Source organism: Colwellia asteriadis (assembly GCF_039523295.1).
Taxonomy (GTDB): Bacteria; Pseudomonadota; Gammaproteobacteria; order Enterobacterales; family Alteromonadaceae; genus Colwellia; species Colwellia asteriadis.
The window spans coordinates 57,672-115,342 of the sequence record NZ_BAAAFA010000008.1 but is presented as its reverse complement, the minus strand read 5'-3'; the positions used below and the strand labels follow the sequence as shown (position 1 = coordinate 115,342).

General features: G+C 38.4%; 48 protein-coding genes and 6 tRNA genes (2 of these 54 cut by a window edge). 31 read left to right on the top strand and 23 right to left on the bottom strand.

Going from position 1 to position 57,671, the window contains the following annotated elements:
• Positions 1-400, top strand: the final stretch of a protein-coding gene (locus ABD005_RS12360; protein ID WP_343817763.1) for a SufS family cysteine desulfurase. The gene continues 1,295 nt to the left of window position 1, outside the view; the window shows 400 of its 1,695 coding nt (coding positions 1,296-1,695); its start codon lies beyond the left edge, outside the window; the stop codon is at positions 398-400.
• 47 nt (positions 401-447) lie between these two features.
• Here the strand turns inward: ABD005_RS12360 and tcdA are convergent, their stop codons facing one another.
• Positions 448-1,257, bottom strand: coding sequence for a tRNA cyclic N6-threonylcarbamoyladenosine(37) synthase TcdA (gene tcdA, locus ABD005_RS12355; RefSeq protein ID WP_343817761.1), 810 nt, complete (start codon positions 1,255-1,257; stop codon positions 448-450).
• Between the two features lie 298 nt (positions 1,258-1,555).
• Positions 1,556-2,842 carry a citrate synthase gene (locus ABD005_RS12350; protein WP_215979054.1) on the bottom strand — a complete coding sequence of 429 codons (1,287 nt, stop codon included), beginning with the start codon at positions 2,840-2,842 and terminating at the stop codon, positions 1,556-1,558.
• A gap of 547 nt (positions 2,843-3,389) precedes the next feature.
• On the opposite strand from ABD005_RS12350, the gene sdhC reads away from it, so the two are divergent.
• The 8 genes from sdhC (at position 3,390) to sucD (ending at position 13,368) form a co-directional block, all read left to right on the top strand.
• On the top strand, positions 3,390-3,764 hold the full coding sequence (gene sdhC, locus ABD005_RS12345) for a succinate dehydrogenase, cytochrome b556 subunit (RefSeq protein WP_215979055.1): 375 nt from the start codon (positions 3,390-3,392) through the stop codon (positions 3,762-3,764).
• On the top strand, positions 3,758-4,105 hold the full coding sequence (gene sdhD / locus ABD005_RS12340) for a succinate dehydrogenase, hydrophobic membrane anchor protein (RefSeq protein ID WP_215979056.1): 348 nt from the start codon (positions 3,758-3,760) through the stop codon (positions 4,103-4,105). Before sdhC ends, sdhD begins: the two co-directional genes overlap by 7 nt.
• Positions 4,106-5,872: a succinate dehydrogenase flavoprotein subunit gene (gene sdhA, locus ABD005_RS12335; RefSeq protein ID WP_215979057.1), complete on the top strand. Its 1,767-nt coding sequence runs from the start codon at positions 4,106-4,108 to the stop codon at positions 5,870-5,872. It begins immediately after the preceding gene.
• 11 nt (positions 5,873-5,883) lie between these two features.
• Positions 5,884-6,591, top strand: coding sequence for a succinate dehydrogenase iron-sulfur subunit (locus tag ABD005_RS12330; protein WP_215979058.1), 708 nt, complete (start codon positions 5,884-5,886; stop codon positions 6,589-6,591).
• Positions 6,592-6,775: 184 nt separating this feature from the next.
• Positions 6,776-9,580, top strand: a complete 2,805-nt coding sequence (locus ABD005_RS12325) for a 2-oxoglutarate dehydrogenase E1 component (RefSeq protein ID WP_215979059.1) — start codon at positions 6,776-6,778, stop codon at positions 9,578-9,580.
• A gap of 76 nt (positions 9,581-9,656) precedes the next feature.
• On the top strand, positions 9,657-11,141 hold the full coding sequence (gene odhB, locus ABD005_RS12320; protein ID WP_343817758.1) for a 2-oxoglutarate dehydrogenase complex dihydrolipoyllysine-residue succinyltransferase: 1,485 nt from the start codon (positions 9,657-9,659) through the stop codon (positions 11,139-11,141).
• A 188-nt stretch (positions 11,142-11,329) separates the two neighbouring features.
• Entirely contained in the window at positions 11,330-12,496 is a 1,167-nt protein-coding gene (gene sucC, locus ABD005_RS12315) for an ADP-forming succinate--CoA ligase subunit beta (RefSeq protein ID WP_215979061.1), read from the top strand.
• On the top strand, positions 12,496-13,368 hold the full coding sequence (gene sucD, locus ABD005_RS12310) for a succinate--CoA ligase subunit alpha (protein ID WP_343817756.1): 873 nt from the start codon (positions 12,496-12,498) through the stop codon (positions 13,366-13,368). Before sucC ends, sucD begins: the two co-directional genes overlap by 1 nt.
• A 139-nt stretch (positions 13,369-13,507) precedes the next feature.
• On the opposite strand, the gene ABD005_RS12305 is transcribed toward sucD, so the two are convergent.
• The 8 genes from ABD005_RS12305 to trxC all read right to left on the bottom strand — a co-directional run bounded on the left by ABD005_RS12305 (position 13,508) and on the right by trxC (position 22,278).
• Positions 13,508-14,440, bottom strand: a complete 933-nt coding sequence (locus ABD005_RS12305) for a hypothetical protein (protein WP_343817754.1) — start codon at positions 14,438-14,440, stop codon at positions 13,508-13,510.
• Positions 14,441-15,819: 1,379 nt separating this feature from the next.
• Entirely contained in the window at positions 15,820-16,230 is a 411-nt protein-coding gene (locus tag ABD005_RS12300) for a hypothetical protein (protein WP_343817752.1), read from the bottom strand.
• A gap of 140 nt (positions 16,231-16,370) precedes the next feature.
• Positions 16,371-17,462: an acyltransferase family protein gene (locus tag ABD005_RS12295; RefSeq protein WP_343817751.1), complete on the bottom strand. Its 1,092-nt coding sequence runs from the start codon at positions 17,460-17,462 to the stop codon at positions 16,371-16,373.
• A gap of 165 nt (positions 17,463-17,627) precedes the next feature.
• A complete protein-coding gene (locus tag ABD005_RS12290; protein WP_343817749.1) occupies positions 17,628-18,152 on the bottom strand; it encodes a hypothetical protein in 525 nt (174 codons plus the stop codon).
• Positions 18,153-18,461: 309 nt separating this feature from the next.
• Positions 18,462-19,208, bottom strand: coding sequence for a zinc-dependent metalloprotease family protein (locus tag ABD005_RS12285; RefSeq protein ID WP_343817747.1), 747 nt, complete (start codon positions 19,206-19,208; stop codon positions 18,462-18,464).
• Positions 19,209-19,238: 30 nt separating this feature from the next.
• A complete protein-coding gene (locus ABD005_RS12280; RefSeq protein ID WP_215979068.1) occupies positions 19,239-19,973 on the bottom strand; it encodes a hypothetical protein in 735 nt (244 codons plus the stop codon).
• Between the two features lie 647 nt (positions 19,974-20,620).
• The gene (gene mltC, locus ABD005_RS12275; protein ID WP_343817745.1) at positions 20,621-21,808 is read right to left on the bottom strand and encodes a membrane-bound lytic murein transglycosylase MltC; all 1,188 of its coding nucleotides are present in this window, start codon (positions 21,806-21,808) and stop codon (positions 20,621-20,623) included.
• 41 nt (positions 21,809-21,849) lie between these two features.
• Positions 21,850-22,278, bottom strand: a complete 429-nt coding sequence (trxC, locus tag ABD005_RS12270) for a thioredoxin TrxC (RefSeq protein WP_343817743.1) — start codon at positions 22,276-22,278, stop codon at positions 21,850-21,852.
• A 292-nt stretch (positions 22,279-22,570) separates the two neighbouring features.
• On the opposite strand from trxC, the gene ABD005_RS12265 reads away from it, so the two are divergent.
• The 4 genes from ABD005_RS12265 (at position 22,571) to ABD005_RS12250 (ending at position 28,976) form a co-directional block, all read left to right on the top strand.
• The gene (locus ABD005_RS12265) at positions 22,571-23,524 is read left to right on the top strand and encodes a DMT family transporter (RefSeq protein ID WP_343817741.1); all 954 of its coding nucleotides are present in this window, start codon (positions 22,571-22,573) and stop codon (positions 23,522-23,524) included.
• A 350-nt stretch (positions 23,525-23,874) separates the two neighbouring features.
• On the top strand, positions 23,875-24,309 hold the full coding sequence (locus ABD005_RS12260; RefSeq protein ID WP_215980483.1) for a CBS domain-containing protein: 435 nt from the start codon (positions 23,875-23,877) through the stop codon (positions 24,307-24,309).
• A gap of 179 nt (positions 24,310-24,488) precedes the next feature.
• Positions 24,489-28,568: an ATP-dependent RNA helicase HrpA gene (hrpA, locus tag ABD005_RS12255; protein ID WP_343817739.1), complete on the top strand. Its 4,080-nt coding sequence runs from the start codon at positions 24,489-24,491 to the stop codon at positions 28,566-28,568.
• A gap of 108 nt (positions 28,569-28,676) precedes the next feature.
• Entirely contained in the window at positions 28,677-28,976 is a 300-nt protein-coding gene (locus ABD005_RS12250; protein ID WP_343817737.1) for a PilZ domain-containing protein, read from the top strand.
• A gap of 193 nt (positions 28,977-29,169) precedes the next feature.
• On the opposite strand, the gene ABD005_RS12245 is transcribed toward ABD005_RS12250, so the two are convergent.
• The gene (locus tag ABD005_RS12245) at positions 29,170-30,360 is read right to left on the bottom strand and encodes a class I SAM-dependent methyltransferase (RefSeq protein WP_343817736.1); all 1,191 of its coding nucleotides are present in this window, start codon (positions 30,358-30,360) and stop codon (positions 29,170-29,172) included.
• Positions 30,361-30,555: 195 nt separating this feature from the next.
• Here ABD005_RS12245 and ABD005_RS12240 point away from each other — a divergent pair, with 195 nt between their 5' ends.
• Positions 30,556-30,825, top strand: a complete 270-nt coding sequence (locus ABD005_RS12240) for an acylphosphatase (protein WP_215980480.1) — start codon at positions 30,556-30,558, stop codon at positions 30,823-30,825.
• Here the strand turns inward: ABD005_RS12240 and ABD005_RS12235 are convergent.
• The 5 genes from ABD005_RS12235 to ABD005_RS12215 all read right to left on the bottom strand — a co-directional run bounded on the left by ABD005_RS12235 (position 30,822) and on the right by ABD005_RS12215 (position 36,135).
• A complete protein-coding gene (locus ABD005_RS12235) occupies positions 30,822-31,049 on the bottom strand; it encodes a DUF1653 domain-containing protein (protein WP_215980479.1) in 228 nt (75 codons plus the stop codon). The two genes, ABD005_RS12240 and ABD005_RS12235, sit on opposite strands and share 4 nt — an antisense overlap.
• Before the next feature lie 23 nt (positions 31,050-31,072).
• Complete coding sequence (locus ABD005_RS12230) at positions 31,073-31,504, bottom strand: hypothetical protein (protein WP_215980478.1); 432 nt, start codon at positions 31,502-31,504, stop codon at positions 31,073-31,075.
• 370 nt (positions 31,505-31,874) lie between these two features.
• Positions 31,875-32,855 (bottom strand): cysteine synthase A, encoded by a 981-nt coding sequence (gene cysK, locus ABD005_RS12225; RefSeq protein ID WP_343817734.1) that lies wholly within the window; start codon positions 32,853-32,855, stop codon positions 31,875-31,877.
• A gap of 170 nt (positions 32,856-33,025) precedes the next feature.
• Complete coding sequence (locus ABD005_RS12220; protein WP_215980476.1) at positions 33,026-33,535, bottom strand: META domain-containing protein; 510 nt, start codon at positions 33,533-33,535, stop codon at positions 33,026-33,028.
• Positions 33,536-33,681: 146 nt separating this feature from the next.
• Positions 33,682-36,135, bottom strand: coding sequence for a DUF5916 domain-containing protein (locus ABD005_RS12215; RefSeq protein WP_343817733.1), 2,454 nt, complete (start codon positions 36,133-36,135; stop codon positions 33,682-33,684).
• Between the two features lie 263 nt (positions 36,136-36,398).
• On the opposite strand from ABD005_RS12215, the gene ABD005_RS12210 reads away from it, so the two are divergent.
• From ABD005_RS12210 to ABD005_RS12165, 10 genes are all read left to right on the top strand, one after another.
• Entirely contained in the window at positions 36,399-37,133 is a 735-nt protein-coding gene (locus ABD005_RS12210; RefSeq protein ID WP_215980474.1) for a DUF599 domain-containing protein, read from the top strand.
• Positions 37,126-37,614, top strand: a complete 489-nt coding sequence (locus ABD005_RS12205) for a DUF2919 family protein (protein WP_343817730.1) — start codon at positions 37,126-37,128, stop codon at positions 37,612-37,614. Before ABD005_RS12210 ends, ABD005_RS12205 begins: the two co-directional genes overlap by 8 nt.
• A 43-nt stretch (positions 37,615-37,657) precedes the next feature.
• Positions 37,658-38,428, top strand: a complete 771-nt coding sequence (dnaQ, locus tag ABD005_RS12200; protein WP_215980472.1) for a DNA polymerase III subunit epsilon — start codon at positions 37,658-37,660, stop codon at positions 38,426-38,428.
• Positions 38,419-39,813 (top strand): TIGR03503 family protein, encoded by a 1,395-nt coding sequence (locus ABD005_RS12195; protein ID WP_343817728.1) that lies wholly within the window; start codon positions 38,419-38,421, stop codon positions 39,811-39,813. The genes dnaQ and ABD005_RS12195 overlap by 10 nt, the downstream gene beginning before the upstream one ends.
• Positions 39,814-40,020: 207 nt before the next feature.
• Positions 40,021-40,097, top strand: a tRNA-Asp gene (locus ABD005_RS12190).
• 63 nt (positions 40,098-40,160) lie between these two features.
• A tRNA-Asp gene (locus tag ABD005_RS12185) sits at positions 40,161-40,237 on the top strand.
• A gap of 77 nt (positions 40,238-40,314) precedes the next feature.
• A tRNA-Asp gene (locus ABD005_RS12180) sits at positions 40,315-40,391 on the top strand.
• Positions 40,392-40,468: 77 nt separating this feature from the next.
• Positions 40,469-40,545, top strand: a tRNA-Asp gene (locus tag ABD005_RS12175).
• A gap of 89 nt (positions 40,546-40,634) precedes the next feature.
• A tRNA-Asp gene (locus ABD005_RS12170) sits at positions 40,635-40,711 on the top strand.
• Between the two features lie 84 nt (positions 40,712-40,795).
• A tRNA-Asp gene (locus ABD005_RS12165) sits at positions 40,796-40,872 on the top strand.
• 502 nt (positions 40,873-41,374) lie between these two features.
• Here ABD005_RS12165 and ABD005_RS12160 read toward each other — a convergent pair.
• The 4 genes from ABD005_RS12160 to ABD005_RS12145 are packed head-to-tail and all read right to left on the bottom strand — an operon-like array spanning position 41,375 to position 44,323.
• Entirely contained in the window at positions 41,375-41,779 is a 405-nt protein-coding gene (locus ABD005_RS12160) for a DUF2069 domain-containing protein (protein ID WP_343817727.1), read from the bottom strand.
• An 18-nt stretch (positions 41,780-41,797) separates the two neighbouring features.
• A complete protein-coding gene (arsC, locus tag ABD005_RS12155) occupies positions 41,798-42,151 on the bottom strand; it encodes an arsenate reductase (glutaredoxin) (RefSeq protein WP_343817726.1) in 354 nt (117 codons plus the stop codon).
• Between the two features lie 33 nt (positions 42,152-42,184).
• On the bottom strand, positions 42,185-43,654 hold the full coding sequence (bepA, locus tag ABD005_RS12150; RefSeq protein ID WP_252738829.1) for a beta-barrel assembly-enhancing protease: 1,470 nt from the start codon (positions 43,652-43,654) through the stop codon (positions 42,185-42,187).
• 60 nt (positions 43,655-43,714) lie between these two features.
• Positions 43,715-44,323 carry a hypothetical protein gene (locus ABD005_RS12145; RefSeq protein WP_343817724.1) on the bottom strand — a complete coding sequence of 203 codons (609 nt, stop codon included), beginning with the start codon at positions 44,321-44,323 and terminating at the stop codon, positions 43,715-43,717.
• A gap of 141 nt (positions 44,324-44,464) precedes the next feature.
• Between ABD005_RS12145 and ABD005_RS12140 the strand changes: the two genes are divergently transcribed.
• The 3 genes from ABD005_RS12140 to ABD005_RS12130 all read left to right on the top strand — a co-directional run bounded on the left by ABD005_RS12140 (position 44,465) and on the right by ABD005_RS12130 (position 46,363).
• A complete protein-coding gene (locus tag ABD005_RS12140; RefSeq protein ID WP_343817722.1) occupies positions 44,465-44,695 on the top strand; it encodes a sulfurtransferase TusA family protein in 231 nt (76 codons plus the stop codon).
• 10 nt (positions 44,696-44,705) lie between these two features.
• Complete coding sequence (locus tag ABD005_RS12135; RefSeq protein ID WP_343817721.1) at positions 44,706-45,782, top strand: AI-2E family transporter; 1,077 nt, start codon at positions 44,706-44,708, stop codon at positions 45,780-45,782.
• A gap of 122 nt (positions 45,783-45,904) precedes the next feature.
• Complete coding sequence (locus ABD005_RS12130; protein WP_343817913.1) at positions 45,905-46,363, top strand: methylglyoxal synthase; 459 nt, start codon at positions 45,905-45,907, stop codon at positions 46,361-46,363.
• Between the two features lie 90 nt (positions 46,364-46,453).
• Here ABD005_RS12130 and bcp read toward each other — a convergent pair whose 3' ends face one another.
• Positions 46,454-46,915 (bottom strand): thioredoxin-dependent thiol peroxidase, encoded by a 462-nt coding sequence (gene bcp / locus ABD005_RS12125; RefSeq protein WP_343817719.1) that lies wholly within the window; start codon positions 46,913-46,915, stop codon positions 46,454-46,456.
• A 49-nt stretch (positions 46,916-46,964) separates the two neighbouring features.
• On the bottom strand, positions 46,965-47,492 hold the full coding sequence (locus ABD005_RS12120; protein ID WP_343817717.1) for a glycine cleavage system transcriptional repressor: 528 nt from the start codon (positions 47,490-47,492) through the stop codon (positions 46,965-46,967).
• Positions 47,493-47,760: 268 nt separating this feature from the next.
• Here ABD005_RS12120 and bamC point away from each other — a divergent pair, with 268 nt between their 5' ends.
• Both bamC and ABD005_RS12110 read left to right on the top strand, forming a co-directional pair.
• Positions 47,761-48,930: an NlpB/DapX family lipoprotein gene (bamC, locus tag ABD005_RS12115; RefSeq protein ID WP_343817715.1), complete on the top strand. Its 1,170-nt coding sequence runs from the start codon at positions 47,761-47,763 to the stop codon at positions 48,928-48,930.
• Between the two features lie 356 nt (positions 48,931-49,286).
• Positions 49,287-49,637, top strand: a complete 351-nt coding sequence (locus ABD005_RS12110) for a VOC family protein (protein ID WP_215979451.1) — start codon at positions 49,287-49,289, stop codon at positions 49,635-49,637.
• Between the two features lie 16 nt (positions 49,638-49,653).
• On the opposite strand, the gene ABD005_RS12105 is transcribed toward ABD005_RS12110, so the two are convergent.
• Positions 49,654-50,511 (bottom strand): 4'-phosphopantetheinyl transferase family protein, encoded by an 858-nt coding sequence (locus tag ABD005_RS12105; protein WP_343817713.1) that lies wholly within the window; start codon positions 50,509-50,511, stop codon positions 49,654-49,656.
• 330 nt (positions 50,512-50,841) lie between these two features.
• Here ABD005_RS12105 and ABD005_RS12100 point away from each other — a divergent pair, with 330 nt between their 5' ends.
• Complete coding sequence (locus ABD005_RS12100; protein ID WP_343817711.1) at positions 50,842-51,765, top strand: helix-turn-helix domain-containing protein; 924 nt, start codon at positions 50,842-50,844, stop codon at positions 51,763-51,765.
• Between the two features lie 12 nt (positions 51,766-51,777).
• On the top strand, positions 51,778-57,671 hold the 5' portion of the coding sequence (locus tag ABD005_RS12095; RefSeq protein ID WP_343817709.1) for an SDR family NAD(P)-dependent oxidoreductase. It continues 2,569 nt past the right edge of the window; 5,894 of the gene's 8,463 nt are visible here — the first part of the coding sequence; it begins with the start codon at positions 51,778-51,780; its stop codon lies off the right edge, out of view.

The window sequence follows — 57,671 nt, the reverse complement described above, 5'->3', positions numbered from 1 at the left end:
CCTTGAAAGTATTGATAATATCCTAAAAAAATTCTCAAAGTCGAAAGGTTGGGATAGTTTGCATCGTGAAATTATGTTGTTGGGCAAAAAATTACCGCGCTTACCAAGCTCGCAACGTAATGAGCAAAGTCTAATTGCTGGTTGTGAAAGTTTAGCTTGGTTAACGGTAGAGCAAGATAGGCAAGGGCATTTTCATTTTTTTGCGGATAGTGACGCAAAAGTTATTCGTGGCTTATTAATGATAGTATTAGCAATATTTAATAATAAAACAACGGCAGAAATACAACAGGTAAATATTGATAATATATTCGATGAACTTGGTTTACTACATCACCTAAGTCCTTCTCGAGGTAATGGCTTATTAGCGATTGTAGCTAAAATTAAACAATTAACAGAATAACGTAATAGAGCATTAGCGCTTTTGATAAAGCGATAATGCCTTTAACGTTAACCTTTCTTAATCAATAATTTATCAATTACACGTGCAACCGCAAAAAATGCAAAAGTGGCGGTAACATGACTGGTTGCTCCAAATCCAGTGCGACAATCTAATCGCATTGAACTAGTCTCTGCGCTTTGATCGGGTTTTGCCAAACAAACTTCACCACTACTTTCAGGAGCAGAGCTAGGATAACGAAGCTGCTCTGTTGAAAATACCGCATCAATAGCAAATTTGGTTCGTTTAGCATCACTTCGGGGAAAGTTAAACTCACGGCGTAATTGATTTTTAACTTTAGCGAGTAATGGGTCTTGATAAGTTTTACTTAAATCGGTTACTGTAATTTTACTCGGGTCTATCTGGCCGCCAGCGCCACCAATGGTAATAATAGGCTTTTTATGGCGCTTACAATAAGCAATTAAACGAGTTTTAATATTAACGGAGTCAATAGCATCGATGACATAGTCAAAGGCGTTAGACATTAATTCACTTAAATTATCTTCAGTGACAAAATCTTCAATAATATTAACCTGACAATCTGGGTTAATTTGTCGAATGCGCTCAGCCATTACTTCAACTTTACTGTGTCCAATGGTGTTGTTTAATGCATGCAGTTGCCGATTAATATTTGAAATACACACATCATCAAGATCGATAAGGGTGATTTGACCAATACCGTTACGCGCTAATGACTCAGCAACCCATGAGCCTACACCACCAATACCAATAACGCAGCAGTGAGCTTGCTCGATAATACGGGCACCTTGTTCACCATAAAGGCGGGCAATGCCACCAAATCTTAAAGAGTAATCAGACATATTTTTGAATAACTTGAGTTGATAATAATGAATAACACGGTATTGCACCGTAAATTTTCGCCATTATAACGATTAACAACAGAGATATAAATTAAATTTAAGAGCCATTGTTTATGTGAAAAAAGTAACAAATATTATTTTAGGGATTATTTTATGAATGAATGTGACAGTTAATATTTTATTGTTGAATAATGGCTATCTATGTTGGTTATGCAAACTCGCGGTTATTGCTTATATTTATTAAATTACAACCATAAAAAAAGCAGCTTACGCTGCTTTTTTAAGAACGAATTCGCTATTATCTTTCGCTAATAGGAACAAATTCACGGTTAATGTCGCCAGTATATTTTTGACGAGGACGACCAATTTTTTGACCAGGCTGAGATAACATTTCATCCCAGTGAGCAATCCAACCAACGGTACGAGACATAGCAAAAATTACAGTGAACATGCTTGTTGGGATGCCAATAGCTTTTAAGATAATACCTGAGTAGAAATCTACATTAGGGTAAAGTTTTTTCTCAATGAAGTATGGGTCTTCAAGCGCTACTTTCTCTAATGCCATAGCAACATCAAGTAGTGGATCTTTAATACCTAACTCTTTTAGTACTTCATGACACGTTTCACGCATAACCGTTGCGCGAGGATCAAAGTTTTTATAAACACGATGACCAAAGCCCATTAAACGGAACGGGTCGTTCTTATCTTTTGCTTTGGCAACAAATTCATCAACACGGTCTAAGCTACCGATCTTTTCAAGCATGGTTAAACAAGCTTCGTTAGCACCACCGTGTGCTGGACCCCATAATGAGGCAACACCGGCTGCAATACATGCATAAGGGTTAGCACCTGAAGAGCCAGCTAAACGTACTGTTGACGTTGAAGCATTTTGTTCATGATCAGCATGTAATGTAAATATTCTATCCATTGCATTGGCAATAGTAGGGCTTACTACATACTCTTCTGCTGGTACAGAGAACATCATGTGTAAAAAGTTTTCTGCATAACTTAAGTCATTACGCGGATAAACGAAAGGTTGACCAACACTATATTTATAAGCCATCGCTGAAATAGTTGGCATTTTAGCAATTAAACGATGTGCACTACGTTTGCGTTGTGCAGGGTCGGTAATATCTAAGTCACTGTGATAAAAAGATGACATAGCACCAACAACACCACAAACCATCGCCATTGGATGCGCATCTGGTAAGAAGCCATGGAAGAAATGCACGAGCTTTTCATGAACCATAGTATGTGTAGTGATTGTGGTTTTAAATTCGTCGTATTCAGCTTGAGTTGGTGCTTGACCGTTTAATAAGATGTAACAAACTTCAAGGTAGTCAGCTTGTTTAGCAAGGGTATCAATTGGATAACCGCGATGCTGAAGAATACCTTTGCCGCCATCAATAAAGGTGATTGCTGATTCACAAGATGCCGTAGCTAGAAAGCCCGGATCATAGGTGAAATAGCCATTACTACCTAAAGTTCTAATATCAATTACGTCAGTACCAGCAGTACCTTTTAAAATTGGAAATTCTCCAATTTCTTTGCCATCAATACTCAGAGAGGCTTTTGAGTCAGCCATAATGTTCTTCCCCTATTAATTATAATTTGTAATTCATTTACTAGCTATAAGTCAGATATTCCTACACTCCCAAGTATAGGATAGAGAATAGTATAGCTAGCTTTGGATGTTTCTTGGGTTTTTAAACTGCCGACATTCTACCCTGAAATGTATTTGGAATGTAAGAGTAATTATACTAAAGTTTAACACAGTTCGATCTTTAGGTTAAAAAAACAGCATTTAATTTTAGTCATAAGGAAAATTGTAATTAACCGTTATCGACTATATAATCTCTACGTTCTGTAGCTATTTCAAAAATAGATAAGCGATTGTATTTTCTTTGTCTATATTTAAAACTTAATACAAAGTCTAACTAGAATAGAACTATAAAGTTGGTTAGACTTGTGTGCGAATTGGTGCACTGCGTATAAAGTCAATAATGGGTAGTTACCGTTCGCTTCGGGAATTATTTTTGTTTGTTTTGATTGTTATTAGCCTAATTAACAAAGATAATTCATGAGTAACAATAATAAAAGTTGAAGGCTTTCGGGCTCTTTAGGCAATAATTGTGAAAAAACAACGTCCTGTAAACATAGATCTAACTACAATAAAGATGCACCCAGCGGCAAAGGCCTCTATTCTTCACCGTATTTCCGGTATGATAATGGTGTTTGCTATCGGTATCCTATTGTGGACCTTATCAATCTCTCTTTCCTCTGCTGAAGGATTTGCACAAATTCAAGGTTACCTTGATGGCATCTTCTTTAAGTTTATTATTTTTGGCTGTCTTTCTGCTTTAACTTACCACTTATTAGCGGGTGTTCGTCACTTGTTTATGGATTTAGGTAAATTTGAAGAGTTAAGTTCTGGCAATGCTACCGCGAAGTTAGTGATCTTTCTTTGGTTAGTAGTATCAGCAGTAATAGGAGTTTGGTTATGGTAAACGTCGTCGCATCTGTAGGCCGAAACGGCGTACATGATTTTATTCTGCTAAGAGCTAGTGCCATCATTCTTGCACTATATACCTTATTATTAGCTGGATTTTTTGTTGTAACACCGAGTGTTACTTTTGATGTATGGCAGAGCTTTTTTGCTTGTACCATTGTGAAAGTAGCAACAATTTTTGCGTTATTAGCACTACTTACGCACGCCCGCATTGGGGTATGGCAAGTGTTATCTGATTACGTGAAATCTGCATTTTTACGTGCAGCATTACAATTTGTATTTTCAGCGACTTTATTAGCCTACTTAGTATTTGGCTTATTAATTGTGTGGGGTGTATAAGTGAGCGTTCCAATTAGAGAATTTGACGCCATTGTTATTGGCGCAGGTGGCGCGGGTATGCGTGCTGCATTAGCAATTTCAGAATCAGGTAAATCGTGTGCCTTGATTTCTAAAGTATTTCCAACTCGTTCTCATACAGTATCTGCACAGGGTGGTATTACCGTTGCATTAGGTAATGCTCATGAAGATCATTGGGAACAACACATGTACGATACCGTTAAAGGCAGCGATTATATCGGTGACCAAGACGCTATTGAATATATGTGTAAGACTGGCCCTGAGTCTATTATTGAATTAGAGAAAATGGGTTTACCATTCTCTCGTACCGAAGAGGGCAAAATTTATCAACGCCCTTTCGGTGGACAATCTAAAAACTTTGGTGGCGAACAAGCCGCGCGTACTGCCGCTGCAGCCGACCGTACAGGTCACGCGTTACTCCATTGTTTATATCAACAAAACGTAAAAAACAAAACTAACGTATACAGCGAATGGTATGCCTTAGACCTAGTTAAAAATAGTGATGGTGCGGTTGTTGGTGCAACGGCTATTTGTATTGAAACAGGTGAAATTGTTTATTTTAAAGCGCGCGCAACGGTATTAGCTACTGGTGGGGCTGGTCGTATTTTCGCATCAACGACTAATGCTCATATTAACACCGGTGACGGTGTTGGTATGTCACTACGTGCTGGCATTCAAATGCAAGACATGGAAATGTGGCAGTTCCACCCAACAGGTATTGCTGGTGCTGGTGTATTAGTTACCGAAGGTTGTCGTGGTGAAGGTGGTTACCTTCTGAATAAAGATGGTGAACGCTTCATGGAGCGTTATGCGCCAAATGCTAAAGATTTAGCGGGTCGTGATGTTGTTGCTCGTTCAATGATGACTGAAATTCGTGAAGGTCGCGGCTGTGACGGTCCTTGGGGTCCACATATCAAGCTTAAGTTAGATCACTTAGGTAAAGAAACCTTAGAAAAACGTTTACCAGGTGTTTGTGATTTATCAAGAACATTTGCTCACGTTGATCCAGTTCAAGAGCCAATTCCTGTTATTCCAACCTGTCACTACCAAATGGGTGGTGTACCTTGTAATGTTAATGGTCAAGCAATTAATATTGCAGCAGACGGCACAGAAACTATTGTTGATGGCTTATTTGCTGTTGGTGAAATCGCTTGTGTATCAGTACATGGTGCTAACCGTTTAGGCGGTAACTCGTTACTTGATTTAGTGGTATTTGGTCGTGCAGCAGGTAATTTCTTAGGTCAATACCTTAATGAAACACAGTCAGGTGTTGATGCCTCAGAATCTGACTTAGAAGCTGCTTTAGCACGTACACAGCGTTGGGAATCTTCTACGTCAGGTGAAGACCCTGTTCAAATTCGTAAAGATTTACAACAATGTATGCAACTTAACTTCTCAGTATTCCGTGAAGGCGAAGCCATGGCGCAAGGCATGAAAGAGCTAACGGAAATTCGTGAACGTTTACAAAATGCACGTTTAGACGATAAATCATCAGAGTTTAATACTCAACGCATTGAGTGTTTAGAATTAGACAACTTAATGGAAACTGCTTTTTGTTCAGCAAAAGCGGCAAACTTCCGTACAGAATCTCGAGGTGCACATGCACGTCAAGACTTTACTGAACGTGATGATGATAATTGGCTATGTCACTCAATCTACTCTCCTAATACAGAAGAGATGACAAAACGTGATGTTAATATGAAACCCATTCACCGTGAAGCTTTCCCACCGAAAGCCCGCGTATACTAAGGAGCATTGCAATGAAACAGGTATTTTCAATTTACCGTTATAACCCAGACGTTGATAATGCGCCTTACATGAAAGACTACGAGCTAGAAGTGCCAGATGGCTCTGATCTTATGGTACTTGATGCGCTTATTCTTCTTAAAGAACAAGACTCTACGTTATCGTTCCGTCGTTCATGTCGTGAAGGTGTTTGTGGCTCAGACGGCTTAAATATGAACGGTAAAAATGGTTTAGCATGTATCACACCTTTATCAGAATTAAAGGCGAGTAAAATTGTTTTACGTCCTTTACCTGGTTTACCGGTAGTACGTGACTTGATTATTGATATGACACAATTTTATCAACAATATGAAAAAATTAAGCCATACTTGATCAACGATGCTCAACCTGCAGCTCGTGAAAATATACAATCTATTGAAGATCGTGAAAAATTAGATGGTCTTTATGAATGTATTTTATGTGCTTGTTGTTCAACATCTTGCCCATCATTTTGGTGGAATCCAGATAAGTTCATTGGCCCAGCTGGTTTATTACATGCGTATCGCTTCTTAATTGATAGTCGTGATACCGCAACAGAAGAACGTTTAGATGGCTTACAAGATGCTTACAGCGTATTTCGCTGTCATGGCATTATGAACTGTGTTGATGTTTGTCCAAAAGGGCTAAACCCAACTAAAGCTATTGGTCATATTAAATCAATGTTACTAAATCGCGCAGTTTAGTAACAATTAACTAGACTAAATAGTGCTTTAGTCTAGTTTACTTGATTAAATTATATGACAGAATAAACAGAGTATTTACTTTATAGTAGCTACTCTGTTATTTTATTTTTTAGGGTAATCGTTTGGTATATTTATCAAACAATTATATTTTTTAATTGCTTCAACCCAGCATAGGAACAGGGCAATGCCAGAAGGTGTAATGAAGGCTTGGTTAGAGTCTTCCCATTTAAACGGTGGCAACATCGCTTATATTGAAGAATTGTACGAATCATACCTAGATAATTCAGCCTCTGTATCAGCAGAATGGCAAGAAATTTTTAGTCAACTTCCTAAAGTAGAAGGTAGTGAAGTGGAATACCGCCACTCCGCTATTCGTGACGAGTTTAAGGTGCTAGCTAAACAGCAAAGTAAACAAGTTATTATTTCTGGAGGAGGTGACGCTAAGCAAGTTAAAGTTTTACAACTTATCAACGCTTTTAGATTTCGCGGTCATCAAAACGCCAACTTAGATCCATTAGGTTTTTGGCAACGCGACAAAGTACGTGATTTACAACTTGCTCATCATGACTTATCAGAAAACGACTTTGACAAAGAGTACAACGTAGGTTCATTCGCAAGTGGCGAAGAAACTATGAAGTTAGGTGACTTATTTAAAGCATTGAAAGCTACATACTGTGGCTCTATCGGCGCTGAATATATGCACATGACGTCAACAGATGAAAAGCGTTGGTTACAACAACGTCTTGAGTCGGTACAGTCAAAAGCACAACTTTCTGTTGATGAAAAAACTGAGTTACTTAAAGGCCTTATTGCTGCTGATGGTTTAGAAAAATACCTTGGTGCTAAATTCCCTGGTGCAAAGCGCTTCTCTCTTGAAGGTGGCGATGCACTTGTGCCTATGCTTAAAGAGTTAATTACTCGCGCAGGTGCTGCAGGTACTAAAGAAGTTGTAATGGGTATGGCTCACCGTGGCCGTTTAAACGTATTAGTTAATGTTATGGGTAAAAACCCATCTAAATTATTTGATGAGTTTGGCGGTAAACACGATGAAATCTTAGGCTCTGGTGACGTTAAATATCACCAAGGTTATTCGTCTGATTTTGTTACCCCTGGCGGTAATGTTCATTTAGCCTTAGCCTTTAATCCATCTCATTTAGAAATTGTTAATCCTGTGGTTATTGGTAGCGTTCGTGCTCGCCTTGATAGACGTAATTGTAATCAAGGTGATTTAGTATTACCTGTTACCATTCACGGTGACTCGGCGATTGCTGGGCAAGGTGTTGTACAAGAAACCTTTAATATGTCACAAGCACGTGCATTTAAAGTAGGCGGTACAATCCGTATTGTTGTGAATAACCAAGTTGGTTTTACAACATCAAATCAAGAAGATACTCGTAGTGGTGAGTACTGTACTGAAATTGCTAAAATGGTACAGGCACCAATTCTTCATGTTAATGGTGATGATCCTGAAGCCGTAATTTTAGCAACGCAAATTGCATTAGATTACCGAAATGAATTCAAACGTGATGTAGTTATTGACTTAGTTTGTTACCGTCGTCACGGACATAATGAAGCTGACGAGCCTAGTGCAACACAGCCATTAATGTATAAAATTGTTAAAAAACATCCGACTCCACGTCAACTTTATGCTGATAAGCTAGCCGCTGAAGGCGCGTTAAATAAAGCAAAAATTGATGAGTTAACAGCTTACTACCGTAAGTTGCTTGATGAAGGTCAATGTACCGTTGAGCAATGGCGCCCAATGACACAGCACTCTGTTGATTGGACACCTTACTTAGGTCACGAGTGGGATGATGATTACAAAAAAGAAATCTCTTTAGAAAAATTAAAAGAGTTAGCAACAAAAGTATCAACTTACCCAGAAACACATCCAGTACATTCGCGTGTTAAAAAGATCTATGATGATCGCATGAAAATGGCAACAGGTGAAAAACTACTTGATTGGGGTATGGCTGAAAATATCGCTTATGCTTCAATTGTTGATGCTGGAGAGCGAGTTCGTATTACGGGGCAAGATGCGGGTCGTGGTACATTTTTCCATCGTCATGCGGTATTACATAACCAAACTGATGCAAGTACTTATTTGCCACTGCAAAATATTCGTGAAGGGCAAGGGCCATTTAACGTACATGACTCAGTGTTATCAGAAGTGTCAGTATTAGCCTTTGAATATGGCTACACTACGGCAGAGCCGGCAGGTTTAACTATTTGGGAAGCCCAGTTTGGTGACTTTGCTAACTGTGCACAAGTGGTATTTGATCAATTCATTAGCTCAGGTGAACAAAAGTGGGGTCGCTTATGTGGCTTAACTATGTTGTTACCACATGGCTATGAAGGTCAAGGTCCAGAGCATTCATCTGCACGCTTAGAGCGTTTCTTGCAACTGTGTGCTGATCATAATATGCAAGTTTGTGTACCATCAACACCAGCGCAAGTATTTAACATGCTTCGTCGTCAAGTGGTTCGTCCAATGCGTCGTCCATTAGTGGTGATGTCACCTAAGTCATTATTACGTCACCCATTAGCGGTTTCTTCATTAGAAGAGCTATCTACGGGCGTGTTCCATAATGTTATTGGTGAAGTCGATGAGCTTGACTCAAGCGCAGTAGAACGTGTGGTATTCTGTAGTGGTAAAGTTTACTACGAATTACTTGAGCAGCGTCGTAAAAATGAGCTGAACAATATTGCGATTGTACGTATTGAACAGTTATACCCGTTCCCTGAGCAAGAGCTACAAGCGGTATTAAAAGAATACCAGCATGTTAAGCAATTTGTTTGGTGTCAGGAAGAGCCACAAAACCAAGGTGCTTGGTATTGTTCGCAGCACCATTTTAGAGCGGCTATCCCTGAAGGTACTTATTTAACTTACGCTGGTCGTCAAGCTTCTGCAGCACCAGCGGTGGGTTATATGTCAGTCCATGTGAAAGAGCAACAGGCGCTTGTTACTCAAGCGTTAACATTAGATTAACTTATTCTTATTGCGCTAATTTATTAGCGCACTTAGTGCATATAGTGCAAAGACAGTTTGTAAGGAATTAAAAATAATGACAACCGAAATCAAAGTTCCGGTATTACCAGAATCAGTTGCTGATGCAACAGTTGCTACTTGGCATGTACAAGTAGGTGAAAAATTTACGCGTGATCAAGTATTAGTTGATATTGAAACTGATAAAGTAGTACTTGAAGTACCTGCAACAAGCGACGGCGTATTAACTGATATTAGCCAAGCAGAAGGCGCAACCGTATTAGGTGATCAAGTTATTGGTACTTTCTCAGCTGGTGATGCAGCAGAAGCTCCAGCAGCCTCAGCTGAAGAAAAAAGTGCTTCAGCTGAAAAAGCAAGTTCTGCAACAGCGGTTATCGACATTGTTGTTCCAGTATTGCCTGAGTCAGTTGCTGATGCAACAGTAGCGACTTGGCATGTTGCAGAAGGCGATACAGTGAGCGTTGATCAACACTTAGTTGATATTGAAACTGACAAAGTTGTGTTAGAAGTTGTTGCTCAAGATAATGGCGTAATCGGCAAAATTATCCATGCTGAAGGCGATACGGTATTAGGTGCACAAAAAATTGGTGAATTAAACGCAGGTGCAAGTGCTGGTAGTGCAGCTACCGCTGCACCTATTGAAGACGCGGTAAGCTCAGACGAACTTGCTAGCCCATCAGTGCGTCGTTTAATGACTGAAAAAGGCCTAACAGCTGCTGACGTTACCGGCACAGGCAAGGGCGGTCGTATTTCTAAAGAAGACGTTGAAGCCGCTGCTAACAAGCCAAAAGCAGCTCCAGCTGCAGCACCTGTTGCTGCACCAGCAGCGCAAGAGCTAGGCGAGCGTACTCAAAAACGTGTTCCTATGACACGCTTACGTAAAACAATCGCAACACGTTTACTTGAAGCGAAAAACTCAACTGCCATGTTAACGACGTTTAACGAAGTAAACATGAAACCTATTATGGATTTACGTGCTCAATATAAAGATTTATTTGAGAAAACCCATGATACACGTTTAGGTTTTATGTCTTTCTACGTAAAAGCGGTAACTGAAGCGCTTAAACGTTACCCAGCAGTAAATGCATCAATTGATGGTGATGATATTGTTTATCACAACTTCTTTGACATCTCTATTGCGGTATCTACGCCACGTGGTTTAGTTACACCAGTATTACGTGATGCTGATCAACTAAGCATGGCAGGTGTTGAAAACGGTATTCGCGATTTAGCGATTAAAGGTCGTGACGGTAAATTATCAATGGCTGATATGACTGGCGGTAATTTCACTATTACTAACGGTGGTGTATTTGGTTCATTATTATCAACGCCAATTCTTAACTTACCACAAGCTGCAATTTTAGGTATGCACAAAATACAAGACCGCCCAATGGCTGTTGACGGTAAAGTAGAAATTTTACCTATGATGTACTTAGCATTATCTTACGATCACCGTTTGATTGATGGTAAAGAGTCTGTTGGTTTCTTAGTAACAATTAAAGAATTGTTAGAAGATCCGGCTCGTTTACTTTTAGATATATAAGCTAGTTAGTTATCGATACAAAAAAACATAGTTAGTCGGCTAGAGTATTAGCTCTTTTGACTACCGTCACTAGAGCTTTTGTACTATAATCGAGAAACTTTTCACAGGCTGTTCTTTAGTTTTGTCTTTTAAAGACGAAAGATAAAAATAAAAGCAGTCATCATTTACAGATAAATGGATAAAACACCATGAATTTGCATGAGTATCAAGCGAAACAATTATTCGCTGAATATGGTTTACCAGTTTCTGAAGGTTTCGCTTGCGATACACCTCAAGAAGCTGCAGAAGCGGCTGATAAAATCGGTGGCAATATGTGGGTTGTTAAAACTCAAGTACACGCTGGTGGTCGCGGTAAAGCTGGCGGTGTTAAGCTAGTTAAAACTAAAGACGAAATCAAAGCATTCGCTCAAAACTGGTTAGGTAAGAACTTAGTTACTTATCAAACAGATGAGAACGGTCAGCCAGTTGCTAAAATTTTAGTTGAAAGCTGTACAGATATTGCTAACGAATTATACCTTGGCGCAGTTGTTGACCGCGCAAGTCGTAAAGTAGTATTCATGGCGTCTACTGAAGGCGGCGTTGACATTGAGAAGATTGCTGAAGAAACTCCAGAGTTAATTCACAAAGCTGAAGTTGATCCACTTGTTGGTCCACAAGCTTACCAAGCACGTGAGCTTGGTTTCAAACTTGGTTTAAACCCTACTCAAATGAAGCAATTTGTTAAGATCTTTATGGGTCTTGGTAAAATGTTCAACGATTTCGATTTCGCGTTATTAGAAATCAACCCATTAGTTATTACTGATGAAGGTAACCTTCACTGTTTAGACGGTAAAATTGGTATCGATGGTAATGCTTTATACCGTCAACCAAAAATCCGCGCTATGCACGATCCATCTCAAGAAGATGAACGTGAAGCACATGCTGCACAGTGGGAACTTAACTACGTAGCATTAGATGGTAACGTTGGTTGTATGGTTAACGGTGCAGGCCTAGCAATGGGTACTATGGATATCGTTAATTTACACGGCGGCAAGCCAGCTAACTTCCTTGATGTTGGTGGTGGTGCTACTAAAGAACGTGTTGCTGAAGCATTCAAAATCATCCTTTCTGACAACAACGTTAAAGCTGTTTTAGTTAACATCTTTGGTGGTATTGTTCGTTGTGACATGATTGCTGAAGGTATTATCGCTGCTGTTAAAGAAGTAGGCGTTAAAGTTCCAGTTGTAGTACGTTTAGAAGGTACTAACGCTGAAGCAGGCCGTGAAGTATTAGCATCTTCAGATGTTAACATCATCGCTGCAGAATCATTAACTGATGCAGCACTTAAAGTTGTTGCCGCTGCGGAGGGCAAATAATGTCTGTATTAATTAACAAAGATACTAAAGTAATCTGTCAAGGTTTCACTGGTGGTCAAGGTACTTTCCACTCAGAGCAAGCTATTGATTACGGTACACAAATGGTTGGTGGCGTATCACCAGGCAAAGGTGGTCAAACTCACCTTGGTTTACCAGTATTTAACACAGTACGTGAAGCAGTAGAAGCAACTGGCGCAACAGCAACAGTTATCTACGTTCCAGCTCCGTTCTGTAAAGACGCTATTTTAGAAGCTATCGATGCTGGCATCGAGCTTATCGTAACTATCACTGAAGGTATCCCAACTTTAGATATGGTTGACGTTAAAGTTAAGCTTGAGCAAACTGGCGTTCGCATGATTGGTCCTAACTGTCCAGGTGTTATCACACCAGGCGAAACTAAGATTGGTATCATGCCAGGTCACATCCATTTACCAGGTAAAGTTGGTATTGTTTCACGTTCTGGTACGCTTACGTACGAAGCCGTTAAACAAACTACTGACGCAGGTTTCGGCCAATCTACTTGTGTAGGTATTGGTGGTGACCCTATCCCAGGTACTAACTTCATTGACGTTTTAGAAATGTTCCAAAACGATCCACAAACTGAAGCAATCGTAATGATTGGTGAAATTGGTGGTACTGCTGAAGAAGAAGCTGCGGAATACATCAAAGCTAACGTTACTAAGCCTGTTGTTTCTTACATTGCTGGTGTTACTGCACCAGAAGGTAAGCGTATGGGTCACGCTGGCGCGATTATCGCTGGTGGTAAAGGTACAGCTGATGAGAAATTTGCAGCATTAGAAGCGGCTGGTGTTAAAACTGTTCGTTCTTTAGCTGATATCGGTGTAGCACTTAAAGAAAAAACGGGTTGGTAATCAGCTTTTGATTGCAAACTGTTATACTTTTAAAGGTTAATAAAAACCCGCTATCTAGCGGGTTTTTTGTTTTTTGAAATTGATAATATTCTAGAATTAAAGACTATTCGGTAATTAGTTTTTGACTTAAAATGAAGCTTTATGAAAAAAGGTCAGATTGATTGTCATACATGGATTTTGCGTGTCGGTGTGCTTTGCCCTGTGTAGTTTCATGTGGACTTTGACCATTTAGAACCTCTATAACTGTCGGAACAGAGTAGCCTTTTATTTTAACTTCACCGATTTCATCTAATTCCCTCCTAATCCGTAAAACACATATAATACTTGTTCCTGCATGAAAGTTTAGTCCATCTATAAATATGGACTCTTTAAACTTTTGATCATACATATTAAAACTAATTGTTTGATCTTTATATATACCTTTCCATTTATAGTTTCCATCTTTTAGTACCGGTGAAATTAGTTCAATTTGTGCATTATCATCTTCTTCAGCTCTTAATTTATTCGTACTTAATATGAACTCTCTAAAAACTTGTCTGTTTATAACAGTTTCTTTGTGCAGAGGGATGTTAGAGCTATCGAGAACGTTGATGCTAACTTTCTCAATCCTAGAGTTGTTATTCAAGTGTGTATAAAGGTTCGATTTTCGTTTGATAATTTTTAGGTTCTTTGAGATTTTGTTAGCTGTAATTTGGGCTATCTCTTCTATGTTATCCTTTGCTTTTAATTGCTTTAGCTTGAGTTTTAACTCCTGAATTTGCAATTGTTCAAGCTCTTTCTTTCTGGCATTACTCTCTGGGTCATAAGTAAAATATATGGTCGTTAACAAGCCAACAGTCATTAATATTACTTGAAGTTGTGGGGAATTTTCACCCAGAGCTTTCCACTTATCTCGAAATCCCCCCTCGAGCGGAATTTCTGCTACGAGTTGTGTCTTGATATCAAGTATTGTTGCGACTTCATAAACTATAGCTAACATTTCAGCTTCACATTTATTTCTTGTGATCGCGTCAATATCATGGCTGTCATCATTGAAGTAATAGTGAAGTTCAAGTTTACTTATAGCTTCCATTTGAATACATCCTGTTAATACATATCTCTTTGTAACATATTCCCACATAAAGACTTTTCTGTTAATACTGTCTAAGTATACAGCTATGCAGGAGTGCTTGATATTATTGTCGCGGTGGCGACGGCACCCAAAGGGATACTGCCTCCGGCATCCCTCTGGACTCCCTCGGAGCTGCTAATCAAGTGTAGTCCTCCATTCAAGGCAATATTTTCGACGTAACAGCGCTGAACGGGCATCCATGCCCTACATCGCTTTGTTCATCATCCATGATGAACATACGTGAATATTGCCTTTCATTTCGGCACTTGATTCAAGCAGACTTGGCGCGTGTTGATAGGGTGGGGGAATATTAGAGAAAATTATTTTTTGTTCGAGCAAAGAGCTATGTGTTTAGTTAGCAGGAGAGTACCGTGTCACAAACTCTCTGAACCCATCTCAGTGAATGAATCGCTATTTTGAAAAAAGTGTCAGTCAAGCTGAGCCATGGATGGCGAAGACTGCCGCTTTTCATGGACGAATATCGGCAGGTATTGACTGTAAACTCAAAATGGCTATTCATGTTTTCACTGAGCTGGTGCTCCGTGGGGTTCCAAGGGGACGCCGGAGGCAGTGTCCCTTTGGGTGGAGTCGCCACCGCGACGCCAGACAGAGAAATAAACTCAAGCCATTGTTTTATCTCGAGCCAATGCAACGTCATGATGAACATACGTGAATATTGCCTTTCATTTCGGCACTTGATTCAAGCAGACTTGGTGCGTGTTGATAGGGTGGGGGAATATTAGAGAAAATTATTTTTTGTTCGAGCAAAGAGCGATGTGTTTAGTTAACAGGAGAGTACCGTGTCACAAACTCTCTGAACCCATCTCAGTGAATGAATCGCTATTTTGAAAAAAGTGTCAGTCAAGCTGAGCCATGGATGGCGAAGACTGCCACTTTTCATGGACGAATATCGGCAGGTATTGACTGTAAACTCAAAATGGCTATTCATGTTTTCACTGAGCTGGTGCTCCGTGGGGTTCCAAGGGGACGTCGGAGGCAGTGTCCCTTTGGGTGGAGTCGCCACCGCGACGCGAACAGTGAACCAAACTACAAACCGCTTGTAGTAAAAAATCAAAATAATTAATCGGTAGTCATTGACTGTAAACTCAAAATTGTTATTAATGCTTTTACTGAGTAGGGACTCCGTGGGGTTCCAAGGGTAGGTAAGAGCGGAGGCAGTTTCCTGCTCTTTTTGGGTGTAGTCGCCACCGCGACGCCAGACAGAAAAGCAAACTCCAAACAGGGCAACAAACTTGGATGACAAAACAAAAAAGAGAGCTTTCGCTCTCTTTCCCTAATTATCTAACTATTAGTTGTATTAGCCATCAAAAATAACAGCCTTATAATTCATTTTTACCCGATTGAATATTTTCATAAATAGCAATACCCGCGGCTCTTTTTTGCACTGTCTCACGTGCATCATTAACTGCTTGTGCATCAAAAGTATAAATTTCAGGGCTACTCGAATCACCGTCGTCTGAGTCATTTGAGCTTGAGGAATAAAACTCTTTTGCCTCTTTAGATGACTCAATATAGGTATCAACGGCATTCTTTTTAAGCTCGGCTTGATAAACCGCTAATCCTGCATCGACAGACTTATCTTTAATTGCTTGGTTAGAGGCTTGAATTTCTTCTTTATTAACAGGTGTACCCGATTGTTTAGCTTCAATAACTTCAATAGCGGTATTTCTTTTTACTGCTTTTTGCACAAAGCCTACATAATCCGCAGCACTTGAATTGATTGTAGTCATAGTAACCTTCTATTGTTATGTTCAACAATTATGCTTAACAATTTTCTCTAAAAACTATTGTTTAGTTTAGCTCAATAAATAAGCAAAGTAAAAAGCAATGTCGTTTTGGGGTTAGGTGTTTATTGAGCTAAACAACTCGATTAAATGCGAATAACAATTTTACGTTGGTATAAAAACAAGCAAATTACCCAAAAGATAAACACATGAATAATAGCGTAAACTAAGGAGGCGTTTATTGGGCTTAGCCACTGGCTCATATGAAAGAATAAAAAGTCTCTCATATCGCCGCTTTCATTGGCGCCAAAAGACATCGGAATTAGCTTATAACAATCGGTCCAAACCGCGGCAAACACGTAAATAAATAAGGGGTTCATACCGTAAATAAATAGTGGCTTCATCGCGCTTTGGTAGCCTTTAATATCGGTTAGCCAAATAAATAGTGCCAGTAACCACGTAGCCACTGCAGAGGTTACCAGTACATATGAGCTAGTCCACAGGTATTTATTTATCGGCATTGTGCTACTCCACACATAACCTACAACCAAAGCGATAGCGCCACTTAATATTAAACGTTTAATTGCTTGCTGTTGACTGGAGCATTGAGTGATCATTCGTGTGGCTTCAAAACCCGCTAAAATACTCACTAAAGCAGGTAAAGTACTTAACAAACCTTCAGGATCAAAAGCGAGACCTTTACCCGCCCACATATGTGAAGCACCCATTATTGCTAAATCAACACTACGTACTAAGTTATCGTTCAACGAGTAGGCACCATCACCAACGCTAGCCAGTAGTAGCCAATAACCAAGTAATATTACTACTGAAGCTAGCCAAATACCTACTCGATTTAATACCAACACCAATATGGCAGCAATACCGTAAGCTAAGCCTATACGCCCTAATACGCTCATAAAGCGCAAGTCGGCAAAGGTTTCATAGGTAGGAAAAGCGTTTAACGCTAAGCCGAGTGCAAAAATAATGGCAGAGCGCTTTATTATACGAAATATGGCTTTGGGTGAGGCTTTAAAATTGCTTTTGCGAAACGAAAAGTACATCGCAGAGCCAATAATAAACATGAAAAAAGGGAACACTACATCGGTTATTGTCCAGCCGTGCCATTGGGCGTGTAAAAGCTGAGGGTATACATGCGACCACGACCCTGGAGTGATCACCAATAACATAAGCGCGATAGTAAAACCTCGAAAGGCATCGAGGGCTAAGTAACGATTCATTAATAACATTCCTTTAAAAGCACTAGATAGACCATTGTGCTCAACAGTTCATAACATTTATGGCTGTACCGTATTTTTCTCAGCTATTATGTTTATAGAAAAAAGGAATATTTACAAGGGAAATCAATATACTATTTATTTAAAAACGGAACCTAGTATAAACTTTTAAACTAAGTTTTCATTTATTTTCGGAGACATTGTTGTCATCGCTAAATTATTTTTGATATTTTCTTCGATGATCTCATCGCGTTTTTCAGTTAATGCTTCTAAAGCTTGCTGCTTTTCTTCTGGGCTCATGCTTTTATCATTAGCAATTAACTCCATTTCATCTTCAATTTCTTGAAGCTTTTCACTGTCAACGCCTAACCTTTTATCTAATATACTTTGCATCATTTCACCAAAGCGGCTATCAGTTACTTTAGCCTCTGTAGCGTTTGGGTTGTTTGCTTCGTCAATTGCTGCTTGTTGCGCCAGCAGTGCTCTAGCGGTTTCAGGTTTCGTATAAGTAGGTGCACTTTCTTTTACGGTTTCACCACTTATCATTGCCAGTGCTTTGTCAGATAAGGTTAAAGTATCTTTTTGCCCTGGAATAGGGTTAACAATTGGAACTTGGTTATTAGAATCTACCCGTACAGTACTTTGCACACGAGCTTGTTCTACCTGTTGGGCGTAATTAGTGTTGATGATCATAATAAGTGTCCATTTATTACTGTGTGTAAATTGAGAAGTCGTAAATTTATTTGATCAAATAGAGCATAGTCTGTGCCAGTTTTAAATCGTTGATTTTATCATTAAATACTGAGCTTTTAACAAAGAGTAGATGTTGGAAATGAAAACGCTACGACAATATTGTTAAACAAGTGGCAATTTATTGCCAAATAGACAGATAAAGCGGCTAGAAATTTATTGGATTATGGTGATAATAAAAAAGCCGCAACAAGCGGCTTTAAAAAGTAGGCAACGTATAGTATTACTCTACTAGTTTATCGTGAGCCAATATTATCTAAAAAGTGAAATACTGTTTTTAGTTGCGTTGACGGTTTTCCACGCATACGATTTATTTACTACGCCGTAAGGAACGCCATTGACACTCCATTGCGGATTAGAGAAATAATCATATTGTGTAGCACTACCAAACACATGAGGATAAGCCATAATAGAAGCGAATGAGTTTTGAACCCCGTGACCCATTCCATCTACGTACACACCGCCTGAGGTATCACCTTGTTTTCTTGAGTGCAGTAAACCTTGGTTATGACCTAATTCATGAACAAAAGTGGTTGCGCCACAGTCAATAGCCGTAATGCTATACATTTTGCTATTTGATGAGCTGTATAATGAGCCATTAGCCCCTTGTCCTATCCAAGCTAAACCGCATGATATAAGCCCAGGTGTCCCTGCAGATTCACCAGTACCTAATACGGCAACCATATCGGCATTCCACTGATTACGTAAATTATGCACGTATGAGCTGTTTGTTACTGCATCTAGCCACTGGTTACTTGGCGTGATGGCATGATTACCTAAATTACTTTTACCTGCTAGGCGTAAAGTAATATCAATACCATTTTGGCGGTAAACCTGATTACTAAAAGCAATTAAGCTATTTATTTTAGTATCAATATTGGCGGTTTTAGCTGCCGATGAGTCAGTGTATAAAATCCCAATATCAATTGTTTCTGCACAAACGCTTACGGCAGGTAACGCTAAAGCAACACAAAGTGCCTTTAAAACATTATTATTCATTTTCTTTCCTCTTGTTTTATCGTTTTATTGTTATAGTTTTTTGGGGGCAAATATATCTTTGCTCCCTGTAGTCGTTGTATTTGAAGCAGCAGATTCAACGGCTTCAAATTCAACATGACTTCTGTACAGATCACGTTTGGCGGCTATCCAACCATACTGATCTTTTGACTCAAACACCCAGTTACCTGACACCGTGGTAAATTGGCCATATAATGCATCTTTGCCAACGGTAATTATGGTGTTGTGTAGTGAGTCATCTAAACCGATAATATTGCCAATAATGTGTTTATCACCATTGTCAAAAACCTCAACGTTAGTCACTTCTGCGGTAAAAATTTCATTAGTTTGTGGAATTTCTAAATCAAATGACTCACCTGCTTTTAGTGCTTTTAAGGCATTTAAATCAAATTCAATAAACTCAGCTTTATCTAAGTCCGCTGGAATAACTCCTGCATCAGTTAATACTTTTTCAGCAACTTCTGAACGGCGACTAATACCTAAAAAATCTTCCTTATTTTCAGCAGGTAGTGTGCTTTCCTCCATTGTTTTAGTCGCAAAGTGATTAGTTGAGGTGTTATCTTTAAGTGGCATGGCACTAGGCTGCGTAGCAAGCTCTTTATGTTCAATAGTGTTATCTAGTTTGGGCGTTATTTGCTTTGCTGTAGAAGCATTATTGCTTTCATCGGTTGATGACAAATAAATAGCACCGAGCAGACAAGTAGACAGCGTCACCGCGGTTATCAGGTAAGTTTGCTTTTTTCTCATTATATACTCCGTATTTAGGCAAGGCTTTTTTGGTAAAAGGCGCTAGACCATTACTGAAATTATTATTGTTATAGAATATTAAGTTTTATTATTTATATGGCGGTTTAAAAATGAACATCATTTGGTTTATTTTTAAACGTAGCAGTTAATTAACATCGTACTCAAGTTACATAATGACATTTTATTTACATAAAATTACATTTATGTAACATATGTTTTACGATTGAAGGGCGGTATGAAAACGCCATTAGCGAAATAAGGTAAGAAAGTTTTCGTGAGGCCTGATTTTTAAGTGCTAAAGCGATAATCATTAATTGGAGGGAATGTTTTTTAAGTATCAAGCGTCTATTTACAGATTATTAATTAAAGCAATACCTAAAATGATCTGAATGTGGTTATACGAATAATTAAATGACAAGCCTAAACCACATTGCTTAAAGATTTAGGTAAGAAGTAGCACAGGCTTGAGCTTATTAGTTGTAGTAGGTTTTAATCGCTTTTAAGAAGAAAATGAGCCTTATTACAATAATCTACTAAGGCTTTTTTGTGTCAAGCTGACGCTAATTTTGAAGTCAGCAAGCTAATTTACTAAACTGAATAATGCGCTATTCCTTTAAATATACTTCCCAAGTTACTAAAACGCTAAGTTACTTATTGTAGCGTTTTTCAGCACTAACGACTTTATATAAGTAGCGCCTACTTTCGGATTTAGGGTGTTGCTTGGTGAGCTTTTGATAAACCTGCTGCGGCGACAGTTTATTAATTACTGATGGAGCATATGATCTCGTACTGCTAAAAGTTTTAAATACATTACCAGCACCGCCGTTATAAGCTGAAATAACAGAGTAATGTCTACTTTGGCTATTATTAATTTTATTCAAATATTGCTGCTGTAATATATGTAAATACGCGGTTCCAATATTGATATTATCTTGCGGATTAAAAAGCGTTTGTTTACTGGGCGTACCTGATTTTTTGAAAATACGCTGATAAACATCTTTACCTGCCGTGCTAGGAATAACTTGCATTAGTCCATAAGCATTAGCGTGACTTACCGCAAACGGGTTAAAGCTACTTTCTGTTTCTATAATGGCATAAATGAGTTCAGGTTTTATTTGATAACGGTTTGCTGCCGCTAGTACATATGAAGCATATTTATGCTGGCGTAGTTTGCTATGGGATTTAACCATAGATATCTCCACAAAGTGGACATTGTGTTTACCAATCTTTTGTTTTTTTAATTGGGTATTAAGTAGGTAGTCAGCAAAGCGGCTTGCTCGCCACTGATAGGCTATTGCTTTTTTGTCTTGATCAAGCACTTGACCATATAAATAGGGTTTCCCTTGAATAATTGGCTCTCGGTCACTAAAAATATCGGTGTTTGCTGGGTTTTCGCTGGTCAGTAACGTTGTGATAATGGCGTCTTTTAAATGAAATAGGGGAGACTTTGTTGCGATAGTTTCAATTTTTATGGTACCTGTATCAAAATTTACCTGGGCTTTTGATTGATAACCATCGGTATATTTTACATATTTTTTATTACTGGCAACTTGAGAGTTATTCTTACCCCATATTTTTTCTGCAATACTTTTGAGATTTTTAATGGTTCTATCGAGATTCTTTATATCGCTGATCATAACATCAGGCGATTGCTGGTAACTGGTTTTTTTATTCTTGAGGTATTGTTTGAAGGCTTGCTCAGGGTCGTTACTAGTAATGACATGTGTAAGCTTTTTTTGATCACCTACGGTACAACTACTTAAACATAAAGCAGTCATAGCGATAAAAAAAATACCGCTGAATGTTTTTTTTATCTGCGTTTTACCAACTAGCACAATAGATTTACCTTTTTATTATTAGATTACTTAAGGTTAGCTTAAATTTTTTGCATTGTTTGCATGATCCACTGTTGCATTTGTATTTGACTAAGCCCACCTGAAATTCTGTCAACCTCTTTCCCTTGGTGAAAAAACACCAGAGTTGGTAAGCTACGAATATTGGCATCACGTGCAATACTTTGTACTTGCTCTGTATTTACTTTGGCAAAAAGTAGCGTTGGTGAGTTTTGTGCTACTTGGTTAAATATCGGCGCCATATTTTGACAAGGAGCACACCAATCCGCCCAAAAATCGACAATAACGGGTAGCGAGTTACGCTCAATAAAAGGGTAAAAAGTATTATTGCCTAACGAGGTCGGCAAAGTAGAATACACCGCTTGTTGACATTTACCGCACTTAGCTTGATGGTGCTGTTTTTCATCGGGAATACGATTAGTAGTAAAACAGTGAGCGCAAACAATATTCATGATATTTCCTTTTAACTGAGTTAACCCGAGTTCAGGTTATTGACGGGTTTAGCGAATGATAGTTAATTCTATCGACTCAGTCTTGGTATTAATAGTGCTGTTTGAGATGTTATCTTTGATAGCGTTTTTTTTAAGCAAACCTTTCATGCAAGCTTTTTACATAAAATTTTTACCTTAAAGTTGTAGCCCTGTTCCGTTATGTATTTATATATTCAATATCATTCGGTTAAATTTGTGAATTAGTAACTGCTCAGTTAAATTAGCTACTTTATCTAGTCACTTGGAAATAATCATGTACCTTGCTCTTTGGATGCTAGGAGCTCTGGCTTCTTTTTGTATTTTAGCGGTAGGTGCGCGCGAGCTTAGTGGTGAGCTTTCAATTTCACAATCGTTATGTATACGCAGTGGCGTCGGTTTAGTGGTGTTGTCGCTGGTGTATTTATTTAAGCACAATGTGATGAAGAAACCGGTAATTCAGAAATCCGTGGTAACCAAGAAAAAGCCTAACGCTATATTCGGTAGTAGCTCTAACTTTGCGAATAAGCGGAAATTACTGGCGGGATTTAACCTACAACTATTTCGGAATATTTTTCATTATGCGGCTCAGTATGGTTGGTTTTTTGGTATAGGGTTGCTGCCACTTGCAGAAGTATTTGCGTTAGAGTTTACTGTGCCTATATGGACACTATTAATTGCTGCGCTTTTTTTAGGTGAAGCGATAACACCAACAAAAATTATAGCTATATTTTTGGGAAGTTTAGGAGTTTTTATTATTGTAAACCCCGAGCAGGGGGGGATGAGCTTAGCTTCTTTTGTGGTTTTGGGCTCGGCTATTTGCTTTGCCATTTCACATACCGCGACTAAGTCACTATCTCGAGATTACTCACCTATATCGATACTTTTCTATATGTGTATACTGCAACTACCCATAGGGTTGGTACTCTCGTACCATCACTGGGTTTGGCCAGACTACAACCAATGGCTGTGGCTTGTTATTATTGGTATTGGTGCATTATCAGCACATTTTTGTATGACCAATGCTATGCAATATGCAGAAATAACCACAGTAGTAACCTTAGACTTTTTGCGTTTACCCTTAATTATTTTTGTTGGGGTATTACTGTACGCAGAGCCGTTTGAACTCTCTTTATTATTTGGTGGTTGTTTAATGCTTTTTGGAAATTTACTTAACACAGGTAAAATAAAAACCATTATCAATAATAAATTCGGCCAGCTTTTTCGCTAATTAACCTGAACTTGGTTTAGAGATATTTCTAGCTTGATGGTTTTTCTTCTTTTCATATGATAAACAAGAAAGTTTACCGAATAAGTTAGGAAAAGTAGCTGCTAGAGAAACATTTGTTAAGCCGATATCAGGTTAGTTATTGTTCCGTTTCCGTTTGAAAATCGATTAAACGCTCAAAAATTAAATTATGTGAATGATTAATTGGTTTTTTAGCAGAGGCTTACCTACAGTTACAACAATGAGAAGAGTTAATTAGTCTGAATTCGTGAGATGAGAAATGAAAGCGTATTAATTATCCCGAAATCAGCTTTATGGTTGATAGTGCTAGCAATAGCGACTGAGGAGTTACTATGGAATCTTTAAAAGTAGAGCATTACATGAATCACTATCCGATTACGTTTACCGCGGATATGAATATGCAAGAAACAACATTGCGTTTTTTAAAAACGCAACAAATTGGCGGCCCTGTTATTGATAATCACAGTAAAGTAATTGGCTTTATTTCAGAGAGCGATGTTTTGGTGAAAATGTTAGATAGCATGTACTACAACGACAATAACGCTAAAGTTAAAGACATTATGCGCAAGGATGTTTTATCAGTAAAACCATACGATAGCGTGTTAGAGCTGGCACAAAGAATGGTTAACGAACACCCTAAAGTGTATCCAGTTATTGGTGATGATGGTGACTTATTAGGAACAATATGTAGAAATGATGTGTTAAAAGCTTTTGATAAGCATATGAAGTTAAGCATTTCTCATGCTAAAGAGCATGCTGCACATTAAAATAGCACATCATAAAATAAGTTGAAGTAATCATTTAATATTGCTCTGCCTCATTTTAATGAGATAAGCAAAAGTGCTGGTTTAGTGCCCAGTTAATTGATTAATTGGTTTATTTACCCGCTGTAATTCAGTTATTTTACTGTTAAAATGCTTCTTTTGATTAGTATTTGAGTTTTGTTTTGTCTGAGTTTCCTGCTACCGATTTCCCTAATATTCAAGATCTTTTTCAGCGCATCACACTAGCGAAAAACTGTGATGCAGGTAAGCTTAAAAAGCGTTTGATAACGTTACAAAAAAACATCAAAAAAGCGAATTCAGCAGCGCTTAGCGATGAAACTCTTTTGTCTGAAAAAGAACGACTTTCTTTACAAAAAATACAGCAAGCAATTGAAAGTTCAATTGAAAAAAAGCAACAAAAATTAAGTCGTTTACCGAAAATCACTTACCCTGAAGGCTTACCTATAGCGCAAAGTGCTAAAGAAATAGCTGAAGCGATACAAGCAAATCAGGTGGTGATAATCGCTGGTGAAACCGGCTCAGGTAAAACAACACAAATTCCAAAGATATGTCTTGAATTAGGGCGTGGTGTTGATGGCTTAATTGGCCATACCCAACCACGACGTATTGCCGCTAGAACTGTTGCTAATCGTATTGCCGATGAGCTTAATACCAAGCTTGGCGAGCAAGTGGGTTATAAAGTACGTTTTAATGACCAAGTTAGCGAGCAAAGTTATATTAAGCTTATGACCGATGGTATTTTGCTCGCAGAAATGCAGCGTGATCGCCTATTACGTCAATACGATACCATCATTATTGATGAAGCTCATGAGCGTAGTTTAAATATCGACTTTATTTTGGGTTACTTAAAACAAGTACTGATTAAACGACCTGATTTAAAGGTGATTATAACCTCAGCAACTATTGACCCTCAGCGTTTTGCTAAGCATTTTGCTAATAATGCTGGCGTACCAGCACCTGTTATTGAAGTTTCAGGTCGAACATTTCCGGTTGAAATGCGCTATCGCCCCTTAAACGATACGCCTGAGGGCGATGAAACCGATAATGACAGCGATAGTAATGATGTTATTAGCGGCATACTCAATGCAGTTGATGAGTTATCAAGCCTTGATCAAGGTCGAGGAGATATTCTGATATTTCTCAATGGTGAGCGAGAAATTCGTGATACCGCTGCCGCATTAATTAAAGCAGACTTGCGACATACCAATGTTTTACCTTTGTACGCTAGGTTGACGGTAGAAGAGCAAAACAGAATTTTTAAACCGCACAGTGGTCGTAACATTGTTTTAGCGACTAACGTAGCTGAAACCAGCTTAACGGTACCGGGTATTAAGTATGTAATTGACCCAGGTACAGCTCGTATTTCACGTTATAGTTACCGTACTAAAGTACAACGCTTACCTATAGAAGCGATATCACAGGCCAGTGCAAATCAGCGTTCAGGTCGTTGTGGGCGTGTTTCAGAAGGGGTTTGTATTCGTTTATATAGCGAAGATGACTTTAATAATCGCCCTGAATTTACCGATCCTGAAATTTTGCGGACTAACTTAGCTACCGTTATCTTACAAATGCTAGCGTTAGACTTAGGTAATATTAGCGAATTTCCTTTTGTTGAAGCGCCCGATAATCGTAATATTACCGATGGTATGCGTTTATTAGAAGAAATAGATGCGATAGATAGTAATACCAATAATGTTGCACGTTTAACGAAAGCAGGGCGCTTACTTGCTAAATTTCCTATTGACCCTCGCTTGGCGAAAATGGTGATGACGTCGATAGAGCTTGGTTGTATTGAACAAGTTTTAGTGATTGTTAGTGCCTTAAGTATTCAAGATCCGCGTGAGCGCCCTCATGAGAAAAAACAAGCAAGTGATGAAAAACATAACCGCTTTAAAGACAAACAGTCTGACTTTGTTAGTTTATTAAACCTATGGCATTACGTAACCGCTCAGCAAAAAACGCTAACGCAAAATCAGTTTAGAAAATTATGTCAACGAGAGTATTTATCGTATGTACGTATACGTGAATGGCAAGACATTGTTAGCCAATTAAAGTTAACCTTAAAAGAGCAACAAATCACAGTAACGCGTGTTAATTATCAATTTGAATTAACAGCGAGTAACGCTGAACAACATGCAACACAAGCTATTGATAAAGAAAAGCTAGCAGCACAGCAAGCGACATTAATGCCGGTACATCAAGCTTTGTTATCAGGATTGCTGAGCCATATTGGTCAACAAGATGAAAACCGTGAGTATAAAGGCGCTCGAGGAATGAAGTTTTTCATTTTCCCTGGCTCTGGACTCGCAAAGAAATCACCCAAATGGTTAATGTCTGCCGAACTTGTTGAAACTAGCCGTTTATTTGCTCGCATGAATGCAAAAATAGACCCTTTATGGATAGAGTCGTTAGCGCAGCATTTAGTTAAACGTCATTACAGCGAGCCACACTGGGAGAAAAAACAAGGCAGTGTTATGGCGTATGAGCAAGTTACGTTATATGGCTTACAAATTGTAAGTAAACGCAAAGTTAACTTTAATAAAATAGAGCCGGTAACGTGCCGTGAGTTATTTATTCGGGAAGCGCTGGTCAATGGTGATAGCACGATTAAAGAAAAATTTTTAGTGAAAAACCAGCAACTTGTTGCCAGTATTGAAGCGTTAGAGCAAAAGGCGCGCCGTAAAGATTTTTTAATAGAAGAGCAGCAACTCGTTGACTTTTACAATAACAAACTACCCGAAAGTGCAATTTGTCAGCGTAGTTTTCTTGCTTGGTGGAAAAAAGCAAAACAAGAAACGCCCAATTTATTAAATTTCACTAAAGCATTTTTATTGAATGAAAGCTCGGAAGATTTATCTAAAGATGAATACCCTGATACATGGCAGCAAGATAAATTTACCTTACCGCTTAAATATCATTTTAGCCCAGGTGATATTGACGATGGCATTAGTGTTGTTATTCCTGTCGCTTTGTTAAATCAAATTCAGGATATTGGTTTTGACTGGCTTATTCCGGCTATGCGTTATGAGTTAGTGGTGGCGTTAATTAAAGCACTGCCTAAAAATTTACGCCGAAACTTTGTTCCTGCGCCAAATTATGCACAAGCGTGTTTAGCTGCAATGCCTGCTGAGCAAGGTGAAATAAGCCAAGCATTATCGAAACAATTATTACGTATGTCGGGTGTACGTATGCCTGAAGATGCTTGGGATGAGTTAAGCTTACCTGTGCACTTAACCATGAACTTTCAAGTGGTTAATGAAAAAGGTGTAATTTTAAAACAAGGTCGTAATCTCAATGATTTAAAAGCTGACTTACAAGGTAAGGTCAAAGCGTCAATTCAAAAAGTAGCTGAAAAGGGTATTGAAAAAGCAGACTTAACTCAGTGGGATTTTGGTAAGTTACCAAAAGACTATGAAAAGAAGGTTGCTAATATCGCTATTAAAGCGTTTCCTGCGTTAGTTGATTGCAAAAGTAGTGTTGCTATTGAGCTCTTTGAACAAGCAGAGCATGCAGATGAAGCAATGCTTAAAGGTGTTAGTCGTCTGATTTTATTGAATCTGCCTTCACCTATAAAGTACTTACAAGAAAAGCTGCCGAATAAAGCAAAACTCGGCCTGTACTTTAACCCGTTTGGCTCGATTAGTGATTTACTGCAAGACTGCATTCAAGGTGCTTGTTTGCATTTAGTGAGCAGCTTTGCCGACCAGAAAAATAAGGCAGAATTACCAAGAACAGCAGAAGACTTTAAACGCTGTAGTGACAATGTACGTGCTGAATTAGCCGATACGGTGTTAAGTGCGGCGATTAAAGTCGAAAGGGCATTAAGTTTACGTCATGATATTAGTAAAAAAATGAAAGGTAGTGTGCCCTTAAATATAATTCAAGCACATGGCGATATTAAACAGCAATGTGAGCATTTAGTTTTTAAAGGTTTTGTCAGTGCATCTGGTTTAAATCGTTTGGATGATATTATTCGTTACTTACAAGGCGTATTACGCCGTTTAGAGAAACTGCCAATAGATCCAAATCAAGATAGAATAAAGTTACTTGATGTTAATAAGGCGGATGATGCCTATCAAGCTATCTTGGGGCAGCAACGTAAAGACAAGCCCATTGCCAATAATATTCAAGAGGTGCGTTGGTTGCTTGAAGAGTTAAGAATATCTTTATTCGCTCAAAATTTAGGGACTTCAGCTCCTATTTCGGTGAAAAGAATACTAAACCACCTTAAAAATTGTTAAGGGTAATGTTACTTAAGTGCAATTTTTGATGGTGGCTTGTTATTGACAGCGCGGTTTAAGCTCAGTATAAATAATGCCAAGTGTGTTCCATTTTATGTAGGAGTAGTAATGAAAAGTTTTAATGATAAGCGTAACTTTTATCGCATGATGTTAAATCGTGAAGTGGTGGTGACGGTAATTGATGACGAAGCTAATGCCAACATTGCTGCAACATGCAGAGATTTAAGTGCGACAGGTATGGCACTAGAAATGGAGCAACCTATTGAATTAGGAACACATATCAGGATAAAAGTTGACTCTTCAGGGGAACAAATACAAGCGCTTGATGCGCGTGGTAAAGTGGTTCGCCTTGAGGAAGAAAGTGACAACTGTTACTTATTAGGTATTGCGATTGAAGAAATTGATTAAAATACGAGCTTTTATCGCTTTATAATGCTTAGTCGCTAAAAGCTGTTATTGCACAAATAAAGAAGCTTAAGTAATTGATAACCATAATGGCTATTAATAACTTAAGCTTTTTTTATTTCTATTTTTGTATAATTGAGCATTACCTTCGCGCAATTCAGTAAGCTTAGCGTGAGTTAACCTGAATGTAGGTTAACTAGTCAATTTGGCAAACTAAGCCTTTTAAATAATAACCTTCAGGATAATTTGATGAAATAGGGTGGTCGGCTGCTTGCTGTAAGCGTTCAACAAAATAAGCGTTACGCTTAGCATCAAGGGCTGCGTCAGCAACAACTTTTTGAAATAAACTCGCTTCCATTAACCCTGAGCACGAAAAGGTTAACAATAAGCCGCCAGGCTTAATTAACTGCATCGCCAACATATTAATATCTTTATAACCACGACAAGCCCCTGTTAATTGCGCTTTTGATTCAACGAATTTAGGGGGATCTAAAATAATCATATCAAACTGGCGTTTTTCAGTGCGGTAACGGCGTAATAGCTTAAATACGTCTTCTTTAACAAAAGAAACGTTACTGTCTTCTAAACCATTTAGTGCTAAGTTTCTTTTACCCATGTCTAGCGCAGGTTGTGAGACATCAACATTAACGACTTCCTTGGCATTATTAGCGGCACAGTGGAGCGAAAAAGTACTGGTGTAAGAGAAACAATTTAAAATAGTTTTGTCTTTAGCAAATTTACCAGCGGCGAGGCGAGAGTCGCGTTGATCTAAATAAAAACCAGTTTTATGACCCGTAGCTATATCAACATGAATTTTAATACCATGCTCTTCAATAATACATTCGGTAGAGTCTTGTGGCTCTGACAACCAGCCCGTAACAGGCTCTAACCCCTCTTTTTTTCGTACATCAACATCTGAGCGCTCATAAATATGACAGTTAGGGTAAAGCTCTTTTAAACAGCTAACTAAGGTGTAACGTTGAAAGTCTGCACCGGCACTGAGTAGTTGGCAAACAATAAAGTTGTCATATTTATCAATAGTTATGCCGGGTAAACCGTCAGACTCGCCAGCAATTAATCGATAGCCGGTTAAGTTACCTTGCTCAATAAACCAATCACGTCGTGCTTGGGCACTTTTAAGTTTTTTAATAAAGAATGCATGATCTATTTCTTCATGTTCATCGAAGCTCCATACACGAATACGAATTTGTGATTCTGGAGAATAAGCGCCTTTTGCTAACCAGTTACCCTTGTTATCAAGTATATCAACGGTTTCCCCTAACATTGGTTTACCTTTGATTTTATTGACCGCTTTAGAAAAAAACCATGGGTGTTTTCGCAATAACGATTTTTCTCGACTAACATTTAAATAAATTCTGGCTGACATAGGTCTATACTTACTTTTGATGAATATAATAACGCGAATAAGCGTGCGTTATTCATTTTTGAGAGGGAGTGCGCCGATTGTAGACAATGCGAGTGCTAGGTGCAAACTTTACCTAAGTTAATTATTGCTATGGATAAAGTTGTTTACCGTCTTAACGAATAAAAGCCTAGATTTTGATAACAAGAGAAACTTTTTATGAATGTTTGTTATAAAGTGCATATATCTGGAAAAGTACAAGGTGTTTATTTTCGTTCATCTGCCCAGCAACAAGCTATTGATTACAGTATAAGTGGCTATGCTCGTAACTTATCAAATGGTGATGTTGAAGTATTATTATGCGGAGAGCAGAGTAACATTGACAATATGTTAGCGTGGTTGGCCCATGGTCCTGAGCAAGCTGAAGTTGACTCGATTGACTATGAGCAGGTGGCAAGGCAAGAGCACCATTTTTTTTCGATAGGCTAAGCTAAATTGTTATTTGGGCTATCAACCAAGTTAAAACGTTTTATGGGGTTGCCATCTCTGATTATTGTTTCATCAAACATGGCTAGCGGTCTTAGCCAAATATCATTTGTATCGTTTTCTGGATGATAAACCACCATTAATTCTTCTGTTTCACTGTGCTTTGCAATATAAAGGACATGGTAGAAGTTACCTTTAAAGTGCTGATATTTTCCAGGTTTAATCATAAGAGGGCTTAAATTAGTTCGTTTTAGAATGGGTCTTTTAATATTTTATCAATAACCCACTTACCTTTACGCTGAATAAGTGAGATACGTTTTACATCTTTGAGTCTATTATCATTGTAATAACCATCAAAGTAGACGGTTACAATAGCACTACCTTTAAATTGTTCACGAATTTTTACGCCACTATCATCAGGTTTAACTTCAACCTTGTCATAAGACATATTAAACAAGTGTCGACCAACGGCTTCGGGTGAGCGGTAATGTAAAACTAAGCGAGAGAGTTTGTCATCACAGACTAAAGCAGCTTTTTCGATATTTTTTTCATTATAAAGCGCATCAAAAAAAGCAACGGCGACGAATTTAGGGTTATCTATGGTGGTTATTTCTTCTTTTTCATTACCACAAGAAACTAGTAACAATAAAAAAGGAATTGATAAATATTTTAATAAAAACATTAACTAATAATCCGAAAACAAGAATAGTGGTTATCATAGCGTAATTTATTATTAAGGTGAAATTTATTACTTAAATGCGTGTTTAAGTTCCCTTATACCTATAACTAAAAAAGGCACCGTAGTGCCTTTTTAGTAAATCACGGTAAATAACCTGAGATCGGCTTAACAAATGTTTCTCTAAATTTACTTGCAATAGAGCAGCTATTGACGCGAAATTTTCCTTGCTTACTATATGAAAAGAAGAAAAACTATCAAACTAGCGATTCAGAAAAATAATTTTTGCTGATATTTCAATTTGTTAAATATCTATTAAACCGAGTTCAGGTTCAATAATAAAGAAAGATAACAGACTTTATTATTGAGGCGTTGATTACTGTACTAGTTCGTTTTCTGAAAAGCTTTCGCTAAACAATGCGCTTGAAAGGTAACGCTCTGCAGAGCTAGGTAAAATTACAACAATGTTCTTACCTTGGTTTTCAGGTCGTTCAGCAATACGTTTTGCAGCAACAACGGCAGCGCCAGATGAAATTCCGGCTAAAATGCCTTCTTCTTTCATTAAACGATGTGCCATTTCAAATGATTCTTCGTTAGATACTTGCTCTACCGCATCAACCATTGTTAAGTCTAGGTTCCCAGGAATAAAGCCTGCGCCAATACCTTGAATTTTATGAGGGCCTGGTTTAATTTCTTCACCCGCTAACGCTTGAGTAATTACTGGAGAGTCTGTTGGTTCAACAGCAACTGTGGTAATAGCTTTGCCTTGCGTTAATTTTAAGTATCGGCTTGTGCCAGTTAACGTACCACCAGTACCAACACCGGCAACAAAAATATCAACGTTACCGTCAGTGTCACGCCAAATTTCAGGGCCTGTTGTTTCTTCGTGAATTTTAGGGTTTGCTGGGTTGTCAAACTGAGCTAATAATACGTATTTTTCAGGATCTGAGTCTTTGATTTCTTGTGCTTTAGCAATTGCACCACCCATGCCCTTAGCGCCATCAGTAAGTACAACATTAGCCCCTAATGCTACAAGAAGTTTACGACGCTCTAAGCTCATTGTGTTAGGCATGGTTAACGTAATTCCATAGCCACGAGCAGCGGCAACAAATGCTAAAGCAATACCAGTGTTACCACTTGTCGGCTCAACAATTTCTTTGCCTTCACTAAGTAAGCCTTTGTTTTCAGCATCCCAAACCATGCTAGCGCCAATACGACACTTAACACTAAAACTTGGGTTTCTTGCTTCTACTTTTGCATAAACATTAGTACCGTTTTCAGTTTTAATAACACGGTTAAGTTTAACTAGCGGTGTATTACCAATGCTGGTTGAATTATCTTCGAATATTGTAGACATAATTGAATCCTGTGGAATATTTTCATTATCTCGTTAAGGTTAGCGAGTTATAACAAAAACAGAAGTGATTTTTTGTTATAACTTATATAGCAAAAAGGAATATATAACTCTTTTTCTAGAATGGAAAGTAAAGCTTGCCATTTTAATGTTCAGTTTATATTTCTATTTTATTATTTGTTTATACGGCTCGCTTTAAATAATACTGTTTGGTGTTCATCAGTTAAATAAAGTATGCCATCTGTAATACGGTATTGGTTAATATCGGTGAGTTGGGCAGTAAATCGCTGCTCTTGCTCCATTAATGCCTCAGGGCACATTTTTCTTGTCATTGCCATTGGGCTGAAAGTTAAGCTCTTATTATCGGTATTAAGCGTATAAGTGCCTGAAATGTTATTACAGCTAGCTGAGCCGGCAATTTTATTATCAGGCAAAAATATGAATTGAGCTGGACTGTTATCAATAACAGGTCGTTCGCTAATGTATTCTATGGTCCAACTGCCGATAAGTTCTTGAGCACTATTTTCTTGAGTACCATTGCTTGTTACGGAGGCTGATGTTTGCGAGGGTTGAACCTGCTCTGTAGCTTGGGTTGTTTTGTTCGTTGCGTTATCACTACAGCTAGCCAAACTGGCACAAGTAAATAAGGTTAATAATAGTGAGTATTGATTATTTTTTTTCATAGTAAACTCTGCTTGCTAAAAGTGAACGGATTATAGTGAATAACTTACAAGGCAAGGTAAATTAAAGCAATAGATATATTAAAGCCCTTATTAAAAGGGCTTTATAGTATTAGTAATGACGTTATTACAGTATTTTTTATGGTTATTTATGGCATCCAAGAATAGCTGATTTTACTAAAGAAAGTACGTTCAGCGCGAGATAAATCATCCAAGTAATCATCTTGATAACTGTTGTCTGAGTAACCTAAGAAGAAGACTGTTTGTGGGTTGAGCTTATACGCGTATATAAGTTGCGATGATAAGTCTTTATTTTTAGCTGATACTGTAGTGTAAGGGTTGTTATTAACGTTACGGTCAATATCTGAATAAACTAAGGTTAATTTTAAGTAGCTTTGTACATCAAACTGATAAGACAATAGTAAGTTAGTTAAATGCGCGGTATACACATTATCGCCACTGGTTGGGTTATTAATATTCTCAGCATTAAGTTCACTGTAAGTATGGGTTATATCAAACTCTAAATGATTGGTTATATTCCAAGTAAGGTTGGCTGATACGTTATTAATAGTGCCTAAACGGTTATTTCTATAATCAATTTTATCACCATAAGTCATATCTATATTCATGTATAAACGTGGATTTAGCTGAGCTTTTGAGTAAATGTTCACTTGGTTTTCAGTAAAGCGGGTGGTGTTTCCTTCGATTGCTAAACTTGAGTCATCATGACGTAAACCAATTTTTTCAGCATGTGTTAACGTAACTTCTAGTGCTGATTGTCTTGGGCCATCAATATAAAAAGAGCCATCCATAGAGCGTTCAATAAATTCATTATTGACGTTAGTGATCATATTCCATTGACCAGATAATTCAGCTTGTTGCCATAAACTATTAGGCTCACCATAAAATAAGCGTGTAACACTTGCAGCATTTTCTTTTTTATCTATTTTAGGTAAATAACCTAAATCGGCGCGAAAGTTTTTGCCAATATTTTGATGGCTTAAGTCAACTTGCCAATATTCAGAATCGTGCATATAGTCAACTTTAATTGCTTGATCGCTAAACTCCCCTTGAATATTACTGCGACTAACTTGTTCGCTATAAGCACAGTTGCCAAAAGAGCAATCGTTTGGGCTGGTATTATCATCAATACATTCATCACCTAAGCAAAAGCTTTTAAATAAATCATCGGGGTATTGCGTTTGCGAGGTTAATACTTGCGCCCTAATAATATTAGAGTCGGTAATACGATAACGACCATCAAAGCCTGCGACATAGTTGTGGTAGTCGCTTGACTGGCGTAGTGTTGAAATAGCGCCAAGTGATAAATCATCATTATGATCATAACGATAACGTAGAGCTGCTGAGTGGCTTTCTTCATTTAAGCTTGCGACATCTGAGCTTAAGTTACCGGGCATGAAAAAATTGGTTTCGGTATCGTTGGTCATAAAAACACCGTAACTGTGTTTCTGGCTTCTACCTGTTAATTTTGCGCCGTAATCAGGGGCAACAATATTACGGGTATAAACTAAGTCGTAGTTACTATCAAAATAATCATTGTTATCTAAAAAGAAAGCGCGCTTTTCATCATAAAAAAGTGAGAAGGTGGTATTTATACTTAGCTGACCGGCATCGGCTTCTACCGTTGAAAAGTCAGGGTTTATGGTGGCATTTAGTGAGGTATTGGCGTCAATCCCCCAGCGTAAGTCAATTCCTGCTTCGAGTTCGTTGTCGTCTTGCCAAGCACTTTGTGGATTATAAACATCTTTAGATTGTGCTTTGCTGGCGGTTATCGCTGGTGTTACGCGTACATTATTACCTGTTTGTGCTTTTTCAAAGCCAACAGCTTCGGGGTACTGACATAACCAACAAGGGTTATCTCGATCAAGCGGCACATGCGATATTCTTAAGCGCGTTTCGCGAGGGTAGCTACGCAGGAGCTCAATAGCCCATTTTTTTACTTCGCCATTTTCTTCAAAATTAAGAATATTATAAGGAATGGCGATTTCAACTTGATAGCCTTGTGGGGTGATTTTTCCGTAGGAGTGCCATATACCGTCCCATAAATCATTAGCTTCGCCGGTGATTTCGTTAAAAATAGCATCATTTTGTACGCCAAATGGGTTAACAAAAAACTCGTAATTAAGGCGGCGGTTGTTGTGAGTATCTAATTTTATCCCAACAATATCATCGCTCCATTTGGTGTCTCTATCACCAAGAAATCCTTGTATTTTTTCAGGCTCAGGATCATCTGCAATAAAAGCGATATATAAAAAATCACCATTTTCTATAATTTTAGCCTCTGTTTTTATCGGACTCGGTAAGTTATCCCAAGGGCTATTCACAATATCAAGTGGTACTACTAATGCATCAGCCCATATAGCATCATCTAATTCGCCATCAATCGTTATTGTTTTGGTGCTATTAGGGATGTTGAGTGAAGAAAGAGCAAGAGTGTTTGGTTTTTGTGAGGAATTAATACTGACAGGCGTTTCGGCTTTGTCTTGTGCTAAGGCATTGTTGCTTAGTGTATTAAAGGCTAGAGAAAGGGGTAAAAAAAAGGTAGCAAAAGATAAAAAGCTATTACTGCTTAGCTTTGACATAGTTATTCCGTTAATTGTAGTTTCTTATTATACTTGCTATTAGCAAGTTGTTTTATAAGATAAATTGTTACAAATATTTATGGTTAACACAATGTTTACTTTTAGACGTGGCAAGTTATGAACGTAAACTAAGGTGAGTGAGTAAAATAGTAGCTTGAGATGAATTTATTATTCTAAGCTCAGGTTAACTAACAAACAAGCTTAGTAAAACGTCATATTTATCGTATAATCTGTCGCTTAATTTATAGCAGTAAGGGGTTTGTGTGCCATTTTCATTTCTTGATATTTTATCATTGGTTGTTTTTATACTTTCATGGTTTGGCTATACATGGTTTGCTCGTAAAAAAGCGAAAACAACTGACTGTATAGCCCGCTCCCTACATCAACACCGAATTCACTGGATGCATGAGTTACTTACGCGTGAAACCCGCGTCAGCGAAGCGGCATTATTAGCTAATTTAGAGCGTAATATTGCGTTTTTTGCCTCAAGTACTTTATTAATACTTGCTGGTATATTTACCTTGTTCGCTAAAGTAGATACGTTAGAACATGTTATAAATTCATTACCTTATGCTGATCAAGTCAGTCATTTAGCCATTCAATTAAAGCTGGGGTTATTATCCTTTATTTTTGTTTTATCTTTCTTTCAGTTTACTTGGTCAATGCGTCAATATGGCTTTTTGAATGTGATGGTTGGTGCTGCGCCAATTGATACCTCAGGCAAAAATGAGAATTTATTAGGTTATGCTAAACAAATGGCCATTGTGCAAGACCAAGCAGCACACTCTTATAATTATGGTTTGCGCTCTTATTATTTTGCTCTAGCCGCCATGTGTTGGTTTTTTCATCCTGTTTTATTAGTGTTAATGAGTTTATGGGTGGTTTATACCTTGTATACGCGAGAGTTTAATTCAAAAGCTGTTCGTGCTATTACTACGGGACAACAATTACTTAATGAAGTGCGTTTAGCTAAACAAAATAAGGCGACTCGTGACTAACGCCTATAAGCATTATTCTATTGAAGATTTTGATCACTTTGATTGCTTAAAATTATCAAAGCTATTCTATTTAGTACTACTTTTTGTGTTACGTGGCTATATTATTTGGCTTATCTCGGTAACCAATATGCGTGATCGAGTAGGGCTGATGGAATGGATATACCCGCAAACCGATTTGTTTATATTGAGTTTAGTATCGGGGGCATTAGGTTTATTTGTGGTACTTATTATCAGTTTACGTCGCCCCGATGCCGCACCTTGGGTGCAAAAGTGTTGGCCTTACTGTCGAGTTTTTCTATTGGTTGCTTTGTTATTCGATCTATTCGTGAATGTCGTCGCTGTGTTATATTTACAACTACTGCCAATAGCCTGGCTTATAGGACAAGCTATTATTGTTATAGCATTAATTGCATTATGCTTTGCCAGTGAACGCATGAAAATTAATTTAGTGGAGTTTCCGCAAAAATTACCTGAAAAATAATCTATTCTTTACGTCATTATTACTAAGTTTAAAGGTTTCCTTGATGAGCACTCATAACCCTGCGGATCCGCATAAGAAAGATCAACGTCTGATAATACTTGATACTGAAACAACGGGTATTAACCCAAGAGAAGGTCACCGTATTGTTGAAATAGGTTGTGTTGAAATGATCAACCGACAATTAACCGGACGTAGTTATCATGTTTATATCAAACCACTTGATCAACGTGGCCAAGTATTTGAAATGGAACAAGAGGTTATTAACGTTCATGGTTTAACCAATGAATTTTTAAATGATAAACCAATATTTTCCCAAGTAGTTCATGAGTTTATTGATTTTATTCGCGGTGCCGAGCTGGTTATTCATAATGCAAAGTTTGATGTTGGTTTTATGGATCATGAATTTGCTTTATTTAATGCAATGAGCAATGGCAATAATCAAGTACCAATGACCCAAGATATTTGTACGATAACCGATACCTTAAAAGTCTCGAAAGATGAGTTTGGCTCACCGAAAACCTTAGATTACCTAGCACGATTTTATAAAGTCGATAAGCTTATTGACCGTACTTATCATGGTGCATTGATTGATGCGCAGTTGCTTGCCTTTGTTTACATTGAAATGACACGTAAACAATCAACCTTGAACTTATCAGCCGGGGATACTGAAAGCTCAGATGATAATGTGATTAGGCGGTTACCAGAGCAACGTAATAAATTAAAGATTGTCTTAGCTTCTGCCGATGAACTGATAGCTCATAGCGATCGCTTAGCGGTAATTGAAAGTAAAGGAGGAGAACCCGTTTGGAAATAAACTTAATTGCGTGTCCAATTAAAAAACCTCAACATGGCAACTTTCTATGGCATGTTCCTCATTCTATTCTAGTTACATGTTTATTAATGCTGGTCATTTATTCTGGTGCTTTATATGCCGATAATAATGCGCGGTTTACTAATACTGATACAAAAAGCACTAGCCCCTTAAATAAGGGAACGGTCGAATACTATAAAAGTGACAATATCACTAACCAAATTCCTTATTTTGATAACCGCTTTCGTATAGATAGCGAACTCGATGAAATAACCATGATATTTTATCGAAAAAGTGGCAGTAGACCGGTTATTTTAGTTCGTCCAGACGGTAGTAAAATTAGAGTGAATGGCTTTGATGTAGAAAAAGTGCAGTGGTACGACGACCGCACCTTCGACATGATAAAAATAAAAAAACCTATGGTTGGTCCGTGGCAAGCTATTGGTGATATTTTACCTGAAAGTCAAATACTGGTGGTTTCAGATGTAAAGATTGCCGTTGAACCGCTACCCGATATCATTTTTTCAGGAGAAACTTTAAAAGTAACAGGTCGGCTCTTTAATGGCGAACAAGCTATTGCTAGCCCACATTTTAAAGAAGTGGTGAAATTAGATGTGAATTTTTATAGCACTAATAATTCGGCGTATGAAAATTTTGGTGCGGATGCGATAAAAATTACCTCATTTAGAGATGATGGACGCGGTTTAGATGAGTATGTCAACGACAACGTATTTACAGGGGAGTTTGTGATGAAGTTCTCTCCGGGTGAATGGCAGCCTGTCTATTTAGTAAAATTGCCTATGGCAACACGTGAGTTAAGGCAAGAAAATATTCTTCTGCATAAAACCCCGATAACAATCGAGGTTGATGTATCTAATACACCAGATGAATCTCATATAATGAATTTGGTAATTGATCCAACGCTTGTTGATGAAAATAGCTTAGTGTTTCAAGGTAAAATTACCTTTCCTGATCGTCAGATAGAACCTTTTTCTATTCTAGAAGGCAAGGGGAGTAAGCGAACTGAAGATATTACTTATACAGAGCCAGGTATATATCGTATAAATGTTAGTGCTTTTGGTCAAACACGCACGGGAAGAGAGTTTCGTTTAGTGGTGCCTGAAGTTACCTTTAATGTAGAAGCGACTGATTTAGTGCCTAATGTACTGGGACTCGATAATGAGGGCAGTACTTCTGAAGAAGAAAAGGCTCAAGCTTTAGCAGAAGCACTTGAACAAGAACGAATTGCTGCATTAGCGGCACAACAACAAGCACAAAAAGAGAAAAAAGCACAAACGTTAATTATTATTGTTGCAGGAAACACCTTAATTATTGTTTTAGCGTTAGCTGCATTTCTATTTATGCGTAAGAAGAAAGCCAAAAGCTAAATAAAGCGATAGTAGCGATATTAATATTTTGGTACTGATATCGCCAAATTGTACAGTAAAGTTAAAATTCGCTGGATTTTTTAGCATATTGCTTATCAAACCAACATACAGATAAAAATTTTAAAAAAGTGGTTGACGGCATGGCATCATATCCGTATTATCTCGCCGCATCCAACGACATGTCGTTGGAAACAAAGTAAATGTCGCGGAGTGGTAGTTCAGTTGGTTAGAATACCGGCCTGTCACGCCGGGGGTCGCGGGTTCGAGTCCCGTCCACTCCGCCAATTTACTCTTCATCATGATTGATGCGAAAGGAATTTCGTTAACTATTCAAAGCAAAAGATCGCGGAGTGGTAGTTCAGTTGGTTAGAATACCGGCCTGTCACGCCGGGGGTCGCGGGTTCGAGTCCCGTCCACTCCGCCAATTTTGTTTAGTGTTATGATTTATCAACATAAATGATACGAAAGGAATTTCGTTAACTATTCAAAGCAAAAGATCGCGGAGTGGTAGTTCAGTTGGTTAGAATACCGGCCTGTCACGCCGGGGGTCGCGGGTTCGAGTCCCGTCCACTCCGCCAATTTTGTTTAGTGTTATGATTTATCAACATAATTGATACGAAAGGAATTTCGTTAATTATTCAAAGCAAAAAATCGCGGAGTGGTAGTTCAGTTGGTTAGAATACCGGCCTGTCACGCCGGGGGTCGCGGGTTCGAGTCCCGTCCACTCCGCCAACTTTGTTTAGTGCTAGTGTTTAGTGCTATGATTTATCAACATAATTGATACGAGAGGAATTTCGTTAACTATTCAAAGCAAAAATCGCGGAGTGGTAGTTCAGTTGGTTAGAATACCGGCCTGTCACGCCGGGGGTCGCGGGTTCGAGTCCCGTCCACTCCGCCAACTTTGTTTAGTGTTTAGTGTTATGATTTATCAACATAATTGATACGAGAGGAATTTCGTTAACTATTCGAAGCATAAGATCGCGGAGTGGTAGTTCAGTTGGTTAGAATACCGGCCTGTCACGCCGGGGGTCGCGGGTTCGAGTCCCGTCCACTCCGCCAACTTTGTTTCATAAACCTCCTTGTTATTTCGAAAATCCTTCAGCATAGAAAATCCCTTAGTATAAATACCTTAAAAATAAAACTACGTGAATACCTTACCACAGTGTTTTAATTGAATTTCTATAAGACTCTTTATTAAAAATCATCAAAAGTATCCTATCGTCTTAGTCTATTTGACTTTATTCATCAGTTAACTACCTTCATCAGTTAATTACCCTGGTTTGTTGAACGCTACTTATGTGTCGTATTTAAGAGCTGTAGAAGTAGGTAGGCTTTTATAACGCGGATTTTTGCGGTTACGTCTAGTATGTATACCTAAGTAAAATTATTGAAGGTAGGGGTCTGTTGAGCGTGGGGATTTGGTAAATATTTAAAGTAGTAGAGAAAGTGCAAAGGCAATAAAGCGTCTATAGTGTTTAGGCTATAATTGTCGATAAAGTTGAAATTGATGAGAATAAGCTATAACGATAATAAGCTCGTTATAGCTTATAGAAGTGTTATTTTATGATGTAGAGTCGGTATCTTTTTTCTTACGAATACTCAACCCTAATTCTTGACCACGATATTTGGCATAATAAGTCGCACCTAAAAACATGGTAGTCGCAAAAAGTAATTCTAAACTCGCCCAAAGCGTATCTTCAGGCACAACCCAAAGGGTAGTCAAGCTATGTAAGAAATAAATCAATACAATAAAGTTAGACCATGCATAGGTAAAAGGGTTACCTTGGAGCATACCTTTAAGCGGAAATAATAGCGGCAAGGTAAACATAACTAAGGTAGTTACTGTATTTAAACTCTTACTCGGGCTTAATACTAGTAACCACAAAGGCATATAAATGAGTAAAGAGAAGTAGCCCGTTAATGCAATTTTCTTTAAATTGCTAGTTGATATTCGTTGTGTTGTCATAATGTCGTTAGGTAACTCTTAGTTGAAAAATGTTAATACATTTTCAGGAGGGCGTCCGATAATGGCATGGCTACCATTACTAACAATAGGGCGTTCAATTAATTTAGGTGTATTAACCATTGCGGTAATAAGTGTATCTTCATCGGCACCTTTTAAATTTTGCTCGGAAAATTCAGCTTCTTTAATACGCATCATGTCAATAGCGTTGCAATTAAGTTGCGTTAATAACGTGCTAATAGTTTCACGGGTGAGCGGGGTTTTTAAGTACTCTACAATAGTGACTTCTTGGTTGCTTTTTGATGCACTCTCTTCGAGTAACGCTAAAGTTTGACGACTTTTAGAGCAGCGGGTATTGTGATAAATAGTAAACATAATCTTTCCTAAATGGCTAATATGGGCGCTTAATTATAAACGCTTTAAACGATTTTCTTGTTCTTGAAGTTGTAATATACGTGCTTTGATGCGCTTTTGTTGTAGCGGTTTGTCTTCAAAGAAGCTGTAACTGGTTTGTAACTCATCTACTGCCTTAGAGTAGCCGCCTAAAAGAGCAAGTAACTCGGCTTTGTTAACATGCATTAGCCCCATATTACCTTGTTCTCGATATAATGTGGTCAGTAAATCATAAGCGATAAAGTTACCAGGACTAACAATTAAGAAGTCTTGTAGTAAATGTGCAGCCTCTTGATACTCTTTAGCTTTTAATAACGCATTAGCATAATTTAAAGTAACTACTTGGTTGTTTGGCATTAACAAGTTTAAGTAACTTAACATTGCTAAAGCATCTGAAACTTTACTATTAGCAATATACACGTCGGTTAGTGCATCTATGTAAAATAAATTATTTTTATCTTTAGCGCGTAAAGCCTCAAGTAAATCTTGTGCTTTATCTAACTCGTTATTTTCAAAATATGACAAGGCTAGGCCATACTGAGCCCCTTCTTGAAGAGCGTAGTGCTTTTTATTTAATAAACGTTGGTAGTAACCAATATTTGTTTTAGGGTCGCTCTCGTAGCGTGCGGTAATGCGTGCTTTAGCCAGTTCAAAAGCTAAACTAGGTGCTAGAGGTCTTGCTGGGTAATTATGAGCGCGCTGCCTTGCGTCAGTAATACGACTCTCTGGTAAAGGGTGAGTGAGCAACATTGCCGGAGGTTTACTGGCATAGCGATATTTTTCCGACATTTTTTGGAAAAAGCTTGCTGCGCCTTGAGGGTTAAAATTACTACTTGCTAATAGAGCAATACCGACACGGTCTGCTTCTTTTTCATTACCTCGAGTATAGTTGATGCTAGCCTGTTGGGATGCCGCCATCGTGGTACTTAATGCCGCCATACCTAATGCTGGGTTTATTAAGCTAATAACAATACTTGATATCATTGCGGCGGCAGTAACACCTTGACTTTGATTTTGTGACTCTAGTCGTCTGGCTAAGTGGCGTTGTGTTACGTGAGATATCTCATGAGCAAGTACCGACGCCAATTCACTTTCAGTGTCGGCTGCGGTAATCAAACCGCTGTGTATACCTACATGACCACCAAAAAACGCGAATGCATTCAGTTCATTATTATTAACTAAAAAAAATTCAAAAGGGTAACTAACATTTTCAGCATTCTTAACTAATTTATTACCCAACTGGTTTATGTACTCAATTAACACCGGATCTTGAATTAATGGCTGTGATGCACGAATTTGACGCATCATTGCCAAACCAATTTGTCGCTCTTTATCGAGTGATAGTACGCTATAGCCTGATATTCCTATATCAGGTAATTTATTTTTGCTATATTCACTCGCCTTAATGGTGCTGGAAAATGAGGTTACACAAGCAATACTTAAGGATAAGGTGAGTGTACTTAATAACGGTTTTATATTCAGCAATCGTCAATCCTGTCGTTGATAGCCCTCAAATAAGTGAGCTTTTTAAGTAGGGGGCAAGTTTTAATCTTCGGCTAAAAGAATATTACCATTTTTTCTCGCAATTTCTTGGTAAAACTCAGCAATGTTATATCCTTTGACCGACGTTATTTGGAAATATTTCGATAAAGTTGTAACTAATTGTTCGACGCGTTGGTGGGCCTGCTTTAATAAGGCAATATCTGCTTCGTCACCATTTTGATAACAAAAAATGCTAAATGCAACTAAACTGTTGACTCTAAAGAGCATTTGCATGCTTTCTGGTGACCAACGAATAAAAGGGCAATCAAGGTTGTTTTCAACGCTGTGTCTAATTATTTCGCCATTAATAACAGGGTAGCAGTGCAGTTCATAACCCATATCATTATATTCATGACGTAAGCTAATCTGAGGTTTTTTCTGATAAGTTACATTGCCTTGTAAGTCTTTCATCGGTGCAAAAGCCGCCATATTCCATGACTCGGTATTTAGCATACGTTTATAGGCACTATCAAAGCCGTGGGTTAAAATACCTTCAAGGTCGCCTAGCGATGTCGAAACCATATGGTAAATAGCAGGTACATCACCCCAGTTAATCTTTTTTTTATAGGCATTTATTTCTTTTAATGTTGATAGTTGAACTGTTGAACTCATTTACTTAATAACCTTAACAATTTTATAAGACTTGTTTACACAGGTAGGCTATGATGCCTAGAGGTAATTATTATGCTAATTTTGCAATATGGATTGTCGCAAATTAACGAATTAAACAAAAGGGCTGTTTAGAGAATTTTCATGATTTATTCATATGACGGAACCCGTGAGCGATGCCCAATACCGTTAGTGCAAACACGATTACTACTGAAAAAAATGCGGGAAGGGGATTATTGTCAGTTGCAATTAAAAGATAGTGGCTCCATTCAAGATATCCCTAAGTTATTAAGTAAGTTAGGTTACAGCTATACACAACATAAAAATAAAGATGATGTTGTTGAAATAACAATAAATAATAAGTTAAAGGAGTAAAGGTCAGGTTATGATCAAATTGTTTACTGAATGGTACACGCGCAAGTTTTCCGATCCACATGCCGTAACGCTAGTCGTTATTTTAGTTTGCCTTGCATTATTTATTGCCTTATTTAGTGATTTGTTGATGCCGGTATTTGTTGCAATCGCGATAGCTTTTCTCTTAGATTTACCAGTGAACAAGCTGATGCACATATCTTTCTCTCGTACCAGTGCAACGGTTATCGTTGTTGCTACTTTTGTCAGTATTACTTTAATTGGCTTATTGGGGCTTATGCCGGTGATTTGGCAGCAAAGTAGTAATTTATTGCAAGAAGCACCGCAAATGATCACTCAAGGGCAAGGGTACTTATTAACCTTACCTGAAAAATATCCTGAGTTAGTGCATGAAGCTCAAATCCAAGGGTTAATTGCCTTCGCGAACGATAAGTTTCTAGAATGGGGGCAAGTTGCGCTTAAAGCATCACTTAGTTCTATTTCTGATATTGTTGCTTTAATGGTCTACCTTATTTTAGTGCCATTAATGGTGTTCTTTTTTTTAAAAGATAAAAAAGCACTCTTAACCAGTATTACGTCTTTCTTACCCAAAGAGCGACGCATGGCAATACAAGTTGCTCATGAAATGAATCAACAAATTTTAAATTATATTCGCGGTAAAGTGATTGAGATTATCATTGTTGGCGCTGCAACAACTATTGCCTTTATGTTGCTGAACTTAGATTATGCAGTGCTATTAGGGGTATTGGTTGGTCTCTCTGTTTTAGTTCCTTATGTTGGGGCGACGGTAGTAACTATTCCTGTATTTTTAGTGGCATTATTTCAATTTGGTGTTAGCAGCGAATTTGGTTATGTAATGCTTGCTTACGGTGTTATACAAGCTATAGATGGTAATGTTATTGTTCCTCTATTATTTTCTGAAGCTGTTAACTTACACCCGGTAATTATCATTGTCGCGGTGATATTTTTTGGAGGCTTGTGGGGTTTTTGGGGAATATTTTTTGCCATACCGCTAGCTGCGTTAGTTAAAGCGGTATTGAATGCATGGTCTTCAAATCAAGAAGCGGTAATCGCAAATATTACGGAATAGACCTTAAGTACTTTTCCATCAATTATTTATAGCTTGCAGCGAATTAAGTTATTATAACGTACTGATAGTAAAGTAGTAACAGTCAAGTAGTAAATATATCACCTTGGAGAACAATAATGAATATTGGCTCAACAACCAGAATCATGCCTAAACATAAGCGTATGGCATTGGTTGCTCATGATAATAAAAAGTCAGATCTTATCGAGTGGTCTACACAGAGAATAGATGATTTAAAATTTCACCATTTATTTGCAACAGGCACCACAGGGCATATGTTAAGTAAGCATACAGGTTTACCAGTAAAGTGTTTATTTTCAGGTCCGTTAGGTGGCGATCAGCAACTTGGTGCTTTGATTGCTGAGGGTGAAATTGACGTGATGATTTTCTTTTGGGATCCGCTTGATGCTGTACCACATGACCCTGATGTTAAAGCCTTATTAAGGTTAGCAGCTGTGTGGAATATTCCTGTTGCCACCAATAAGTCAACGGCAAATTTTTTAATGGATTCTGTTTTAATGAAACAAGAAAGTGAAATAGAAATTCCAGACTATAAAAGTTACCTTGAACAACGTCTTGGTTAACGTCAAGTTACCTCAAAAGAGTAGCCAAATAAAAAGGGTTAACGCATTAATACGTTAACCCTTTTTGGTCACAATTTATTCGTTGTAAGTCTATTTTTCGTTTAAATAAGCAAGCACGACTTCATGGTGATCTTTGGTTTTAAACTTATTGAAGATGTGCTCTAAGTTACCTTGCTCATCAATGAGGAATGAGGTTCTAACCACACCCATATTTTCACGGCCCATGAATTTTTTTAATTGCCATACATTGTAAGCTTCACATGTAGCGTGGTCTTCATCGGCTAATAAAGTGAAATTAAGCGCTTGTTTATTGGTAAAGTTAGTTAGCTTTTTTGGTGTGTCAGGGCTTATGCCTAATACCACAACATTTAATGCTTCAAGCTCAGCTTTGCTATCTCTTAATGCACAAGCTTGAACAGTACAACCTGGGGTAGAAGCACGAGGGTAAAAGTAAACTAATACTTTTTTCCCTTTAAAGGAGTCGAGTGCTACCAGTGTGTTATTTTGATCACTTAACGTGAAATTTGGTGCGGGTTTACCTACTTCAAGCATATTTTAATTCCTAATTTCTAGTGTTAATTGAGTGGAGTAAACTCAGTAATTAAAGTAAATTTGCGTTTGCTTTTTTAATACAGCCTTGTACATCGATTTGTTGGCACAGTTCTAAAAAGTCATGCTCTAATTCATCGAAACTAATTTTTTCTGTTAGTGCAAATAAAATATTGGCGCTCATTTCATTAGTAACAGGGTCAATTTCTGACTTTAATGACGATATGTCAATTTTTCGAGTAGCAAAAAAAGCGGTCATTGCTTTCAAAATACCCGGTTGATCAATACCAGCATACTCGGCTTGATAATGTTTCACTAAGTCAAATACTCGGTGACCAGAGGTACGCTTCATCATCGTTATAAGCTCTAAAGAGTGAGCAACAGAAGGGAAGCGTACTTCAATTTTATTAATAGCTCTAGCGTCACCATTAAGTAACATGATAAAGGTAAACTCAGAGCCGAAAATAGCCATACGGCTATCTAAGATATTACATTCGCATTCACTTGCTAATTTAGTTAACTCACTAACACAACCTGTACGGTCTGATCCCATCGCTGTTAGCACTAAATATTGTGACATTCACTAAATCCAAGTTATCGAAAAAAAGCTATTATACCGAAGCCGATAATAAATGCGAGTTTGGCGCTAAAATTGAAACCAAGCATTTATTTCCTTTTACTTATTTTCGTTTAGGTGAAAATAAGTTGAAACTTTAGTAAGTTTATTGGTCATATATCTTGTGTTTGCAAAAACAGCCAAGTACCATGAGGCGCAATAATAATCTTAGTATTTTTACGTGTGCTTAAAATGGGTTTAACCATTATAGAGGTAAGCCACAGGAGCTTTAATGAGTCGTCGAGTATTATATTTTTCACTTTTATCATTATCACTAACGGCGTGTAGCTCAGTGAATAATAAACAAGCAGAGGGTGGTTTTGACTATGCTGAGCAGGAAGAAGCAGCACCGCTTATTATTCCTCAGGGGCTAACAAAGCCAAAACAACCTAATGACTATGCTGTTACCAACGAAGTCAATCATCAAGGACCTGTTGGTCAAAATATGGACATTAGGGCGCCATCACTTGTTATGCCTATAGCCGCTTCTTCACGGGTTGTTGAAGAGTCGGGTATTGCTATTATTTGGTTTGATAAAGTATTAGAAGAGCAAGATTTACTTAACTTTATTGATAAGGTTGTTAAAGATAAATTAGCTGACGATAACATCAGTTATAGCGTTATTACCGAAGATACCGAGCTTACGCTAAGTAAAGTGATTGAAGGAGCAACAAGCTTAAAAGAAACTTCAATCGATCGTGATGGTGTGCGAACTTCAATTATTGAGTCTGATTGGTACCATAATGAAGTCGACAATGGCTGGATATTTACCGATATAGAACAGTCAACCAGCTTACGTTTTCGTTATCAGCTATTAGCTAAACCACATGGGCGCAGCGTGTCATTACGTGTTTCGTTGGTCGATTATTTACAAACCGATAAACGTGGTGGCTCTAAAACTATGGACCCTATTGATAAACAGCGCGCTGAAAAGTCGATGCTTAACTCAATTATTTCATTGGTTGATTACAATTATCGAGTACAGCAACGTGAAAACCGCTTATTACGTGCTAATCAAAAATTAGTTACCTTAGGTCAAAATCCTGTATCCGAAGATGCTTTTGTTGTTGAAATGGGCATTGATAATCTTTGGGATAATATGCCAATTTTCTTTGAGAAACATGGCTTTACTATTAGCGATTTAAACGAAACTAAACGTATTTATTATGTTGATTTTGTTAAACCAGATACCAGTATTTGGGATTCGCTTTGGGGTGACGACGTACCTGTTATTGACGTGAGTGATGCTCATTACCAATTTGTACTGGCACCACTTGACGAGAAGAATGAAAAAACGTCAGTCACTATCTATAAAGCTGATGGAGAGCCATTAAGTAAAGAAGTACTTGATAAGATCTTCCCTGTTATTGAAGCTGGGTTATCTTTTAGAAACGTATTCTAGTACTAAATAGTGGCGCAACACTTAAGTGTTACGTTATATTGAATAGGTTAAGCGCCGTAGTTATTTTGTAGCTACGGCGTTTTTATTTGTGCTACTTTTATTAACGCGGCTCTTGGTAGCTGAAACGTTAGCATTCAAACACTAAATAACCTGAGCTCGGCTTAACAAATGTTTCTCTAGCAGCTACTTTTCCTAACTTCTTCGTTAAATTTACTTGCAATAGGCCAGCTATTGACGCGAAATTTGCCTTGAATTAAGAAAAACTATCAAGCTAGAGGTTTATAAAAGTAATTTTTTATTATATTTCAATTTGTTAAATATCTCTTAAACCGAGTTCAGGTTAAATAGGTAATTTTATGTCAGATCACATTAATTATATTGAGTTTCCTGCAACCAACATTTCTGCTACCAAAGCGTTTTTTACGCAAGCATTTGGTTGGACATTTGAAGATTATGGGCCTGATTATACCGCTTTTAATAATCAAGGCTTTGATGGTGGTTTTTTTAAATCTGAACTTTGCTCGAGTATAGCGACTGGCGGAGCGCTTATCGTTTTGTTATCAGATGATTTAGAGCGTAGCCAAGCGAATGTTATTGCGGCTGGCGGGGTTATTAGCCAAGAGATTTTTAGTTTTCCTGGTGGGCAACGTTTTCACTTTATTGAACCTAGCGGTAATGAATTAGCGGTTTGGTCTAAAACAAGTTAAATAACCTGAATTCGCTTTAACTAAGCTCTTGATAACCTTGTAAAGGCTGGGTTTTGAAAAAGCGTAAATTAATTTGGCTATCTTGGTTGTTTTTATTACTGGCGCTTCTTAACGATAAGGCAATGCGATGCTGCTCGTTAACTTGCGGATAAATTATCCAGCTACGCCATATGCTTGGTTCATCGACTCGATGTGGAGCGAAGCTTAACCGAATATTATCTTTAATCTGAAAATGGTTGTTGCTGACTGTTGATTTTTCTTGGTCTGTTATCAAAAAACTAAAGTCAGCTAACGGAATTGCTAACCCTAAACCCCACGCTTTAATATAGGATTCTTTTAAGGTCCAATAATCAAAAAATCGACTACGTTGCTGCTCACTTGGTAAGGCAAAAAGCTCTGTGGTTTCTTGGCTTGAAAAGTATCGCTCAGCAATAGCTAATACATCGTTACTACGACTAGTATCTTCTACATCACAGCCAATATCGTCATGCAAGGTTACCGCACAAGCAATAAGCCCTTTAGTGTGACTAATGTTAAAGCGCAGTGCTAAGGGTGGATTAACCAGTTCAGGTTTATCTTTTTCACCTTTTTCAAAACGCCATGCTTGAGGGGCAATATCAGCGTAGTAGGATAATAAATCACGGACAAAAGCACGAGTAATTAAAGCATCATGTCGGTCTTTAGCAAACTTATAGCGCTGTTGTTTAATGGTTTCTTGCTCACTGAGTAGGGTACGATATTGACTGAGTAGCGACTCATCATTTGCTGTTATGTCGTTAGGATCTGTTAGCCATAAATGTATTTCATTTGGCGCTAAAGCAAGTTTTTCTTGGCATAACTTAAGCGTTGTAAAATTTGGCGTAGAGGTTGTCATAAAGTATCGTTAGGTTAGTGGCAAATAAGCCTTTTTACATGGTTAGAAAATTTTAACATAAAGGTGATTACTATATGTGATTTTTTAGACTTTTTATAAAGCAAAATTATTTTTTTATTTTAAGCTAACATAATATTTTTATTATGTTTTTTATTTTCGCTCAGGTAAGCCTTTAAAATTAAGTAAAAAAGTCAATAACTGGTCGAGCAGTTGCCGTTCATAAGACAAGTTAAAATTGTTACAGCCTGTATCGGGTGATTGTTTTGGGTTGTAAAGCTGTGTATATTAGCCATCCTTTATGAATTTATGATGACGCAAAACGGATGTTAAATGGCTAAGTTACATGCAAATGCAACCACAACTCCCGAGATGCGTGCATTTATTCATGAATCAGATTTACCTACGGCAGTATTAGCACGTTTATTGAAAATTTCTGAAGCAACCGTTCGCAAGTGGCGTAAACGTGAATCGTTTACTGATGGCTCCCACGTCCCCAAACAATTAAATACTACGTTGACTGAAGCTCAAGAGTACGTGGTGATTGAACTGAGAACACGGCTACTACTATCACTTGATGAATTACTTGCGGTATGTAAACAGTTTATTAATGCCAATGTTTCACGTGCTGGCTTGCAACGTTGTTTGAAGCGTCATGGCGTGTCAAAACTCACTGACATGCAAGCATGTGGGACTATGGTTGATGCGGATAATAATAACAAAAGCCCGATTCAAGTAAGGCTGGAAGACAAGCAAGAAAACCAAGAGTTATTCGCTGAAATTAGTCCTCAGGCAATGCATCAAGTCTTAAATCGCTCACGTGAACTCAGTGTTGAGCAGGTAGTACAAGTGAAAGTAACCCCGCTCCCCGATTTTTCCAATAAGACCAGTGACATTACTGAGAAATTAAGCGAGCAATCAACTGAGCAGCTAACAGCGCATTCTAGCGATAAGTTAGCTACAAACCGTACTCAGCAGACAAACCAAAACAATCAAACAAAACCAAGTCGCTTACTTATTGCTAATGATCCTGCATCTGGTTGGGTTTACGTCGATATTTATGATAGCAATGAGTCTGAAGCCGCCAGTCGTTACATGAGCTATGTGCTCACCAAAGCCCCATTTCATATTCGTCGAATTTTGGCGGGTAATTATAGTGAATTTTTAAGTCGTTTTCGTTTATTAAATGACAGTGCCGATAAGCAAGATGCTAGCACTGAACATCATAAGCAGAACGAAAATGCACGCAAGTCTTAATCGGAGAAGCCAATGGCTAACAAGAATACTTCCCACGAAAACGCACAAGAACATAATGACGAGCAACACGCACAGTTAAACTCTCGTCTTCAAGAGTGTCCCATCGCTGTTGTTGGTATGGCATCAATGTTTGCTGATGCGAAAAATTTAGACGAATACTGGGATAATATTTTTGAGTCGGTTGATGCGATTAAAGATGTTCCAAGTGATCGATGGACCATTGAAGATTACTATAATAGCGACCCTAAAGTTGCCGATAAAACCTATTGTAAACGTGGTGGTTTTTTACCTGATATTGACTTTGACCCAATGGAGTTTGGTTTACCACCAAACATTTTAGAGTTAACTGATATTGCACAGTTGCTTTCTTTAGTGGTGGCTCGTGAAGTATTGAACGATGCCGGCATTGGTGACGGCTCTGGTTACGATCGCGATAAAGTAGGTATCACCTTAGGTGTCGGCGGCGGTCAAAAGCAAATCTCGCCATTAACTTCTCGATTACAAGGGCCAGTACTTGAAAAAGTATTAAAAGCCTCAGGGGTTGATAGTGACGATCGCGCGATGATCATCGAAAAATTCCAAAAAGCCTATATTAGCTGGGAAGAAAACTCATTTCCAGGCATGTTAGGCAATGTTATCGCAGGGCGTATTGCTAACCGCTTTGATTTTGGTGGCACTAACTGTGTGGTTGATGCTGCTTGTGCTGGCTCATTAGCGGCAATTAAGTTAGCTATTTCAGACTTATTAGAATATCGCTCAGAAGTGATGATTTCAGGTGGCGTTTGTTGTGATAACTCGCCATTTATGTATATGTCATTTTCGAAAACACCAGCCTTTACCACAAATAATGATATTCGTCCGTTTGATGTTGACTCAAAAGGTATGATGATAGGTGAAGGTATTGGCATGATGGCGTTTAAGCGCTTAGAGGATGCTGAGCGTGATGGCGATAAAATTTATGCGGTACTAAAAGGTATTGGTACTTCATCTGATGGTCGTTTTAAATCAATTTATGCGCCGCGTCCTGACGGACAAGCAAAAGCGTTAAAGCGTGCCTATGAAGACGCAGGTTTTGAGCCGAAAAGTTGTGGTTTAATTGAAGCTCATGGCACAGGCACTAAAGCAGGTGATGCCGCTGAATTTAGTGGTTTGATGAAGCATTTTTCTCAAAATAACGACGGCAAGCAGCATATTGCTTTAGGCTCGGTTAAATCGCAAATTGGTCACACTAAAGCAGCCGCTGGTGCTGCTGGTATGATTAAAGCAGTATTAGCGCTGCATCATAAAGTGTTGCCGCCAACATTACATATTGATCAACCTAATCCTGCACTTGATATTGAAAACAGCCCACTGTATTTAAACAGTGAAACTCGTCCATGGATGCCTAGAGCCGATGGTTTACCGCGCCGTGCTGGTATTAGTTCGTTTGGTTTTGGTGGTACTAATTACCATATGGTATTAGAAGAATATCAGCCAACAGCACAAGGCCAGTATCGTTTAACTAATGTTGCACAAACTATTGTTATGGTTGGCAATGATGAAAGCTCGCTTAAAGATCATTTACGCCAATGGCAAGAAAAACTAACCGTTAACGTGGATGAACAGCCATATGTGTTTAATGCGTTAGTGACGCAAAATACGCTAACACCACCAGCAAACGATCATGCTCGTTGTGGTTTTACTGCTAAAAACGCTACAGAAGCTTTAGCGATGATTTCAGCAGCGTTAACACAGCTCGATAAGCAAGCGGGTATTGAGCAATGGTCATTACCGCATGGTATTTATTACCGAAAATCGGCAATTACTGCCAATGATAAAGTTGTCGCGCTATTTTCTGGGCAAGGCTCGCAATATGTAAATATGGGTCGTGAGCTGGCGTGTAATTTCCCAAGTGTGATGCAAGCGGCTAGCGATATGGATAATGAATTCACCGCGGCACAATTAAGCCAATTATCACCGGTAACTTACCCGATTCCTGCGTTTACGAATGATGCTCGTAAAGCACAAGAGGAGGCATTACGTTTAACACAATATGCACAACCTGCCATTGGCTGCTTCAGTGTAGGATTATATAAAACGTTTACTAATGCTGGCTTTAAGGCAGATTTTACTGCAGGGCATAGCTTTGGTGAATTAACTGCCTTGTGGGCTGCTGGGGTTGTTAACGATAAAGATTATATGATGTTAGCACGTAGTCGTGGACAAGCAATGGCTGCGCCTGTTGGTGATAGCGCCAAAGATTTTGATGCCGGCACTATGGTTGCCGTTGTGGGTAATCCTGATGCAGTTGCTAATGACATTAAAGATATTGCTGATGTATCTATCGCTAACTACAACTCAAATAATCAAGTGGTTGTTGCCGGCGTTAGTGCGCAAATCGCGTTAGCCTCAGCGGCATTAAAAGATAAAGGTTATAAAGTGGTGCCATTACCGGTTTCTGCTGCATTTCACACACCGTTAGTCGGTCATGCTCAAAAACCTTTTGCCAAGGCAATAGATAGCGCTAAATTCAACAAGCCAACTATGCCTGTATTTGCAAATGGCACGGGTAAAGCGCATTCAAATAAGGCCGCTGATATCAAAAAGGCTCTTAAAAATCATATTTTAGAGTCAGTACATTTTAATAAAGAAATAGATAACCTCTATGATGCAGGTGGTCGAATATTTATTGAATTTGGTCCTAAAAATGTGTTGACTAAATTAGTTGAAAATATTCTCAGCGATAAAGACGATGTGGTGGCTATTGCGGTTAATGGCAATGCCAAAAAGTCAGCCGATTTACAATTACGCCAAGCAGCAGTACAGCTATGCGTTTTAGGTCTGTCGTTAAATGAAATTGACCCGTATTCAGCGGTTAAACGCCCATTAACCCCGCCTAAAATGTCAGCGTTGGCAATGAAGCTTAATGGCGCATCTTATGTGAGTGAAAAAACGAAAAAGCAATTTAGCGACGCGCTATCTGATGGACGAACGATTAAGCAAGCGATAGCAACACCGATTGAAAAGCCTGTTGAAAAAGTAGTAACCAAAGAAGTCGAAAAAATCGTAGAAAAAGTGGTTGAAAAAATTGTATACGTTGATGTGAACGGCAATATTATTGATGAAAGTCAGATTGATAAACAGTCAACTAACACTCACTCAGCTAATAGCCACAGTGTAAATAAAGCTGTTGACGCTACAGACTTAGCGGTAAGTATTGAGCGCAGTGTTGCTCAGTTTGTTGAACATCAACAACAGTTATTGTCAGTGCATGAGCAATACATGCAAGGACCAAAAGAATACGCACAAACAGTTGATAAAGTACTTAGCGCAGTAGCGCAATCTGAAGGTGAGAGTCAATTACCTGAAAGTTTAGATCGTACTTTAGGTATGTATCATCAATTTCAATCTGAAACGCTACGTGTGCATGAGCAATACCTAAATAGTCAAAACGATACAATGGCATTACTGTTAAATAATGCCTCTGCAAGCTCAAATACATCGGCAATATCGCAAAAGACTGTACCTGCAAGCATAGCGCCTGAAAGTATAGCCCCTCAAAATATAGCGCCGAAAAGTGTAGCTGCCAGTGTTTCAGCCGTTAATGCGGTAGCTACTATGTCAACAAGTGTTAGCGCGCCAGCTAATACTCAAACTCAAGTTGCAGCAGCATTAGCGCCACAAACTGTTGTTGAGCCTTCACTTGATCTTGAGTTGATTAACAACGTGATGTTAACGGTTGTTGCAGATAAAACCGGTTACCCCACTGAAATGCTAGAGTTAGGCATGGATATGGAAGCCGATTTAGGTATTGATTCAATTAAACGTGTGGAAATTTTAGGGGCAGTACAAGATGAAATTAACGACTTGCCTGAGCTTAACCCAGAAGACTTAGCGCAATTACGTACTTTAGGTGAAATTGTTGATTATATGCAATCAAAAGTGAGTGTTGCAGCGCAGCCGCAAAGCACTACTTTGCATTTAGTCGAAACATCAGCAGAAGCTACGCATAGCGTTACTACTACTCTTAACCTAGATCATATTCAATCAGTAATGATGACTGTTGTTGCAGATAAAACCGGTTATCCCACTGAAATGCTAGAGTTAGCGATGGATATGGAAGCGGATTTAGGTATTGATTCAATTAAACGTGTTGAAATTTTAGGGGCGGTACAAGATGAAATTACTGACTTACCTGAGCTTAACCCAGAAGACTTAGCACAGCTGCGCACCTTAGGTGAAATTGTTAGTTACATGCAATCAAAAGTATCCGTTGTAGCGCCTGCCAGTACCCCAATAGCTAGTACCGCAACATCAACAGCCAACTTGGCACCCGCAATCGACTTAGATCATATTCAATCAGTAATGATGACGGTTGTTGCAGATAAGACTGGTTATCCCACTGAAATGCTAGAACTAGGCATGGATATGGAAGCGGATTTAGGTATTGATTCAATTAAACGTGTGGAAATTTTAGGGGCAGTGCAAGATGAAATTACCGATTTACCTGAGCTTAACCCAGAAGACTTAGCACAGCTGCGTACTTTAGGTGAAATTGTTAGTTACATGCAATCAAAAGTATCCGTTGCTGCGCCTGCCAGTACCTCAATAGTCAGTACCTCAATAGTCAGTACCTCAATAGCCAATACTTCAATAGATAGTACCCCAATAGCTAGTACCTCAACATTAGCAGCTAACTTGGCACCAGCAATAGACTTAGATCATATTCAAGCGGTGATGATGACTGTTGTTGCAGATAAGACTGGTTATCCTACTGAAATGCTAGAGCTAGGTATGGATATGGAAGCGGATTTAGGTATCGACTCTATCAAGCGTGTTGAAATTTTAGGGGCGGTACAAGATGAAATTACTAACTTACCTGAGCTTAACCCAGAAGACTTAGCGCAGCTTCGTACTCTAGGTGAAATTGTTAGCTACATGCAATCAAAAGTGAGTGTTGCTGCGCCTGACAGTACCTCAATAGCCAACACTTCAATAGATAGTACCCCAATAGCTAGTACCTCATCATTAACAGCTAACTCAACACCCGCAATAGACTTAGATCATATTCAAGCGGTGATGATGACTGTTGTTGCAGATAAGACTGGTTATCCTACTGAAATGCTAGAGTTAGCGATGGATATGGAAGCGGATTTAGGTATTGACTCTATCAAGCGTGTGGAAATTTTAGGGGCAGTACAAGATGAAATTACTGACTTACCTGAGTTAAACCCAGAAGACTTAGCGCAGCTTCGTACTCTAGGTGAAATTGTTAGCTACATGCAATCAAAAGTGAGTGTTGCTGCGCCTGACAGTACCTCAATAGCCAACACTTCAATAGATAGTACCCCAATAGCTAGTACCTCATCATTAACAGCTAACTCAACACCCGCAATAGACTTAGATCATATTCAATCGGTGATGATGACGGTTGTTGCAGATAAGACTGGTTATCCTACTGAAATGCTAGAGTTAGCGATGGATATGGAAGCGGATTTAGGCATCGACTCTATCAAACGTGTGGAAATTTTAGGGGCGGTACAAGATGAAATTACCGACTTACCTGAGTTAAATCCAGAAGACTTAGCGCAGCTTCGTACTCTAGGTGAAATTGTTAGTTATATACAGTCACGCGTTACCAATAATAATCCGCCGCCGACAGAGCCGACGCCACCTACAGGTAATAAGTCATTAAGTGCTATTGAACAGGCGCCAAGTGCCATAGTGGCGATAAAATCACTTCCTTCAGTGACTAAAATTGTTCCCGCCGTTGGTGGTAACGCTTTAATTGTTGATGATGGTAGTGGCGTAGCGATACCACTAAGTGAGCAATTAATCGCAGACGGTTTTAAGGTGAATGTGCTGCAACCAGCGTGGATAAAATCACAAACAAACAAACCTTTTAACAACCAAGTCAATGTTGTTGA

What these genes read in the sequence shown, in the direction of transcription:
- ABD005_RS12230 (WP_215980478.1), bottom strand. Translation starts at nt 31,504, where the DNA reads ATGTTTTTATTAAAATATTTATCAATTCCTTTTTTATTGTTACTAGTT.
- ABD005_RS12280 (WP_215979068.1), bottom strand. Translation starts at nt 19,973, where the DNA reads ATGAGAAAAAAGCAAACTTACCTGATAACCGCGGTGACGCTGTCTACT.
- ABD005_RS12245 (WP_343817736.1), bottom strand. Translation starts at nt 30,360, where the DNA reads ATGTCAGCCAGAATTTATTTAAATGTTAGTCGAGAAAAATCGTTATTG.
- trxC (WP_343817743.1), bottom strand. Translation starts at nt 22,278, where the DNA reads ATGAATATTGTTTGCGCTCACTGTTTTACTACTAATCGTATTCCCGAT.
- dnaQ (WP_215980472.1), top strand. Translation starts at nt 37,658, where the DNA reads ATGAGCACTCATAACCCTGCGGATCCGCATAAGAAAGATCAACGTCTG.
- ABD005_RS12325 (WP_215979059.1), top strand. Translation starts at nt 6,776, where the DNA reads ATGCCAGAAGGTGTAATGAAGGCTTGGTTAGAGTCTTCCCATTTAAAC.
- bcp (WP_343817719.1), bottom strand. Translation starts at nt 46,915, where the DNA reads ATGCTTGAAGTAGGTAAACCCGCACCAAATTTCACGTTAAGTGATCAA.
- ABD005_RS12350 (WP_215979054.1), bottom strand. Translation starts at nt 2,842, where the DNA reads ATGGCTGACTCAAAAGCCTCTCTGAGTATTGATGGCAAAGAAATTGGA.
- sucD (WP_343817756.1), top strand. Translation starts at nt 12,496, where the DNA reads ATGTCTGTATTAATTAACAAAGATACTAAAGTAATCTGTCAAGGTTTC.
- ABD005_RS12305 (WP_343817754.1), bottom strand. Translation starts at nt 14,440, where the DNA reads ATGGAAGCTATAAGTAAACTTGAACTTCACTATTACTTCAATGATGAC.
- cysK (WP_343817734.1), bottom strand. Translation starts at nt 32,855, where the DNA reads ATGTCTACAATATTCGAAGATAATTCAACCAGCATTGGTAATACACCG.
- bamC (WP_343817715.1), top strand. Translation starts at nt 47,761, where the DNA reads ATGAGTCGTCGAGTATTATATTTTTCACTTTTATCATTATCACTAACG.
- ABD005_RS12295 (WP_343817751.1), bottom strand. Translation starts at nt 17,462, where the DNA reads ATGAATCGTTACTTAGCCCTCGATGCCTTTCGAGGTTTTACTATCGCG.
- ABD005_RS12110 (WP_215979451.1), top strand. Translation starts at nt 49,287, where the DNA reads ATGTCAGATCACATTAATTATATTGAGTTTCCTGCAACCAACATTTCT.
- ABD005_RS12105 (WP_343817713.1), bottom strand. Translation starts at nt 50,511, where the DNA reads ATGACAACCTCTACGCCAAATTTTACAACGCTTAAGTTATGCCAAGAA.
- ABD005_RS12145 (WP_343817724.1), bottom strand. Translation starts at nt 44,323, where the DNA reads ATGAGTTCAACAGTTCAACTATCAACATTAAAAGAAATAAATGCCTAT.
- ABD005_RS12250 (WP_343817737.1), top strand. Translation starts at nt 28,677, where the DNA reads ATGAAAAGTTTTAATGATAAGCGTAACTTTTATCGCATGATGTTAAAT.
- ABD005_RS12300 (WP_343817752.1), bottom strand. Translation starts at nt 16,230, where the DNA reads ATGACTACAATCAATTCAAGTGCTGCGGATTATGTAGGCTTTGTGCAA.
- sucC (WP_215979061.1), top strand. Translation starts at nt 11,330, where the DNA reads ATGAATTTGCATGAGTATCAAGCGAAACAATTATTCGCTGAATATGGT.
- ABD005_RS12215 (WP_343817733.1), bottom strand. Translation starts at nt 36,135, where the DNA reads ATGTCAAAGCTAAGCAGTAATAGCTTTTTATCTTTTGCTACCTTTTTT.
- ABD005_RS12100 (WP_343817711.1), top strand. Translation starts at nt 50,842, where the DNA reads ATGGCTAAGTTACATGCAAATGCAACCACAACTCCCGAGATGCGTGCA.
- arsC (WP_343817726.1), bottom strand. Translation starts at nt 42,151, where the DNA reads ATGTTTACTATTTATCACAATACCCGCTGCTCTAAAAGTCGTCAAACT.
- ABD005_RS12330 (WP_215979058.1), top strand. Translation starts at nt 5,884, where the DNA reads ATGAAACAGGTATTTTCAATTTACCGTTATAACCCAGACGTTGATAAT.
- ABD005_RS12265 (WP_343817741.1), top strand. Translation starts at nt 22,571, where the DNA reads ATGTACCTTGCTCTTTGGATGCTAGGAGCTCTGGCTTCTTTTTGTATT.
- ABD005_RS12260 (WP_215980483.1), top strand. Translation starts at nt 23,875, where the DNA reads ATGGAATCTTTAAAAGTAGAGCATTACATGAATCACTATCCGATTACG.
- ABD005_RS12140 (WP_343817722.1), top strand. Translation starts at nt 44,465, where the DNA reads ATGATTTATTCATATGACGGAACCCGTGAGCGATGCCCAATACCGTTA.
- ABD005_RS12220 (WP_215980476.1), bottom strand. Translation starts at nt 33,535, where the DNA reads ATGAAAAAAAATAATCAATACTCACTATTATTAACCTTATTTACTTGT.
- ABD005_RS12285 (WP_343817747.1), bottom strand. Translation starts at nt 19,208, where the DNA reads ATGAATAATAATGTTTTAAAGGCACTTTGTGTTGCTTTAGCGTTACCT.
- tcdA (WP_343817761.1), bottom strand. Translation starts at nt 1,257, where the DNA reads ATGTCTGATTACTCTTTAAGATTTGGTGGCATTGCCCGCCTTTATGGT.
- ABD005_RS12290 (WP_343817749.1), bottom strand. Translation starts at nt 18,152, where the DNA reads ATGATCATCAACACTAATTACGCCCAACAGGTAGAACAAGCTCGTGTG.
- odhB (WP_343817758.1), top strand. Translation starts at nt 9,657, where the DNA reads ATGACAACCGAAATCAAAGTTCCGGTATTACCAGAATCAGTTGCTGAT.
- sdhD (WP_215979056.1), top strand. Translation starts at nt 3,758, where the DNA reads ATGGTAAACGTCGTCGCATCTGTAGGCCGAAACGGCGTACATGATTTT.
- ABD005_RS12120 (WP_343817717.1), bottom strand. Translation starts at nt 47,492, where the DNA reads ATGTCACAATATTTAGTGCTAACAGCGATGGGATCAGACCGTACAGGT.
- ABD005_RS12240 (WP_215980480.1), top strand. Translation starts at nt 30,556, where the DNA reads ATGAATGTTTGTTATAAAGTGCATATATCTGGAAAAGTACAAGGTGTT.
- ABD005_RS12235 (WP_215980479.1), bottom strand. Translation starts at nt 31,049, where the DNA reads ATGATTAAACCTGGAAAATATCAGCACTTTAAAGGTAACTTCTACCAT.
- ABD005_RS12135 (WP_343817721.1), top strand. Translation starts at nt 44,706, where the DNA reads ATGATCAAATTGTTTACTGAATGGTACACGCGCAAGTTTTCCGATCCA.
- ABD005_RS12160 (WP_343817727.1), bottom strand. Translation starts at nt 41,779, where the DNA reads ATGACAACACAACGAATATCAACTAGCAATTTAAAGAAAATTGCATTA.